Source organism: Streptomyces sp. NPDC052721, assembly GCF_040678315.1.
Taxonomy (GTDB): domain Bacteria; phylum Actinomycetota; class Actinomycetes; order Streptomycetales; family Streptomycetaceae; genus Streptomyces.
The window spans coordinates 1-43170 of the sequence record NZ_JBFATL010000062.1; the positions used below are offsets into that span (position 1 = coordinate 1).

Below are 43170 nucleotides of genomic sequence, written 5' to 3' on the forward strand. Positions count from 1 at the left end.
GTACTGGATGTACTTGGGTCGGGGCCCGGTGCGGCGAGAGTGCGTGCATGGCGTCGCGCGGCAGACGGGAGTTTGACGACAGGGCCTAGGCGAACGCCGGCAGGTTCCGCGCGACCCACGCGGCGAAGGGCGCGGCCGGGCGGCCCAGGACGGCCTCCACGTCCGGCCCGGCCCTGCGCTCGGCCGGCAGCGGTGCCCCGAGGACGTCCAGGGTGCCGGCGACGACCTGCTCCGGCATGAACCGCGCCATCCCCGCGTGCGCCGCCTCACGGGACAGCTCCACGAAGGTCACCTTCTCGCCGAGGGCCGCGGCGATGACCTCGGCCTGCTCGCGCGGACTGATGGGCTGGGGCCCGGTCAGCTCGTACACCCGGCCGGCGTGCCCGTCCTCGCACAGCGCGGCGGCGGCCACGGCGGCGATGTCCGCCGGGTCGACCACGGGCAGCGCGACATCGCCGAAGGGGGCGAAGACGGTGCGCTCGGCGCGGACCGACTCGGCCCAGGCGAGGGCGTTGGAGGCGAATCCACCGGGGCGCAGGATGGTGAACTCCTGCCCGGACGCGCGTACCGCGGCCTCGAAAGCCCGCAGCCGGGCGTGCGAGGGCGCGTCGGGCCGGGTGGCGCTGACCTGTGAGGACACCAGCACGATCCGCCCGGTCCCGGCGTCCGCGACCGCATGGAGCAGGGCGTCGGGGCTCTCCCCCCGGAAGTTCAGCCCGCCCCCCAGGACGAGGAACACGGCGCGGGCACCGTCGAGGGCGGTCCGCATGCTCGCCGCGTCCCCGGCTCCGCCCTGGACCCACCGCACCCCGGACCCGGACGGCGCGGTTCCCGGCCGCCGCGACACGGCCACGACCTCCTCACCGGCCGCTGCCAGCAGCTCCACCAGCACACGCCCGACGTTCCCGGTGGCACCGGTCACAGCGATCATCACGAACCCCCTAATGAGTCAGCTGACTAACTAACTCGGAACCTAGCAGACCTCCACCCCCGGCTGTCTATAGTCAGTCAGGTGACAAACTCAGTGGATCGGCGGGCACGGGCGTCACAGAAGCGCCGGCGGCTCACGGCTGCGGCGGCCCGGGTCCTGCACGAGCAGGGCGTCGAGCGCACCACCCTCGCCGACATCGCCCGCGAGGCCGACGTCCCGGTCGGGAACGTCTACTACTACTTCAAGACCAAGGACGAACTCGTCCAGGCGGCGCTCGCGGAGCACCGTGCCCACCTGGAGGAACTCACCGGCGGACTGGACCGGCTGCCGACCCCGCGCGACCGCCTCAAGGCCCTGGTCGAAGCCTGGATCGCCCAGCGGGAGGCCGCCGCCCGCCACGGCTGCCCCACCGGCACCCTGGCCGTCGAACTGGACAAACGCGCGGACGGCACGCTGGACGCGGAGGCCGGAGCGGTGATCCGCCGCCTCCTGGACTGGACCGCCGGCCAGTTCCGCACCTGGGGCATCCCCGACCCCGACGACCACGCCCTCACCCTGATCGCGGCCTACCAGGGCATGTCCCTCCTGACCAACGCCCTCCGCGACCCCGACATCATGACCAGAGAGGGAGCCCGCCTGCTGCGCTGGCTGGACTCACTGGAGCCGGGGGACGGGCGTACAGGTTCAAGCACCTGACGCCGTACGACAGCAGCGTCACCGAGTGAAAGCGGTCCACGGACTACGCCGGGAATCGGCATGACGAGGGGGTCTCCGGCTCCAGCCGGAGACCCCTTCGCGTCACCCCTTGACGCAGACGACCTGCTTCAGCTTCGCCACGACCTGGACCAAGTCCCGCTGCTGGTCGATGACCTGCTCGATGGACTTGTAGGCACCGGGGATCTCGTCCACGACACCGGAGTCCTTGCGGCACTCCACGCCCCGGGTCTGCTCCTCCAGGTCCTTGGTCGAGAAGCGCCGCTTGGCCGCGTTCCGGCTCATGCGCCGACCCGCGCCGTGCGAGGCCGAGTTGAAGGACCGCTCGTTACCGAGCCCCTTCACGATGTACGAGCCCGTGCCCATCGAACCCGGGATGATCCCGTACTCACCGGAGCCGGCCCGGATCGCCCCCTTGCGGGTCACGAGCAGGTCCATGCCCTCGTACCGCTCCTCCGCCACATAGTTGTGATGGCAGGAGATCTCCGGCTCGAAGGTTGGCTTCGCCTTCTTGAACTCCTTACGGATCACGTCCTTCAGGAGCGCCATCATGAGCGTGCGGTTGTACTTGGCGTACTCCTGCGCCCAGAACAGATCATTGCGGTAGGCCGCCATCTGCGGGGTGTCCGCGACGAAGACGGCGAGGTCCCGGTCGACCAGGCCCTGGTTGTGCGGGAGTTTCTGAGCCACACCGATGTGGTGCTCGGCGAGTTCCTTGCCGATGTTCCGGGACCCGGAGTGGAGCATGAGCCAGACTGAATCGTCTTCACTTACGCAAACCTCTACAAAGTGGTTCCCGGACCCGAGTGTCCCCATTTGTCCGATTGCTCGGCTTCTACGGAAGTGCACCGCCTCCGCGACCCCGTCGAACCGCCCCCAGAAGTCCTCCCACCCCGCCGTGGCCAGCCCGGGGAAGTCCCCCGGCTCGACCGGATCGTCGTGCATCCCCCGCCCCACCGGAATGGCCTGCTCGATCTTCGAGCGCAGCCGCGACAGGTCCCCGGGGAGGTCGTTCGCCGTCAGGGACGTCTTCACCGCCGACATCCCGCAGCCGATGTCCACCCCGACCGCCGCCGGGCACACCGCGCCCCGCATCGCGATGACCGAGCCGACCGTGGCGCCCTTGCCGTAGTGCACGTCCGGCATCACGGCCAGGCCCTTGATCCACGGCAGGGTCGCCACGTTCTGGAGCTGGCGCAGGGCCACGTCCTCGACCGTCGCCGGGTCCGTCCACATCCGGATCGGGACCTTGGCGCCCGGCATCTCCACGTACGACATACGTTCCTCATTCCCCCGGAAACGACAACAAAAGGCTCAAAAGAAGCAAAACGCAAAAGCGGCGCCAAGGTCGATGAAAAGGGACAAGGGACCGGCGTCCACGGCAGTGCGTGCGATACACATTGTCTCCAGGTGGCGCCCCGCCGCGGCAAGCGAATAACCAGCGGGGACACTGGAGCACCAGCGATCGCACATCGTCGAGAGGAGCCCGACCGTGCAGCGGAAGGCGTACGTAACCGGCACCGCCGCCCTCCTCGCGGCGCTGCTGGCCGGCTGCACGAGCGGCTCCGGGGACAAGGGCCCGGCGGACAACGCCAACCCGGGCGACGCCGGCACGGCCGCGCCCGCCGCCCAGCCCGGCAAGTACCGCACGCTCCCGGAACCCTGCGGCGCGGTCGGTCACGACACCCTGGACGCGCTGCTGCCCGGTATCCAGCAGATCACCGACCCGGCCCAGCGGGACAAGGCCTACCAGGGCGAGGCCGCGCTCACCTACGACACGGACCGCAAGGTCGGCTGCCGCTGGAAGGTCGAGTCGGCCGACGCCACGGACCGCCTGTCCGTCGACTTCGAGCGCGTGGTGTCGTACGACAACGCGGTCAGCGACGACGACCAGGCGCAGAAGCTGTTCCTGGAGAAGGAGACGGCCGCCGACCTCCCGGCGCCGACGGCTTCCTCGGCGCCGCCGGCCTCGTCCCCGACGCCCACCTCGTCCTCGTCCGCGTCCTCGTCGGCGAAGGGCTCCGCCGGCGGCGCGGCCTCCCCGGGCGCGACGAAGCCTTCTTCGTCCAACTCCCCTGCCTCGTCGGGCTCCTCCGAGTCCTCTGGTGCGTCCTCCGGTGCCACGCCCACCGATCTCCAGCCGCGCACGCTCGCCGACCTCGGTGACGAGGCGTATCTGGACGACCGGCTCAGCACGTCCGGTTCGACGGCCGAACAGCGGACGGTGACTGTGGTGTTCCGCACGTCCAACGTCATCGTCACCATCCAGTACGAGGAGCAGCCGATGGCGACGGGAACGGTCCCGGACAGCAAGGAAATGCAGGACAGGGCCCGTAATCTGGCCTCTCTACTGGATGACACGCTGGGCGGCTGACGGCCTCACCGGTCCCACCCGTCCCCGTCCGCGAAGCGCGCGAACGGAAACCGCACAGCTCCTTCACCGCGTACCGTGGCCCCGCAGGAACCCGCACGAACACCGAGCGTCATGAGTGAAGGAACCATGCAGCGAGCAGCCCAGCGAGACGACCGTGCCCAGCGACACCAGCGAGCCAAGCGCCTTCGCCGCGTTCTTGTCTGCGCGGCAGCCGTTCCCGCGGTTCTGATCACCGCCGCGTGCTCCTCCGACTCGGGTGACTCCAAGGCCAAGTCCGGTGGCGAGAGCGGCGCGCAGTCGGCGGGGGGCGGCAGCTCGCAGCCGTCGGCGAGCGCGTCCCCGACCGTGCAGGCGGCGGCGTACGAGAAGCTTCCCGACGCGTGCGCGGTGCTGTCGAAGAAGACGCTGACCGATCTGGTCCCGAAGAGCGCGAAGTCCGGCAGGAAGGGCGGCTCGGACGAGCCGTCGTCGCGCGCCTCCTGCTCCTGGAACAGCCTGGACAACAACGGCGTCAAGGGTTCCCAGTTCCGCTGGCTGAACGTCTCCCTGCTCCGTTTCGACTCGGACGTGACGCGCGGCTCCGGTGACGAGCAGGCGCACACGTTCTACGCCCAGCAGGTGAAGGACGCGCAGGCGGTCGACGGCGCGAAGAACACCAAGGCGATACCGCTGTCCGGGACGGGCGCGGAGGCGACGGCCGTGCGCTACGACCTGAAGAAGAAGGAAGGCCTCTTCAAGCAGCAGACGGTCGTCGCCCGGGTCGAGAACGTCGTCGTGACGGTCGACTACAACGGCGCCGGTCTCGCGGGCGAGAAGACTCCGGACGCCGACGACCTGACGAAGGCCGCGGAGAAGGCCCTGAAGGAGGCCGTGGCGTCGGTCTCCTCCGCCAACGGGGCGGGCGGTACGGCGACTTCGCCGACGTCCCCGTCCAAGTCGGCGTCGCCCTCCAAGGCTCCTTCGAAGTCCCCCTCCAAGCCGGCCTCCGCCGGCGCGTCTGCGTCCACGTCGGCCGCGAAGAAGAGCTGACCGGAGGCCGTCGCGGCTGACCGGCATCACGTTCGCCGCACACGTGTGCCACTCTGTTGCGCGCAACAACACGCAATGGGAGGGGAGTACGAGTGGCCGCGCCACTGCAGCTGACTCGGATGCACCGCGTGCTCATCGGCGTGGTCGTGACCGGCGCGTTGATCATCGCCGGCATCGGCTTCGCCGGTTCGTACGCGGCCGTCCGGGAGCTGGCCATCAAGAAGGGCTTCGGGAACTTCTCCTATGTGTTCCCGGTGGGCATCGACGCAGGCATCTGTGTCCTCCTCGCCCTGGACCTGCTGCTGACCTGGATCCGCATCCCCTTCCCGCTGCTGCGTCAGACGGCGTGGCTGCTGACGGCGGCGACGATCGCGTTCAACGGCGCCGCCGCCTGGCCGGACCCGCTGGGTGTCGGGATGCACGCGGTGATCCCGGTGCTGTTCGTCGTGGCGGTCGAGGCGGCCCGGCACGCGATCGGCCGGATCGCCGACATCACGGCCGACAAGCACATGGAGGGGGTCCGCCTCACCCGCTGGCTCCTCTCCCCGGTGCCCACGTTCCTGCTGTGGCGCCGCATGAAGCTGTGGGAGCTGCGCTCCTACGACCAGGTCATCAAGCTGGAGCAGGAACGTCTCGTCTACCAGGCCCGCCTGCGGTCCCGCTTCGGCCGTGCCTGGCGCCGCAAGGCTCCGGTGGAGTCCCTGATGCCGCTGAGGCTGGCGCGGTACGGCGTCCCCCTGGCGGAAACGGCCCCGGCGGGGCTCGCGGCGGCGGGCATAGAACCGGCCCTGATACCTGCCGTGGCTGCGGGCGGTCGTGCCGCTGGGGCGGCACCCGTCCCACAGCAGGCGGTACCTCCCCGCGGGCAGCGCCCCGAGTTGCCCCGCCAGAACCCGGGGCAGCCGGACAGCGCCCCGGTGGACGAGGAGAGCCCCTGGTTCCAGGCTCCGCGCGAAGTGGAGTACCACGGCGGCTACGACCCCACCTACGACCCCATGCTCCAGGAACCCCAGTACGCCCCCGAGGAGCAGTACGAGGGCTGGTACGAGGACCAGCCGCCGGAGCAGTTCCAGCAGCCGTCCCCCGAGGAGACCGGCAGCTTCCCCATCCCGGTGGGCCCGAACCGCACCCGCGAGCTGGGCGAGGGCGGCGGCATCCCCCAGCCGGACCCGACGGAGGAGGACTACTACCAGGTCTTCCGCAAGTCGATCGACGGCAGCTTGCCCACCCCGCACCAGTTCGGCGAGGCGGTGGAGGCGACGTTCGGCATCACGCTGCCCTCGCGTGATGCCGACCGCATGGTCAACCGCTTCACCAACCGCTTCAACGCGGAGCTGGAAGAGGACCACATCGCGTGACGGTGTGAAAACGGCATGAAGAAGGGGCCCTCCGCCGGCGGAGGGCCCCTCTTTTCGTACCGCTTACTCCCCGAGCAGGCGCCGCACCCGGTCCTGCCCGACGGCCAGCAGCAGCGTGGGCAGCCGGGGCCCGGTGTCCCGGCCGACGAGCAGGTGGTACAGGAGGGCGAAGAACGACCGCTGAGCCGTCTTGATCTCGGCCGGCAGCTCCTTGGGCGTGGCGTCGGCGGAGAACCCGGCCTGCACCTTGGGCACGCCGTACACGAGGTGGGTCAGCCCGTCGAGCGACCAGTGGTCGGCGAGCCCGTCGAGCAGCAGGCGTACGGACTGCTGGGACGCCTCGTCGAGGGACTTCAACAGCTCGGCGTCGGGCTCGTCGCGCACGATGGTCCGCTGGTCGGCGGCGACGTGCGTGTTGATCCAGGCCTCGGCCCTGTCGTACCGGGGCCGTACCTCGTCCAGGGAGGCCAGCGGCTGCTCCGGGTCGAGCTCGGAAAGGATCCGCAGGGCCTGGTCCTCGTGCCCGGCGGTGATGTCGGCGACGGACGCGAGCGTGCGGTACGGCAGCGGTCGCGGTGTCTTCGGCAGCTCACCGGCGGCGGTGCCCACGGCGCGGGTGTACGCGGCCACGTCGCCGGGCAGGGCGGAGCCGTCGGCGACCTTGGCGGCGAGCTTGTCCCACTCGTCGTACAGCCGCTGGATCTCCTGGTCGAAGGCGATCTTGAAGGACTGGTTGGGCCTGCGGCGGGCGTACAGCCAGCGCAGGAGCTGCGGCTCCATGATCTTCAGCGCGTCGGCCGGAGTCGGGACCCCGCCCCGCGAGGAGGACATCTTCGCCATGCCGGAGATGCCGACGAAGGCGTACATGGGGCCGATGGGCTGCTTGCCGCCGAAGATGCCGACGATCTGGCCGCCGACCTGGAAGCTGGACCCCGGCGAGGAGTGGTCGACTCCGCTCGGTTCGAAGATCACGCCCTCGTACGCCCAGCGCATCGGCCAGTCGACCTTCCAGACCAGCTTGCCGCGGTTGAACTCGCTGAGCCGGACGGTCTCGGCGAAGCCGCACGCGGTGCAGGTGTACGACAGCTCGGTGCTGTCGTCGTCGTAGGAGGTGACCGTCGTCAGGTCCTTGCCGCAGTTGCCGCAGTACGGCTTGTACGGGAAGTACCCGGCGGAGCCGGAGCTGCCGTCGTCCTCGGACGCGGCGCCGGAGCCCTCCTCGGCCTCCAGCTCGGCCTCGTCGACCGGCTTCTGCTGCTGCTTCTTCGGGGCCTTCTTCGTGCGGTACTGGGCGAGGATCGCGTCGATGTCGTTCCGGTGCCTCATGGCGTGCAGGATCTGCTCGCGGTAGGCGCCGGAGGTGTACTGCTCGGTCTGGCTGATCCCGTCGAACTCGACGCCGAGCTGGGCCAGCGACTCGATCATCGCGGCCTTGAAGTGCTCGGCCCAGTTCGGGTGGGGCGATCCCTTCGGCGCCGGGACGGACGTCAGCGGCTTGCCGATGTGCTCGGCCCACGACTCGTCGATGCCCGCGACGCCGGCCGGGACCTTGCGGTAACGGTCGTAGTCGTCCCAGGAGATCAGGTGCCGGACCTGGTGGCCGCGGCGGCGGATCTCGTCGGCGACGAGGTGCGGGGTCATGACCTCGCGGAGGTTCCCGAGGTGGATCGGCCCGGAGGGGGAGAGTCCGGACGCGACGACGACCGGTTTGCCCGGGGCCCGGCGCTCCGACTCCTCGATGACCTCATCCGCGAAACGGGAGACCCAGTCGGTGGTCTCGGTGCTCTGAGCCACGATCGGCACGTCCTTCTTTCTGAACGGGGTGACACTCCATTCTCACAGACCGGATCGCGCCCGGGAAAACGGCTTTACCCCCCGTGGGATACTGGCTGGGTCTATCCATCCCCACGAGGAGAACGGCACCCACTCCTATGGCCTCGGTCACGTCCCTCAGCGACAACGTCCAGCAGCACCTCGCGTCCGCCCTCTCGGCCACCCTGCCTCAGGCCGCCGGCGCGGACCCGCTGCTGCGACGAAGCGACCGGGCCGACTTCCAGGCCAACGGCATCCTGGCCCTGGCCAAGAAGGCGAAGGCGAACCCCCGGGAGCTGGCGGCCCAGGTCGTCTCCCGGGTGGTGACGGGTGACGTGATCGAGGACGTCGAGGTCTCCGGGCCCGGCTTCCTCAACATCACGATCGCGGACAAGGCGATCACCGGGAACCTGGCCGCGCGGTACGCGGACGAGACGGGCCGCCTCGGCGTGCCGTACGCCGAGCGGCCCGGTACGACGGTGATCGACTACGCGCAGCCGAACGTGGCGAAGGAGATGCACGTCGGTCACCTGCGGAGTGCGGTGATCGGCGACTCGGTGGTGCAGCTGCTGGAGTTCACCGGCGAGAACGTGATCCGCCGGCACCACATCGGCGACTGGGGCACCCAGTTCGGCATGCTCATCCAGTACCTGGACGAGCACCCGCACGAGCTGGACCACAAGGACGCCCAGGTGACGGGTGAGGAGGCGATGTCGAACCTCGACCGCCTCTACAAGGCCGCGCGGAAGAAGTTCGACTCCGACGAGGAGTTCAAGACGCGGGCCCGGCGCCGGGTCGTGGACCTCCAGGCCGGGGACCCGCACACGCTCGCCGTGTGGCAGAAGTTCGTGGACGAGTCCAAGATCTACTTCTTCTCCGTCTTCGAGAAGCTGGACATGGAGATCCGGGACGCGGACATCGTCGGCGAGTCCGGTTACAACGACATGCTGGCCGAGACCTGCCGCCTCCTGGAGGAGTCGGGTGTCGCGGTCCGCTCCGAGGGCGCCCTGTGCGTCTTCTTCGACGACGTCAAGGGCCCGGACGGCAATCCGGTCCCGCTGATCGTGCAGAAGTCGGACGGCGGCTACGGCTACGCGGCCACCGACCTCTCGGCGATCCGGGACCGCGTCTTCAACCTCAAGGCGGACACCCTCCTCTACGTGGTGGACGCCCGGCAGGCCCTGCACTTCCGGATGGTCTTCGAGACCGCCCGCCGGGCCGGCTGGCTGAACGACGACGTGACGGCGGTGCAGCTGGCCTTCGGCACGGTCCTCGGCAAGGACGGCAAGCCGTTCAAGACCCGTGAGGGCGAGACGGTCCGGCTGGTCGACCTGCTGGACGAGGCGATCGACCGTGCCTCCACCGTCGTACGGGAGAAGGCGCAGGACCTGTCCGACGAGGAGATCGCCGAGCGGGGCGCCCAGGTGGGCATCGGCGCGGTGAAGTACGCGGACCTGTCGACGTCGGCGAACCGGGACTACAAGTTCGACCTGGACCAGATGGTCTCGCTGAACGGCGACACGTCCGTCTACCTCCAGTACGCGTACGCCCGTATCCAGTCGATCCTCCGCAAGGCCGGCGAGGTCTCCCCGGCGGCCCACCCGGAGCTGGCCCTGGCGGACGCCGAGCGTGCCCTCGGCCTGCACCTGGACTCCTTCGCGGAGACGGTGCGGGAGGCGGCCACGGAGTACGCCCCGCACAAGCTGGCGGCGTACCTGTACCAGCTGGCGTCGCTGTACACGTCCTTCTACGACAAGTGCCCGGTGCTGCGCGCCGAGACCCCGGCGCAGGTGGAGAACCGCCTCTTCCTGTGCGACGTCACGGCCCGCACCCTGCACCGGGGCATGGCCCTGCTGGGCATCCGCACGCCCGAGAAGCTCTGACGGCTGTGCACGCGAGGCTCCGCGTCCTGAAATCCCCAGGGCGCGGGCCCTCGGCCGTGACAACTCGCAGCCGTTTCAGTACGGTTGATGCCCGCCGGGAGACTCCGGCGGGCACGGGGCGGTGGCATCGGGGGGCACGTTGGGTGTGGTGATCTCACCTGAGTCAGGTTCCGTTCGTCCCGGGACTTCCCTGCCGGTCATGGACGGCATCCGGATCCGATGGCCACGATGATCACCGCCCAGGGATCACTGACCGCCGAGAACCTGCTGGGGCAGGCCGATGGGGCGACCGCCCTGTGGCGTGCCGGACCGATCGACGCGGGCGGCAATCCTCATCTGGAAGAACGCGCGGTGGTGCTCTCGGCCGCGGCGAAGGCGGCCACCGCCTGGTTACCCGCGCCCCCAGGGCTGCACAACCTTCCTGCCGCCAAGGACGGCCTGGTCGGTCGTACCGACGCTCTGCAGGGGCTCCGTAAGTCGCTGACATCCGGCGCGGGCGTGATCTGTCAGGCGGCGGCCGTTCACGGCCTCGGCGGTGTGGGCAAGACGACACTGGCTCTGCACTACGCGCACACGCACCTCACCGACTACTCGTTGGTGTGGTGGATCACCGCCGAGAGCGAGGAACAGATCGCCTCGGCTCTTGCCGACCTCGCCGTCCGTATCCACCCGGACTGGGCGCTGGATGCCGGTGCCAGGGAGCGCACCGAGTGGGCCGTGCGGTGGCTGCAGGCCCATCCCGGCTGGCTGATCGTCTATGACAACGTCAACGATCCGCTCCACGTCAACCCGTTCCTGAGCCGGCTCTTAGGCCACGGCCACCAGCTCGTCACGAGCCGCCGACGAGCCGGATGGCGTGCTGGGACGCACCTGGTGAGCCTTGACGTGCTGTCCCCGCGTCTGGCCGTCGACCTGCTGTGCAACGTGGCGTTCCCCGCTCGCCGCCCGACCGCGGCGGAGCGCGGACAGGCGGGCCTGCTGGCGTCGGATCTGGGACATCTCCCCCTGGCCCTGGCACAGGCAGCGGCTTACGTACGCGAGACAGGCATGTCCTTCGCCGCCTACCGGTCGAAGCTGGCCGCCACCGCGGGCGACGCACTGGAGGCGACCGCGCCGTCCGAGGGACTGGACCGGGCCATCACACAGATCTGGCTCACCAGTTCCCGGGCGATCGGCGAGCGCTGCCCGGCCGCTGTGGATCTGTTGATGGCACTGGCCTGGTACGCGCCCGAGGCGCTCCCGGTGCGGGTGCTCCTGTCGTTGGCGGACAGCGAGGCCGAGGCACGGACCGCTGTCGACATGCTGGCCGACTACAACCTGGTCAGCGTGGGCGGGGACTCCGTCTCGCTGCACCGGCTGATGCAGAAGACCCTCCGTGCCGCGGCTTCCGTGAGGGCGGCCGACATCCGCGGTCGAGCCGAACGGGCTCTGGCCGGAACACTCCCCGACACGTCCGCCATGGACGGCGAGGCGGAGCGGGGCGTCTGGCAGCGGTGGCTCCCGCACATCCAGGCGCTCGCGAAGACCGGACCTTCGAGCACCCCCCGTCACGAGGTGACGGAGATGTACCGGCGCGCGGCCGACGAACTCGTCGCCCGTGAGCAGCACGTGCTGGCCATCCCCCTGGTCGAGTGCGTGGTCGAGAACCAGCTTCGGCTGCTGGGTACGGACGACGGCGCCACCCTCGCCGACCAGGACCGCCTGGCCGGACTGCACGCGAAGGCCGGTGACCCGGCCAAGGCCGTGCGGTTGTGCCAGGAGGCCTTCCGCACCCACCTGCGGCTCTCCGGCAGGGATGCGAAGTCCACGCTGGCCAGCAGGCACAGGCTCGCCTACGCCTACCGCAAGGCCGGCGACCTCCTGGCCGCCGTCCGCGAGTTCGAGGCCGTGGTCGCGGACCGCCGCCGCGTCCTCGGCGACGACGATCCCGACACCCTCACCAGCCGCAACGACCTCGCCTACGCGCGTCAGATGGCAGGTCAGTACCGGCGTGCGGTGAAGGAGTTCGAGGCCGTGGTCGCGGACCGCCGGCGCGTCCTCGGCGACGACGATCCCGACACCCTCACCAGCCGCAACAACCTGGCCTACGCGCACCGCAGGGCCGGGGACCACCAGGTGGCGCTGCGGCTGTACGAGCAGGCGGTGGCCGACCGGGAGCGGGTCCTGGGCGCCGACCATCCCGACACCCTGACGAGCAGGGGATGGCTGGCCTCCGCCCATGAGGCGGCGGGCAACCAGCAGCAGGCCGTCTCTCTGTACACGGCCCTGCGAGCCGAGCGCGGCCGGGTCCAGGGCGAGGACCATCCGGAAACGCTGAAGACCCGCCAGAGCCTGGCCTACGCCCTGATGGACGCCAACGGCCCCGCCGCGGCTCTCCCGGAGTTCGCATCGCTGGCCGAAGACAGTGAACGGTGCCAGGGCCCCGACCATCCCGACACGCTCGACTACCGTGCGGACATCGCGTACGCCCATCGGGCGCTCGCGGACTACGCGCAAGCGCTCGCGGAGTACGAGCACCTGGTCGAGGACTATGTCAGGGTCCGGGGCCCGGAGCACCCTGAGACACTGTCCACCCGCAACGCCCTCGCCTACGCCCGGCAGCTGGCCGGGGATCACCCCAGGGCGATCGTGGAGCTTCAGGACCTCCTCGACGACCGCACCCGCGTTCAGGGGGAGGACCACCTCGCCACACTGACCGCCGCCGAGAATCTCGCCTACGCGTACCAGGCGGCTTCCGAGCACGGCCAGGCCATCGCTCTGTACGAGCGTGTCCTGCGCGACCGGATCCGGATCATGGGTGACGACCACCCCCGGGTCCTCGACACGCGGTGGAATCTGGCCCGCTGCCGTCAGCTGGCGGGTTTCCCGGAGCGTGCCGTTTCCGAGTTCCGCGCCCTGGTGGCGGAGCAGGCACGCGTCCTGGGCCCCGGGCACCGGGACGTGTACCTCACGCGCCGGGCGCTGGGCGGGGCGCACACCGCCGCACAGGACTACGCCGCGGCGATCAGCCTGTACCAGCAGCTCCTCGAAGAGATGGAGCAGGCGCTGGGGGCCGATCACCAGGACGTCCTCAACACCAGAGGCTGGCTCGCCGAGGCGTACCGGCTGGCCGGCGAGTACTACCGTTCGGTCTCCGCGTGGGAGGCACTCGTCGCGGACCGCCTGCGCGTCCAGGGAGCCGACCACCCCGCTCTCCTGGAGGCCAGGGACCAGCTGGCCTGGTCGCTTCGGTCCGCCGGTGAATACCGGCGCGCGATCGAGATCTACGAGGACGTCCTCGGGCACCGCGTCCGGCTCCACGGCGCGGACAGCCGGATCACACTGATCGCACGCAACGAGGTGGCCCTCTGCCACAAGTACGCGGGTGAGTTCCAGCGCGCGATCGACGCGTTCGCCTCGCTCATGGCCGATTACCGGCGGGTGTTCGGCGACGACCATCCCGACACCCTCGTGGTCTGTGCGAACCTCGCCCACACGTATGCGGACGCCGAGCGCCACGGCGAGGCCAGGTCCCTGTTCGAGGACGTGATCAGCCGGTGGATCCGCCTCAGGGGAGAAGATCACCCCCAGACGCTGGACGCCCGTCGAGGCCTCGCCCAGTCCTACGGCGACGCCGAGGAGTACCGGCTCGCGCTTGCCGAGTTCGAGGCGCTCTGGACCGCCCGGACGCGGCTGAACGGAGCTGATCACCCCGACAGCCTCGACGCCCGCGACGATCTGGCCGCCGCCTGCCGTGACGCGGGCGAGTACCAGCGAGCGGCGCTTCTCTCCCAGCAGAGCGTCGACGACTGGGGGCGACTGCGGCATCCGGACCATCCCAAGACGTTGCTCGCCCGCAACTGGCTGGCGTTCACGCACCAACTGGCAGAGGAACACAGCAGGGCCATCGCCGAGTTCGAAGCGCTCGTGGCGGACCGCGAACGCATCCAGGGCCCCCTCCACCTGGCCACGATCATCGTCGGTGAGAATCTCGCCAACGCCTACCGAAGCGCGGCGGAACACGAACGGGCCGTCCAGGTCCGCGAACACTGGCTGGGCCGGCGGCTCCAGGTCCAAGAACGCGACCACCCCCAAGTCCTCACCTCACGGCACTGGCTGGCCCGCGCCCGGCTCGACGCCGACGACTTCGCCGGCGCCCTGCGCGATGCCGTGGCAGTGGTGGCGGACCGGGAACGCACACTGGGGGCTTCCCACCGCGACACGCTCAACGCCCGGCTCACCCTCGCCCTGGTGCGTCAGCAGTCGGGCGAGACCGCGGAGGCCATCCGTCTCTCCGAACGGCTCGTCGCCGACTGCGTCCGTTTCCTGGGACCTGACCACCCGCTCACGTTCGCGGCACGGGGCAGGCTCGCGTTCGCTCACCGCGCGGCCGGGCACTTCGCCCGGTCCGTCCGGCTCCAGCGGGAACGGCTGGCCGATCTCCTACGGGTGCACGACGCCGACCATGTCAGGGTGCTCGGCGCACGCGATGCGCTCACCCGGGTCCTCCGGCTCTCCGGCGCCTACCAGGAGGCCGTGACCGAACTGGACTCGCTGGTCGCCGACGGCCTTCGGCTGCACAGTCCCCTGCACCCCCGTACCGTCGAGTGGCGGGTGGACCTGGCCTTCGCGTGCCGGGACGCGGGTGATCACTGGCGGGCCATCGCGGTCATGGAGGAGTTGCTCCGCGACTGCCGGACCGTCCTGGCGGAGGATCACCCCACGACCCTGCACGCCCGCGCCTGGCTCGCGCTGCTGGCCACCGAGTTCGGCCCGCCGAGGCGAGCGGTGGCCCAGTTCGAACGGCTCGTCGAGGATGCGACGAGGGTGTACGGCCCCCGCCATCGCGTCCCGCTCCGGTTCCGGGACGGGCTGGCCTACGCGCTGCTGCAGGCGGACGACCCCGAGGGAGCCCTCGCCGTCCAGCGCGCGGCGCTCGCCGACCGGGCCCGGCTGCTGGAGCGATCGGGGTTCCCCGGCACTCCCGAGGGCATCGCCGAGGTTCACCTGCAAGCGGCGGACGCGAGCGCCGATGGCCGTGCCAGGTCGGTCGTCATGGTGTGTCTGGAACGTGCCGACGACGGCTATCCCACGTGGACGGAGAGTCTGGCCCGCGCGATGGCCGAAGCGGGCGACACCGAGGGAGCCGTACGGCTGCTGCGGGCGGTGCACGCCGGACGTGCACACGTCCTCGGTCCCGACGCCCCGGACACGCTGGACAGCCTGACCATGCTGGCGTTCGTCCACGCGGAGGCGGGACAGTACGACGCGGAGCCGTCCCACGACGAGTTGCTGACGCGCTGGGAGCGGGTGCTCGGACCGGACCATCCGCGCCTGGCGGCGCTCCGCGCCCAGCTGGCCCGGCTGCGGCCCGCCTGGCTGCCCCGCATGACCCTCCTGGACGACCCGGACGTCGGAACCGCAGCGGCCATCGAGGTGTGGCTGGAACGCTCCGGGGGCACGGCGACGCCGGAGCTGCCGCCGCTGCTGCTGGTGGCGGGAGCACGTACGGCAGCGGTGATCGAGCCGGCCGCGCAGGAGTACGTGCCCGGAGCCGAGCCGGCCCGGTTCGGCTTCACCGCCAAGGAACCCGGCCCGCATCGTGTCCGGTTCACCGTCTACGACCAGGAGTACGGCTTGGTGCTCCAGGACCTGGAGGCGACCGTCCACGTCCCCGCACCCCCTGTCCCGAGTTCCCCGGGGAGAGGCTGACCGACCATGCCCCACGACCTGACGGTCGACATACGCGACAATCCCTCGCTCGACTACACGGTGCTGCCACGCCAGCGCACGGGCTCGGAGAACAACCCGCCGCCCAGCGAACCGCCGGATCTCAACGTCGTGCTGCGCCACAACGGCGGGGACGACCTCAGTCTCCTGGTCCTGGGACCGGCTGTGCCCCACGTGCGCACCCGGTCGCCTCGTGCCTCCCTGTCCGTACCGGCCCCGACCCTGGTGCAGAAGGCCGCGAGGCTGCGGACGCTGTGGCGGGACCGCGTGGTGTGCCACACCGAAACGATCGACGGAGAGGACCGCTACCCGCTCGCCGAGACCGCGGATCTGTCCGCGCGCGCCGATCTGATGGACCGGTTGACGGGCGAGATGGCCGAGGAGGGCGCCTACCTGCTCGACTGCCTGCTCGGCGGCGACAGCCACGAGGAGCGCTCGCTGCGGGCGCTCTTCATGGACGTCCTGAGCGGGGAGCGTTCACTGCGGATCAGCTTCGACTCGGAGATCTATCTCCCCTGGCCCATGCTCTCCCTGGATCCGAGGGACCACGGCGGGCCATGGGGCTCCTTCCTCGGCCACCGGCATCAGATCGAACAGACCGGCGGTCCGTGGCCGATGCGCGACATCCCCTGGGGTTCGCGCGCCCAGGCGATCACCAGCCTCAACACCGACACCCAGCTGGACGCGGTCGGCAGAGCACCCGACGTGCGCAAACTGCTGGAGGAACGCTCCAGGCTCACCGTGCGCACCGAGGCCGGCCCCCTCCTGGAAGCGTTGTCCGGTGCGGATTTCGACGAAGACCTCATGTACTTCTGGTGCCACGGCCATTTCGTCGACAACGGTTCGCCCCATCCGCACCTGGTGCTCCGGCTCTCCGACGAGCGGCACATCGACGCCGACAGCATCGAACTCAGGCGCAGTCGCATCAAGTACACCGGGCGCACCCGCTTCAAGCCGTTCGTCCTGCTCAACGCGTGCCACGCCGGACAGCCCGCAGCCGCTCCCCAGTTGGAGCACCTGGGCCGGGCGCTCATCAAGTTCGGCGCCGACGGTGTGCTGGGACCGCAGATCGAGATACCCCAGGACTTCGCGAGCGAGTACGCGTACGAGTTCCTGAACCTCTACCTGAGCGGGAACCACACCGCGGGAGAGATCAGCCGGGGACTGGTGCGCCGTTTCGCCCAGGACTTCCGCAACCCCCTCGCCCTCACCTACTCACTGCACTGCGGTCTCGACAGCAGACTGGACCTCTCCTCGTGACCCGCACGCGGACGAGCCCCAGGCCCCTGCCCCGGCCCGCGGAGATCGACCTGGACGAACAGGGGAGGATCCGGGCGCCGGGCACCAGCACGCCGGTACCGGCCGCGAGGGTCCGCGAACATCTGGAACGCCATCTGCGGATCCCCGCCTGGGCGAGCGACATCTACGTGTACGTCCACGGCTGGCAGACCGCGCCCGGCACGGCGACACAGACCGCGGCGCGGCTGCTCCGGCACGCGTTGGACCTGCGATCCGCTCGGCCAGGACTGTATCCGGGTGTGGTCACGGGCTACCGGCCCTGGTGCGTGGTGGTCCGCTGGCCCTCCTCCAGCCTGCCCTCTTTGCGGGGCTACCGCAGGATCCGGGACCGAGCCCACGCGATGAGCGCCCAGGGCGTCGGCCAGGCCCCCTACGTACTCGCCCACCTTCTCGGCTATCTGGACGACCGGCGCGCCAATCCGGCCCACCCCTCGGTCCTGGCCAACCGCTCGGGGCAGTACCTGCACCTCGTGGGACATTCCTTCGGCGGGCGGTTCCTCTGCGAGGCGGTGCAGCGGGCGGCCGACCGGCCGCCGCGTCCCCCTGTCCTCGGCTGGAGCACACCCCGGGACCCTCGGCAGCCCTTCACGGTCGACAGCATGCTGGTCTTCCAGATGGCTGCTCCCCGTGACGCGTTCATCCGCCACTTCCCCAGGCTGTTCCCGTCCGGGCAGACCCCGGGCGCGCCGCTTCGGGGACCTCTCGTCCTGACGCACTCCCGCTGGGACCGGGCCACCGGCTTCTGGCATCTGCGCGCGGAAGGAGCCCCCGGCATCGGGCACTCCGGTGCCGGTGCCGCTCCGGTGCCCCCGTTCCCCACCCGGCTGCTCCCCACGAACGCCGTGTATCCGCAGCAGGCACTGGACCACCGCATCGTCAATGTGGATGCCGGCTGGCTCTACCGGGGCGGCAGGCTCACCCGCCTCGCTCCCGCGGGCGCCCACTCGGACTTCCAACGGGCCGAGTCCGCTCACCTGTTGCTGACACTGGCGGAGCGCTCCCGCTGACGCCCGTTCGCTCCGCCGGACCCGGAGCCGCGTTCTCCTCGGCAAGCTCCCGCGCCCGCCGTGCCAGGGCCTGTCGTACGGCGTCCGGGGCGAGGACGCGCAGGGGGGTGGCGAGGCCCAGCAGATAGCGGGCGAGTCCGTCCGCGTCCGGGCCGCCGATGTCCACGAGGGTGGCGTCCGGGCCGTCGGCGCGGTGGGTGCCGACGGTGGCGGGTACGACCCGCAGCGCGTCCGCCATGGGCAGCGGCAGCCGGATGGTGGCCGACAGCGGGTAGGGGCCGTTGGCGGTGTTGCGGGAGACGAGCTGGGCCGGGTCCGGCGGGTCGGTGATCTCCACGGGCCGGCCGGTGGACCGGAGCCGCTCGACCCGGTCGGCCCGGAAGGTCCGCCAGCCCCGGGCCACGTCCCGGGCGACGAAGTACCAGCGCCGGCCGGTGTGGACGAGCCGGTACGGATCGACGTCCCGGACCGTGTGCCGGTCCTGCCCGTCGCGGTACGACAGCCGGGCCCGCTCACCGCGCCGGCAGGCGGCGGCCAGCTCCAGCAGCATGCCGGGCCGGATCCGCGGCTCCTCCGGCCCGGGAAGCCGTACGAGGGCGTCGTCCCACTCCCCCAGCCGCTCGGCGATCCGGGGCGGCAGCACCTGGCGCAGCTTGAGCAGCGCGGACAGCGCGGCCTGGTCCCCGCCGAGGGCTCCGCCGAACGCGGCCTCCCGCAGCCCCACGGCCACGGCCAGCGCCTCCTCGTCGTCCAGGATCAGCGGCGGCACGCGCGAGCCCGCCCGGAGCCGGTAACCGCCCCAGGGGCCGGCGTCGGAGTCGACGGTGTACCCGAGTTCCCGCAGCCTGGCGATGTCCCGCCGGACCGTGCGGTCGGTGACGGCCATGCGCTCGGCCAGCTCGGCACAGGTCCAGGAGGGCCGGGCGGCGAGCAGCGCGAGCAGGCGGAGCAGACGGGCGGAGGCGCTGAGCACGGGCGGAAGTTTTCCACACCGGCTCGCACGACCAGGACAGGAACTGTCCGGGTCACGTCCTACGGTCGTCCCCATGAGTACGGACACCACGTCAACGCCCGCGTTCCGCTATGCCGCCGTCACCTTCGACTGCGCCGACCCGGTCGAACTGTCCCGTTTCTACGGCGAGATGTTCGGCCTCTCCGTCGCCTACACCTCCGACGAGTTCGTCTTCCTGGGCGGCGAGGACGGCGCGCCCGGCCTGGGCTTCAACCGCCTCCCCGACTACCGCCGCCCCACCTGGCCGGACCCGGCCCAGGAGAAGCAGGCCCACATCGAGGTGGGCGTGGACGACCTGGACACGGCCGAGGAGCGTCTGCTGAAGCTGGGCGCGACCAAGCCGGAGGCCCAGCCGCAGCCGGACCGCTGGCGGGTCCTGCTGGACCCGGCGGGGCACCCGTTCTGCATCACGACCCTGGTCTGACACCGGGCCGGACGGCCGGCCCGCCACGGCGACCGCGCTGCTCAACGGCGTTGTCAGTGGCGGGCTTTACAGTCACCGGTATGGCGACTCTTCCCAACCCGCTGCCCAAGCTGGCCACCGACCCCAGTGGGCGTTCCCTCGGCCTTCGGCTGCCGCCCGGCAGGCTGGTGGACGAGACGGACGACGGGCCCTGGCACGAGCCCCTGCTGTGGCATGCGGAGAAGCTCTCCTCGCCCGGCACCTGGAAGGCGCTGGGTCCGCCGGCGGCCCGTGCCGGGCTGCTGCCGGTGCTGGTGGATCTGGCCGGTTGCCGGGGCGGGGTCGAGGACTGGGTGCTGTTGCCCGGCGAGGCGTCGTACCCGGGGGACCACGAGGCCGGGGACGTGCTGTCGGAGTACTGGGCGGAGGAGACCGACGGGCATGCCGGCGAGGAGATCGAGCCGTTCGGCGTGGAGTGGCCGGGGCTCGCGTCCGCCGGGCCCCTGGCCGCCGATCCGGAGAGCCGGGCCGCGCAGGTCGCCGACGCGCTGCATCAGGACCTGAGCACGTGGGCCGAGTGGATGGAGGAGCCGCACCTGGCCCTCGTACCGGCCCGCCGGTCCGCCGACATACCGGCGGCGATCGGCTGGACCGGCGCTCTGGACCACGACGGCGACGTGGCCCGGATCTGCGCGGTGCTGCGGTCGTGGGAGGACCGGTTCGGAATCCGGGTGGTGGCGCTCGGGCCGGACGCCCTGGTGGTGTCCGTCGCGGCGCCGCCCACCGCCCTCGACGACGCCGAGGTGCTGGCCGCCGAGCACTACGCCCTGTGCCCGAACTCCGTGACGCAGAGCGGCCCGGGGAGCGTGGGGGCGTACGCCAAGGAGCTGGTCGGCGCCACGAGCTGGTCCTTCTGGTGGGAGTGAGCCCGAGGCGTCAGTTCCCCTCCGGCGCCGGTTGCCACTCCTCGCCGCCGAGCGGGAAGGCGTACGCCGGGCGGCCGTTGTCGCCGCTGGTGCGGAACGGCCGGCCGGCGTCGTCGATCACCAGCGTGCCGTGCCGGTCCCCGCTGGACCAGGACAGCTCCAGGTACCAGCTGACGTCGTAGGCGGACGCGTCCGCCGTGACGTGGAAGACCTCGGGGTCCGACCGGCTCACCTTGAACGGGAAGTTCCGGCTCCCGGACTCCGGTACGGGCGCGGGGCGCATCGCGTCCAGGGCGACGGTGAAGGAGCGGGTCGGCACGTCGCCGCCGCAGCCGACGCCGGGATAGCCCATGGCGTAGTCGTTCCAGGCGAGCGGGGACCGCTTGCCCGCCATGCGCACGGACAGCTTCTCCAGGACGACGGCCTCCTCACCGGTGCCCTGCACGGTGAAGGTGACGAACTGCTCCCCCGCCGAGACCGCCTGGTGCACGTCCACCCAGGCGGGCGCGTCCTGCTCCAGCGGCGGCGGGGCGACGGCGGTGGGCGGCCGGTCGATCAGGTAGTGCTGGGAGCAGGGGGTCTGCCAGCTGAAGGGGTGCGTGGTGACCGTGAGGGGCGGGGCGGCTGTCGTCCGCCCGGCCGTGGCGGCACCCGAGCCGCCCGCCGGGGTGCCGCCACGGGTGGCGGGGGCCTTGGCGGCGGGTGAGTGCGAGCGGGCGGCGGACCGGCGCGGCATCGGGCTCGCGGCCGTCGGCACCGGCGACGCGCTGTCCCGGGCGGCGGCCTCCCAGGTGGCCGCGGCCTTGCTTTCCCGGTGGTCCCGCTCTGCGTCACCGGAGTGCCCGGAGGGCAGGTTCAGCGCGACCGCCACGGTGCCGAGCAGCGCGGTGACGGTCAGGGCGGCGAGCAGGGCGGCGGGGCGGCGGATCCGGTGCCGGGGAGCGGCCGGCGCCTCCTCTGGCGCCGGCCCGGGGTCCGGTCCGGCCACGGACACCGGTTCAGGTTCAGGTTCAGGTCCGGCCACCGGCGCCGGCACCGGCACCGGCACCGGCACAGGTTCCGTCACCGGCTCAGGTTCCGTCACCGCCACCGGAGACGGCTCCTTCCGCCCCCGCCACGCGTCCGCCAGCACCCACCGCCGGTGCAGCTCCACGAGTTCCTCGGGCGTGGCCTTGCACAGCCGGGCGAGCCGTTCCACGGGCGCGTAGTCCGTCGGAACGGCGTCCCCGTTGCAGTACCGGTGGAGCGTCGACGTACTCATGTGCAGCCGCTTGGCGAGCGTGCCGTAGCTGTGCCCGGAGCGTTTCTTCAACTCCCGCAGCAGCTCCGCGAAACCGCTCTCGGACGTGCCTTCCGACACCGTTTCTCCGTCCCCCCTCGTCCCACCCCGGCGTTCCAGGGAGGCACTGTTCTCGCAGTTCAAAGCCGGTGTGAGCGTTTCAGCGTCCCGGATCCGCGGCCACAGCTGGCCGCCGGGACGGACCCGCCCACAGGCTGTGGTCATCCAAGCACGTCAACCGGCCCAGCCCGAAAGAGGACCTGCCATGCGAACGCGCCATATCCGTCTGCTCGCCGCCACCGGCACCGCCGTCGCCGCCCTCGCGCTCACGGCGTGCGCCAACGGGACCGGAACCAAGGACGAGGGCGCCTCCCGGCCGGCGACCACGACGGCGTCGTCGGAGCAGGCCCCGACGAAGAGGCCCCAGGCCGGCACCGGCGGCCGTACGGCGAACGGCACGCCCGTGGCCCTTACCGACGCACCCGGCGCGCGGCCGAGCTCCTCCCCGGCCGCGCGCGGCACCCAGGGCGGCACCCGCACCGGTACCTCCGGCAGCTCCGTGGTGCTGTGCAACGGCGCGAACACGACCGTCACCGCGCAGCCGGTCGCCCGGCCCCTCAACCACATGCTGATCACCGTGAAGAACACCGGGGGCAAGACCTGCGAGCTGCCGTACTACCCCGTGCTCCGCTTCGACCAGATGCAGTGGGTGCCGCAGGCGGACCGGGACACCCAGCCGCAGGCCGTGGTCTCCCTGGCGCCCGGCGAGTCCGGGTACGCGGGCGTGCTGCTGTCGGCCGCCGACGGCAGCGGAACCGGCGGGATGACGGCCCGCAAGCTGACGGTGGGCTTCCAGGGCCTCACCCCGAACAGCAGCGGCGGCCCGTCCGCGACACCGTCCCTGCCGGCCAAGGGCATGTACTACGACAGCTCGCTGAAGGTGACGTACTGGCAGCAGCGGATGGACGACGCCCTCACCTGGTGACCGGGGACTGGCGCAGCTTCTGGGCCGCCTCGGTGGCCCAGTAGGTGAGGATGGTGCGCGCTCCGGCCCGCTTGATGCCGGTCAGCGTCTCGAAGACGGCCCGGTCCCGGTCGACCCAGCCCTTCTCGGCGGCGGCCTCGATCATGGCGTACTCGCCGGAGATCTGGTAGGCGGCGACGGGTACGTCCACGCTGTCGGCGACCCGGGCGAGGATGTCCAGGTACGGCCCGGCCGGCTTGACCATCACCATGTCGGCGCCCTCGGCGAGGTCCAGCTCCAGCTCCCGCAGGGACTCCCGCCAGTTGGCCGGGTCCTGCTGGTAGGTCTTGCGGTCGCCCTGCAGGGAGGAGGCGACGGCCTCGCGGAAGGGGCCGTAGAACGCCGAGGAGTACTTGGCGGTGTAGGCGAGGATCGCCACGTCCTCGCGGCCGATCTGGTCGAGCGCGTCACGGATGACGCCGATCTGGCCGTCCATCATCCCGCTGGGGCCGACGACATGGGCGCCGGCGTCGGCCTGCACCTGGGCCATCTCGGCGTACCGCTCCAGGGTGGCGTCGTTGTCGACACGCCCCTCGGCGTCCAGCACCCCGCAGTGCCCGTGGTCGGTGAACTCGTCCAGGCACAGGTCGGACATGACGAGCAGGTCGTCGCCGACCTCGGCGCGGACGTCCCGGAGGGCGACCTGGAGGATCCCGTCCGGGTCGGTGCCGGCGGTGCCCTGGGCGTCCTTCTTGGCCTCCTCCGGCACGCCGAACAGCATGATCCCGGAGATCCCGGCCTCCACGGCCTCCAGCGCCGCCTTCTTCAGGCTGTCCCGGGTGTGCTGCACGACGCCGGGCATCGACGCGATCGGCACCGGCTCGCTGACGCCCTCCCGGATGAACGCCGGGAGGATGAGGTCGGCGGGGTGCAGCCTGGTCTCGGCGACCATGCGGCGCATGACGGGGGTGGTACGCAACCGTCGGGGACGCGCGCCGGGGAAGGATCCGTACTTCGTCATGCCCTCTACGCTACGCCCGCCCGTCCTGCGGCTTTGCCGACGCGGTGTCGGACGCGGCACCCCCGAACGGCCCCTCGGGCACCCGGAAAACCCAAGGCACCGCGCGCCTCAGACGCCGAGGACCCGTGCCGTGAAGGCCGCGAGCCCTGCCCGCAGTCGCTCCCTGCCCATGTCGCGGTCCCCGGCCAGGTGTTCGACGAGGTCGGCGCGGACGGCGGCGAGCAGGGCGTGCGCGGCGAAGTCGCCGTCGCCGAGGCCGGGGACCCGCGCCAGCACACCGCGCAGCAGGCCGTGCCACCGGTCGTAGTGGTCCATCCGGTAGGGGCTGTCGCCGGCGGCCGACTCCAGGGCCAGCGCCAGGTGCCGGTTGTCGAACTTGAAGGTCAGCAGGGCGTCCAGCAGGGCGGGGACGCGTTCCAGCGGAGGCGCGGCGGGTCCGAGCGGGGCCGGCCCCTCGGCCACGGCGCGCTCGATCGGTTCCAGCCGGGCCGTGTAGAGCGCGCGGATCAGGCCGGTGCGGTCCCCGAACGCGCGGAACAGCGAGGCCTTGCCGACTCCGGCGGCCGCCGCGACGTCGGCCATGGTGACGTCCTCCGGGTTCGCGCAGCGCGCGAAGAGATCGTCGGCGGCTGCGAGCAGCGCGGCGCGGTTGCGCAGGGCGTCCTTGCGCGGCTTGCGCTCGGCCATGGGGTGTCTCCCGATTGCAATCCGGACCTCGGGTCCGTATTTTCGATTGAAGCGGACCCCGGGTCCGCATTGCCTCATCGTACGAGACTCCCACGAGACGGAGACACCCATGCCCGCGACACCTCCCCTCGCCCCCGGCGACCTCTACCGCCACGGGCTGCGGCTGCTGCTGGACAAGAAGATCGACGACTGGGTCGCCCTGTGGGCCGAGGACGGCGTCATGGAGTTCCCGTTCGCTCCGGACGGCTGGCCCCGGCGACTGGAGGGCAGGGAAGCCGTCGCCGCCTACATGCGCGACTACCCGGACCACATCGACCTGCACGACTTCCCCGAACTGCGCGTCCACGAGACCACCGAGCCGGGGACCATCGTGGTGGAGATGCGCGGGGTGGGCCGACTGGTGCGTACCGGCGCCCCGTTCGACATGACGTACATCGCGGTCGTCGAAGTCCGGGACGGCCGCATCACCGCCTACCGCGACTACTGGAACCCGCTCGCCCTGCAGGACCCCGCGACCGATTTCCCCGGAAGCACCCGATGACGGCCGCGACCGGCTCCGGCACCACGCTGGTCACGGGCGTCACCGGCACCACCGGCAGCCGTACCGCGGCCCGGCTGATCGCCGGCGGGCACCGGGTGCGGGCGGCGTCCCGCCGTGCGAGCCCGGTGGCGGGCGCCGACGCGGTGCGCTTCGACTGGTACGACCCCACGAGCCACGACGCGGCCCTGACCGGCACCGACCGCGTCTACCTGGTCCCTCCCGTGGGCGACCCGGCCCCGGCCGACGTCATGCTGCCCTTCCTGGAGCGGGCCCGCGCCCACGGGGTGCGCCGGGCCGTGCTGCTCAGTTCCTCGGCCATTCCCGCGGGCGGCCCGGCCGTGGGCGCGGTCCACGAGGCGCTGCCCGGCCTGTTCGAGGAGTGGGCGGTGCTGCGGCCCTCGTGGTTCATGCAGAACTTCACCGGCGACCACGCGCACGCCACCGGCATCCGCGAGGAGGGCGTCGTCCGGTCCGCGACCGGAACCGGCCGGGTCGGCTTCGTCGACGCCGACGACATCGCGGCGGTCGCCGCCACCGCCCTGACCGCCGACCCGCCACCCAACACCGACCTCGTCCTGACCGGCCCGGAAACGCTGTCCTACGACGACATCGCGAGGATCTGCACCGAGGTCACCGGCCGTCCGGTCGTCCACCGCGCGCTGACCGCCGGGCAACTGCGGGACCACCTGACCCGGACGGCGGGCATCCCGGCCGCGTTCGCGGCGATGCTGGCGGCCATGGACCGCGCCATCGCCGACGGAGCCGAGGACCGCGTCACCGACACCGTCCTCCGCCTCACGGGCCGCCCACCGCACGGCTTCCGCGAGGTCGTACGACGGGAGGCGGGAGTGCGGGCCGATTCCGCCCGCACTCCCACCTCCCGGCCGACCGAGTAGGCCCGGGGTCCAGGGGGCCGGAGCCCTCCGGTGCCTCAGGTGGTCGAGCGGCGCCTGCGCGCCCCCGGCCGGCGCTCGCTCGGCCGGGTCACCGGGTCACCGGCCTCCAGCGCGGCGGCGCGCCGCTTCATGCCGAAGTCCGCCAGCGCCTCCGCCAGCTTGTGCACGGACGGCTCCGGGGCCATGACGTCGACCCGCAGCCCGTGCTCCTCGGCGGTCTTCGCCGTCGCCGGGCCGATGCACGCGATCACCGTCACGTTGTGCGGCTTGCCCGCGATGCCCACCAGGTTCCGGACCGTGGACGAGGACGTGAAGAGGACCGCGTCGAAGCCGCCGCCCTTGATCGCCTCCCGGGTCTCCGCCGGCGGCGGCGAGGCGCGCACGGTCCGGTAGGCCGTGACGTCGTCCACCTCCCAGCCCAGCTCGATCAGACCGGCGACCAGGGTCTCGGTCGCGATGTCGGCCCGCGGCAGGAAGACACGGTCGATCGGGTCGAACACCGGGTCGTACGGCGGCCAGTCCTCCAGCAGACCGGCGGCCGACTGCTCCCCGCTCGGCACCAGATCCGGCTTCACACCGAAGGCGACCAGCGCCTTGGCGGTCTGCTCGCCCACCGCGGCCACCTTGATGCCCGCGAAGGCACGCGCGTCGAGGCCGTACTCCTCGAACTTCTCCCGGACCGCCTTCACCGCGTTGACGGAGGTGAACGCGATCCACTCGTAGCGGCCCGTCACCAGGCCCTTGACCGCCCGCTCCATCTGCTGCGGGGTGCGCGGGGGCTCCACCGCGATCGTCGGGACCTCGTGCGGCACCGCGCCGTAGGACCGCAGCTGGTCGGAGAGCGACGCCGCCTGCTCCTTCGTGCGCGGCACGAGCACCTTCCAGCCGAACAGCGGCTTGGACTCGAACCACGACAGCTCGTCGCGCCGGGCGGCGGCGGAACGCTCACCGACCACGGCTATCACCGGGCGCCCGCCGTCCGGCGACGGCAGCACCTTCGCCTGCTTCAGCGTCTGCGCGATCGTGCCGAGCGTCGCCGTCCAGGTCCGCTGCCGGGTCGTCGTACCGGCGACCGTCACCGTCAGCGGGGTGTCCGGCTTACGGCCCGCCGAGACCAGCTCGCCCGCCGCGGCGGCGACCGAGTCCAGGGTCGTCGAGACGACCACCGTGCCGTCCGACGCGCCCACCTCCGTCCAGCACCGGTCGGAGGCGGTCCGGGCGTCCACGAACCGGACGTCCGCGCCCTGCGCGTCCCGCAGCGGCACACCGGCGTACGCGGGCACGCCGACCGCCGCCGCGACACCGGGGACGACCTCGAAGGGCACCCCGGCGGCGGCGCAGGCGAGCATTTCCTCCGCCGCGTACGTATCCAGTCCCGGGTCCCCGGACACCGCACGGACGACCCGCCTGCCGCCCCGCGCGGCCTCCATGACAAGATGAGCGGCATCCCGGGCAGCAGCCGGGACGGCGGCGGGTGTTGACGTACCGTCAACGACCGTCAGCTGGGGCGTGCCCGTGCCCGGCGGGGACACCCCGGCGGAGTCCGCGTCCGTCTGCACCACGGAGACGCCCTGCCGCGCGTGCGTCCGGATCACGTCGAGCACCTCGTGCTCGGCGACCAGGACGTCCGCGTGCGACAGCGCCTCCACGGCGCGCAGAGTCAGCAGTCCCGGATCCCCGGGTCCGGCACCGAGGAAGGTGACGTGCCCGTGTTCCGGACCGGCGGGAAGGGTGGTGGGGCTCAATGTGCTCGCTCCCCCATCAGACCGGCCGCGCCCTGGGCGAGCATCTCGGTGGCGAGTTCGCGACCGAGTGCCGTCGCCCGGTCGTGCGTCTGGGGCACGGGACCGGTGGTGGACAGCTGCACCATGCGGGTGCCGTCGGTCGTGCCGACGACGCCGCGCAGGCGCATTTCCTTGACAGTCTGCCCGTCGGCCAGAAGGTCGGCCAGCGCGCCCACAGGTGCGCTGCAACCGGCCTCCAGGGCGGCGAGCAGTGACCGCTCGGCGGTGACGGCGGCCCGTGTGAACGGGTCGTCCAGCTCACCGAGCGCGGCGGCGAGTGCGGCGTCTTGGGCGGTGTTCCCCGCCCTGCACTCGATCGCCAGGGCCCCCTGGCCGGGGGCGGGCAAAACGGTGTCGACCGACAGGAAGTCGGTCACTTCGTCGATCCGGCCGATCCGGTTCAGTCCGGCGGCGGCCAGTACGACCGCGTCCAGCTCGCCGTCGCGGACGTATCCGATCCGCGTGTCGACGTTGCCGCGGATCGGGACCGTCTCGATGTCCAGGCCGTGGGCACGGGCGTACGCGTTCAGCTGCGCCATGCGGCGCGGCGCGCCGGTGCCGATGCGCGCGCCCCGCGGCAGGTCCGTGAACTTCAGCGCGTCGCGCGCGACGATCACGTCCCGCGGGTCCTCGCGCGCCGGTACGGCGGCCAGGACCAGCTCCTCGGGCTGCGCGGTCGGCAGGTCCTTGAGCGAATGAACCGCGAAGTCGACCTCGCCCCTCAGCAGCGCGTCGCGCAGCGCCGTGACGAACACGCCGGTGCCACCGATCTGCGCGAGCGCCTCACGGGAGACATCGCCGTAGGTGGTGATCTCGACCAGCTCGACGGGCCGCCCGGTCACCTGGCGGACGGCCTCCGCCACCTGCCCGGACTGGGCCATGGCGAGCTTGCTCCGCCTGGTCCCCAGCCGCAACGCCTTCTCAGTCATGCCGGTCGGTCCTTCGTGTCTGTGCTGTCCCCGGCCCGGGAGACGGCTGCCACCGTCTCGGGGTCGAGGTCGAACAGGGTGCGCAGCGCGTCGGCGTACCCGGCGCCGCCGGGCTCGGCCGCGAGCTGCTTGACCCGTACGGTCGGCGCGTGCAGCAGCTTGTCGACGACCCGGTGCACGGCCTGGCGGATCTCGCCGCGCTGGCGTTCGTCCAGGTCGGGCAGACGGCCGTCGAGGCGGGCGATCTCACTGGCGACGACGTCGGCGGCCATGGTGCGCAGCGCGACGACGGTCGGCGTGATGTGCGCCGCCCGCTGTGCCGCGCCGAAGGCCGCGACCTCGTCGGAGACGATACGCCGGACCTGGTCCACGTCGGCCGCCATCGGCGCGTCGGCGGACGCTTCCGCCAGGGACTCGATGTCGACCAGGCGGACCCCGGCCAGCCGGTGCACGGCCGCGTCGATGTCGCGGGGCATGGCCAGGTCAAGCAGGAAGAAGAAGGGCGCGGGCCGTTCGGCGACCGGCTCGGGCCTGCGCCGCTCGGGGATCCGGCCGACGGTGGCGGCGGTCGCGGCGAGCGCGGTGATCAGCTCGGCGTCCGCCTCGGGCGTCCGGCGCTCCCGGCGGTCGAGGGTGCTTCCCGCGGCCCAGGCCGCGTGCTGCTCCAGGGTGGCCGCGTCCATGCCGGCGACGGCGGCCTCGCCCATGACGGAGAAGCCGGGCTGTACGGCGGCCAGGTCCAGCGGGCAGTTGTCGTCGGCGCCGATGCCGGTGGGCCGTATCGGGGTCCCGGGCTGCACGGCCTCCGGCTGCACGGCCGTGGCACCGGTGCCGGCGACGGGGGCGCCGGTACGGCCCTCGACCGCGTGCGCGACCGCCTCCGCCGTGAGCACCAGGCCCGTCGCCCCGGTACAGGAGACGACGACGTCGGCACGTGTCAGCTCGGCGGCCACCGCGTCCATCCGCACCGCGCGGGCGGTCACCTCGTTCTCGTCGGACTCGGTGAGGATCCCGGCGAGCCGCTCGGCGCGCTCGAAGGTGCGGTTGGCGACGACGACCTCGGCGACCCCGGCGCGCGCGAGCGTCGCGGCGGCCAGGGACGACATCGACCCGGCGCCGATGATCAGCGCCTTCTTGCCCGCGGCCCAGTCGGGGACGGGCACCCCGACGGCCAGCTGCTCCAGGCCGAAGGTGACCAGGGACTGGCCGGCGCGGTCGATGCCGGTCTCGGAGTGGGCGCGCTTGCCGACCCGCAGGGCCTGCTGGAACAGGTCGTTCAGCAGCTTGCCCGCCGTGTGCAGCTCCTGGGCGCGGGCCAGGGAGTCCTTGATCTGGCCGAGGATCTGTCCCTCGCCGACGACCATCGAGTCGAGGCCGCAGGCCACCGAGAACAGGTGGTGGACGGCCCGGTCCTCGTAGTGCACGTAGAGGTACGGGGTGAGTTCCTCCAGGCCGACCCCGCTGTGCTGGGCGAGCAGCGTGGACAGCTCGGCGACACCGGCGTGGAACTTGTCGACGTCGGCGTACAGCTCGATGCGGTTGCAGGTGGCGAGCACCGCGGCCTCGCCGGCGGGCTCGGCGGCGACCGTGTCCTGGAGCAGCTTGATCTGGGCGTCCTCGCTCAGCGCGGCCCGCTCCAGCACGCTGACCGGGGCACTGCGGTGGCTCAGTCCGACGACGAGGAGGCTCATGCCGGCATCACGGCGGGGACGTCCCCGTCGGGCCCCTGGTCGGCGGAGTCGTCCGCGGTCACGCCACGGGAAGCGGCGGCCGGAAGCGCTCCGTCGCCCGCGGCGGTCTCCTCACCGGCCTTGCGCTGCTCGTGGAAGGCGAGGATCTGGAGTTCGATCGACAGGTCGACCTTGCGCACGTCGACGCCGTCCGGGACGGACAGCACGGTCGGCGCGAAGTTCAGGATGGAGGTCACGCCGGCGGCCACGAGCCGGTCGCAGACCTGCTGGGCGGCACCGGCCGGGGTGGCGATCACGCCGATGGACACGCCGTTGTCCTTGATGATCTTCTCAAGGTCGTCGGTGTGCTGCACGGGGATGCCGGCGACCGGCTTGCCGGCCATCGCCGGGTCGGCGTCGATCAGGGCGGCGACCCGGAAGCCACGGGAGGCGAAGCCGCCGTAGTTGGCGAGGGCGGCGCCGAGGTTGCCGATACCGACGATCACGACCGGCCAGTCCTGGGTCAGGCCGAGTTCGCGGGAGATCTGGTAGACGAGATACTCCACGTCGTAGCCGACACCGCGCGTTCCGTAGGAGCCCAGGTACGAGAAGTCCTTGCGCAGCTTGGCGGAGTTGACTCCCGCCGCCGCGGCCAGCTCCTCGGAGGAGACCGTGGGTACCGAGCGCTCCGACAGCGCGGTCAGGGCTCGGAGGTACAGCGGAAGCCGGGCGACGGTGGCCTCGGGAATCCCTCGGCTACGGGTCGCCGGTCGGTGTGTTCGGCCAGTTGCCACGGTGCTCCTGCGGGTAGAGCGGGGCTGCAGGCGGTCATACGTCCCCAGACCGCCCCGTCGACAGCAGGCTATGTCTTTGTGAACGCGTGCACAAAGATGGTGTCCGATTTGCCCGGCAGAAGTGACCGGGGTCACGCGACTTCTGCACCCTCGCCGGAAACCGGCGCATACGCACCGGTGTCCCTTCGTTACTGGGGGCAAAACCGCACACACTCCTCACGAATCCCGCCCCCGAGACCAAACCGCCGTCGATCCTAAGCGACTTTCCGGCCGGTTTGGACTAGTCGGTCAGTGCCCGGCGCAGACGCTCCTCGTTCACGCGCCAGAAGGTGTGCTGTTCACCGTCGATCAGTACGACCGGGATCTGCTCCCAGTAGCGGTCGTGCAGCTCCCGGTCCTCGGTGATGTCCTTCGGCTCCCACGGCACGCCGAGGTCGCCGCACACCTTCTCGATCACCAGCTGCGCGTCGTCGCACAGATGACAGCCCGGCTTGCGGATGAGGGTGACCAGCCGCGCGCGCGGCTCGGCCCTGCGTCGGAAGAGGGGACTCATACCGGCCATTCTCGCGCGCCCGGCGCCCGTTCCGGATCGCTTCTTCAACGACCCGGTCGCGCAGAGTTCACGACCTCGCGGCCTCCGGTCGCCGGAACCGCGGGGCGAACTGGCTATGCTCACGTCATGGCCGCTCTCGGATGGCTCACTCCCCGTAGGCGCTCCGCCACGGCGCGGAGCGTGTTGGCAGGCGAGGCCTCGGCGGAGGCCGCCCGCAAGTCCTCGCAGGAAGCCTCGCGCGCCACGCCGGAGGAACCGGACTTCCCGGTGATCGGCGACGACCGGGCCGCCGCCTTCTTCGACCTCGACAACACGGTGATGCAGGGCGCCGCGCTGTTCCACTTCGGCCGCGGGCTGTACAAGCGGAAGTTCTTCGAGACCCGCGACCTCGCCAAGTTCGCCTGGCAGCAGGCCTGGTTCCGGCTGGCCGGCGTCGAGGACCCCGAGCACATGCAGGACGCCCGCGACTCGGCGCTGTCGATCGTCAAGGGCCACCGGGTCGCCGAACTGGAGTCGATCGGCGAGGAGATCTACGACGAGTACATGGCCGACCGCATCTGGCCCGGTACCCGCGCCCTCGCCCAGGCCCACCTGGACGCCGGCCAGAAGGTGTGGCTGGTGACCGCGGCCCCGGTGGAGATCGCCCAGGTGATCGCCCGCCGCCTCGGCCTCACGGGCGCCCTCGGCACGGTGGCCGAGTCGGTCGACGGCGTCTACACCGGCAAGCTGGTCGGCGAGCCGCTGCACGGCCCGGCCAAGGCGGAGGCGGTCCGCGCGCTCGCCGCGGCGGAGGGGCTGGACCTGTCCCGCTGCGCGGCCTACAGCGACAGCCACAACGACATCCCGATGCTGTCCCTGGTCGGCCATCCCTACGCCATCAACCCGGACGCCAAGCTGCGCAGGCACGCCCGCGAGAAGGACTGGCGCCTGCGCGACTACCGCACGGGCCGCAAGGCGGCGAAGGTCGGCATTCCGGCGGCGGCCGGGGTCGGCGCGGTGGCCGGTGGCACGGCGGCGGCGATCGCCCTGAGCCGACGGCGCCGATAACCGCCCCCCGGTCCTCGTACCAGCCGCCACAGCCGCCCCGCGCGCGGGAATCGTGCCGCGGCCATTTCAAGGCGCCCCGCTCCTCATCGAAACCGGCCTCATTCCGGTCAACAAGCGATCAGATTGCGCAACTTGACTCGCCATCAAACGGTTACCGATGCGACGCAATCGATGATTTGAGCAACTCGGTGTAGCAGTGCCTGTACGAAGCGTTATTCTCCTCAGACGCAAACCGGTACCCCTCCGTCGCTACGACGGGTGAAAGGTCCCGCACTGCACGTGATGGAAGCTCTGCCTCTGGGAGTCCCGTGTACCCACACGTCGGGGTTGACGCCTCGGGCCTGGCTACGCTGCGCGCAGCAGTCGCAACGGTCAAGGAGACGCTGCGCGGCCTCGTCCCCACCGCGTACGCCGTCCCCGCCTTCGCCGCCGCCGCGCCCGCCGGCCCGTGCTACGCGCTGGCCGACGGCACCGCCGCCGTCGGCAGACGAGGGCGGGCCACGGGCGCGGCCACCGCCCGCCGTCCGGCCGCCGACAGCGACAGCGCCCGGATGATGGACCTGGTCGAACGCGCCCAGGCGGGGGAGGCCGAGGCCTTCGGACGGCTCTACGACCAGTACAGCGACACCGTCTACCGGTACATCTACTACCGCGTCGGCGGCCGGGCGACCGCCGAGGACCTCACCAGTGAGACCTTTCTGCGGGCGCTCCGAAGGATCGGCACCTTCACCTGGCAGGGCCGCGACTTCGGCGCCTGGCTGGTCACCATCGCCCGGAACCTGGTCGCCGACCACTTCAAGTCCAGCCGCTTCCGGCTGGAGGTCACCACCGGCGAGATGCTCGACGCCAACGAGGTCGAACGCTCCCCGGAGGACTCCGTCCTGGAGTCCCTGTCGAACGCCGCCCTGCTCGACGCCGTACGGCGGCTCAACCCCCAGCAGCAGGAGTGCGTGACGCTCCGCTTCCTCCAGGGTCTCTCGGTCGCCGAGACCGCCCGGGTCATGGGCAAGAACGAGGGCGCCATCAAGACCCTCCAGTACCGCGCCGTCCGCACCCTCGCCCGGCTGCTGCCCGACGACGCCCGCTGAACCACCTGACCCCGGGCGACGGCCAACTCACCTACCGTGACCGCCCGTTGCCGCCTTTCTGATCCGGTCATCCGCCGTCCGTAACCCAAGTGCCGCGCCAGTCGTTGTGCGGGATACAGGCTCCCTGTGGTCACGTCCTGGCTGACCCGATCGCTCGATCGTGTGGAAATGCCGTGGGCGTGCAACCCTCAGGACCCCCTGGGGAGTCGACCGTCATGACGAGAGGAGGTGCCGCCAGTGATCGCGAACGTATCGGCGCACCGGCGGGCGAACGCCTTCGCCCAGGCCCTGGAGGAGCAGTCCGCCCGGGACACGGCGGCCGAGCAGTCCGTAGGCCCGGCGGGATCACCGCCGACCACCGAGGAACGGACCGAGCAGGGCGAACTGCTGGCCCTGGCGGCGGGCCTCGGCGCGCTGCCCAGGCCGCAGCTCGATCCCGAGGTCAAGGTCGTCCAGCGGGCCCAGCTGGTGGCCGCGATGGAGGCCATGCTCCAGGAGGGCACGGGGGCGGCGGACACGTCGGTACCGGAGCAGAAAGGGAGCGCGGCGACTTCCTTGGAAGGGCGCTGGCGGGAGACGGGCGGGCGCTCACACCGGGCCAAGGGCGCGCACCGGGCGAGCCCGCTGGGCAAGCTCCGCCCGCGCACGAGACTGACCAAGGGCCTCGCGGCCGGCGGGCTCAGCGTGGGCGTGGCCGCCGGGGCCTTCGGCGGGGTCGCCGCCGCCAGCTCCGACGCCCTGCCCGGCGACTCGCTGTACGGGCTGAAACGCGGCATCGAGGACTTCAAGCTCAACTACCTGACCGACGGCGACGACCAGCGCGGCCAGACCTACCTCGACCAGGCCTCCACCCGCCTCAGCGAGGCCCGGCGGCTGCTGGAGCGCGGCCGGGGCGGCCATCTGGACCATGAGTCCATCGGCGAGATCCGCCGCACCCTGTCCGGGATGCGGCACGACGTCACCGAGGGCCACCGCCTGCTCCACGCGGCCTACGAGGCCGACCCGGACTCGCTCGGCCCCATCCAGGCGCTGTCCACGTTCTCCCGGTCCCACCGCCAGGCCTGGAGCGCGCTCAGCGACAAGCTGCCCACCCAACTGGGCGATGTGAAACAGCAGGTGTCCTCGGTCTTCGACGCCATAGACGAAGAGGTCGCCCCGCTGCAGTCCCTGCTCCCGCAGCCACCCGCCCGGCCGGGCGACGGCAGACACCCGGGCGGCTCCGGCCCGGCGTCCACCGGCTCCTCCGGCAGCCACCGGTCCACCACGCCGAGCGCCGGGAACACCCCGTCCGCCGGCAAGCACACCGGCACGGGCACGCCGAGCGGCCCGGCCACCGGCAGCAGCGGCGACGGGCTCATCGGCGGCGACGCGGGGGGACTGCTCGACCCGCCGAAGACCGGGTCCGACACCACGTCCCCGTCCGCCGGCAAGTCCCCCACGGGCCAGCCGGACGTCACGATCCCCCCGCTCATCCCCGACCTGCTCCCGGGCCTGGGCATCGACAGGGACGACGCGGACTGACGCGGCACGGCCACGGCATCGAGGGCGCCCCTTTCCGAGCAGGGGCGCCCTCGATGCCGTTCAGCGGAGCCCTCAGAAGAACACCGAGCGCCGCTGCACCAACAGCTTGTACAGCGTGTGCTGAATCTGCTCCCGCACCTGATCGGTCAGGTTGAACATCAGCATCGGATCCTCCGCCGCCTCCGGCGGATACCCGTCCGTCGGAATCGGCTCACCGAACTGGATCGTCCACTTCGTGGGCAGCGGAATCGCACCCAGCGGACCGAGCCAGGGAAACGTCGGCGTCAACGGGAAGTACGGGAAGCCCAGCACCCGCGCCAGCGTCTTGGCGTTGCCGATCATCGGGTAGATCTCCTCCGCCCCGACGATCGAGCACGGAACGATCGGCACACCCTGACGCAGGGCCGTCGAGACGAAGCCGCCCCGGCCGAACCGCTGGAGCTTGTACCGCTCGCTGAACGGCTTCCCGATCCCCTTGAAGCCCTCCGGCATCACCCCGACCAGCTCCCCCTGCCCCAGCAGCCGTTCCGCGTCCTCCGCGCAGGCGAGGGTGTGCCCCAGCTTGCGGGCCAGCTCGTTGACCACCGGCAGCACGAAGACCAGGTCGGCGGCGAGCAGACGGAGATGGCGGCCGGCCGGGTGGTGGTCGTGCACCGCCACCTGCATCATCAGCCCGTCCAGCGGCAGTGTCCCGGAGTGGTTGGCGACGATCAGCGCCCCGCCCTCGGCCGGGATGTTCTCGATGCCCTTCACCTCGACCCGGAAGTACTTCTCGTACACCGGCCGCAGCAGCGACATCAGGACCTGGTCGGTCAGCTCCTCGTCGTAGCCGAAGTCGTCGACCTCGTAGTCCCCGGTGAGCCGGCGCCGCAGAAAGGCCAGCCCGGCCGCCACCCGCCGCTCCAGGCCGCCGTCCCGCCCGCCGGCCTCCGCCGGCTCCAGCGGCTCCTCCTCGCGGCTCACAGGACCATCCTCCCGCGCCCGCTCCCGCCCCGGCAGGGGCTGGACCGCACCCATCTCACCCGGCTCCCCGAGCGCACCGCGCCGGCTCCCCCCGCTCCGCCGCCGCGGCTGACGCTGTGCGGCGCTTCCGCGGGACCGGTCGTCGTCGAACGGAATGACCTTGGCGTCCGCCATATTGCCGCTCTCCTCAGTTGGCGCTGTGCGTCTGGGGGTGGCCGCCCGCCCTCGCGGTCAGGGCGGCGACCCGGTCGACGGCCCCCGCCAGGGTCTCCGGCGGCAGCAGCCCGGCACCCTGGCCGCGCGCGAAGTCCGCGAAGGTCTCGGCCGTCGTGTAGCGGGGCGTGAAGCCCAGCGTCTCGCGCATCTGGACGGTGTCCACGACCCGCCCGTGGGTGAGCAGCCGGATCTGTTCCGGCGAGAAGTCCGTCATACCGAGCGTACGCACGAGGGAGCCGGCCCAGGTGACCGCGGGCAGCAGCAGCGGCACCGTGGGCCGCCCGAGCCGCCGGGAGCACTGCGAGAGCAGCAGCACGCCGTCCCCGGCGATGTTGAAGGTGCCGCTGTTCAGGGTGCCCCGGCGCGGCTCGTGCGAGGCGATCCTGAGCACCTCGATGACGTCGTCCTCGTGCACGAACTGCAGCCGTGGGTCGTAGCCGAACACGGTCGGCAGGACGGGCAGCGCGAAGTACGAGGCGAGCGGGGTGTCCGCGGCCGGCCCGAGGATGTTGGCGAACCGCAGCACGCACACGGCGACGTCCGGGCGCCGCCGGGCGAACCCGCGCACATAGCCCTCCACCTCGACGGTGTCCTTCGCGAAGCCGCCGCTGGGCAGCGACTTGGGCGGGGTCGTCTCGGTGAACACGGCCGGATCGCGCGGCGCGGAGCCGTACACGTTCGTACTGGACTTCACCACCAGCCGCCGCACGGTCGGCGACTTCTGGCAGGCGCCGAGCAGCTGCATGGTGCCGATGACGTTGGTCTCCTTGACCGTGGCCCGGCTGCCGCCGCCCAGGGCCGTGCCCGTGACGTCCAGGTGGACGACCGTGTCCGCGCCGGTCTCGGCGAGCACCCGGGCGATGGTCGGCTGCCGGATGTCGGCCTGGATGAAGTCGGCGCCACCCAGGTGGTGGGCCGGCGGCACCGCGTCCACGGCGATCACACGCTCGACCTCCGGGTCCCGCTGGATCCGCCGCACGAACCGGCCGCCGAGCTGCCGGGCGACTCCGGTGACGAGCACGATCCGTCCCAAGATCAGCGCCTTCCTTCCCGCGTAACCGGTATCCCGCGTTCCCCGTGTGCGGCCAACCTAGCCGGTCGATGGTGCGCTGTGATGACCCCAGGTGTGCCTGGCGACGGAAATTCCCCCATCGGTATATGCCTGTGGCCCCCCACCACTGATGGTGGGGGGCCACAGGGCCACACTGTCGCGGCGCCGCTTACTTCTTGTTGCGGCGCTGAACGCGCGTGCGCTTGAGCAGCTTGCGGTGCTTCTTCTTGGCCATCCGCTTGCGCCGCTTCTTGATAACAGAGCCCACGACTACCCTCGCTCACTTCTCATCACTCGGTTGTTTGGGCGCCATGGGCCCACACGACCTACGAGGGGCTAGCCTACCCAACCGAGCGCCGAGGTCGTAATCGAGGGGCACCCCCGGGTCGCCCAGGGGTTGTCGTCAGGCCGTCTCCACCCCCACATAGCTGTCGCGGAGGTACTCGTGTACCGCTTGTTCCGGGACGCGGAACGACCGCCCCACCCGGATCGCGGGCAGATGACCGCTGTGCACCAGGCGGTACACGGTCATCTTCGACACTCGCATCACCGAGGCGACCTCCGCCACGGTAAGGAACTGAACCTCGTTCAGAGGCCTCTCGCCAGCTGCAGCCATGACACACCTGAACCTTCCGCACTCGACGGCCACCGGCTTCCCCTTCCGGTGACTCTTCGTCGTTGCGTGCTCACTCCCCAGACTAGGGGCGGGTGATGCGAGTGGGGAAGAGGTGCACCCATCGGCGGCCTACTGTGACAGACACGCTCGATCGAGTACGTAGCGGATCAGCGGCCGGTAGTGAGCAGACCGCACTGCGTCATCAACCGGAACGGCGACGGACACCCGTCCCTCGGCCTCCCCCACGAACAGCGCGGGATCATCCGTGTCGGCCAGACCGATGGCCTCGAACCCCAGCTGACCAGCACCGCAGACCCATCCGTGGTCCCCGACGACCAGCTCCGGCAGCGGCCCGCCGGCCTGCGCCGCGGCGTCCAGCGCGACCCGAACCGGCAGCGGCGAGTGGCTGTGGGCGCCCGGCTCACAACCGGGGCGCCCGCCCGCCGGTTCCCGCACCAGGGCAACCCCTCGTACGTAGTCGAGGCGATGGGTACGTAGGCCGAACCGGGTCAATATGTCGACACAGCGACCCTGCGCCGGGGTGAGGACCTCACATCCCGCCGCCGACAACGCGTCCGCGAGACCGGCGTAGAAACCGAGCAGCGGACGCGGGTGCCCGGTGCCGAGCAGCACGGGCGCACCACGCCGGGCCACCTCCCGGATCCGCCCCGCGAAGGCGTCCAGCGCGGCGAGCGTCCGCTCCGGATCGATCACATCCGGTCCGGAAATGTACCGGGGATCGGCCGAAACCCCGCACTTCTCCGCCATCAACCCGAGCAAGTCCCGGACTCCCCATGCCCCTTCGGGATCGATCCCGATCAACACGCGTGGATCCCGGGCGGCGAACAGCCGGTAACTCCGCAGGCTGTCCTCCCGCGAGGTCGCCACCACCCCGGCCAGCCGGGCGGCCACCAGATGCGCGCGGAGACGGGCGGCGGTCGACACGGATGCGATGGTGGCCCATTGGGGGTGCGGGAGGGACGGAAACGCCGGAAGTCCGCACGGTTGGCCTAATGCCGGCCGACGGGCGGGTGCGAGCAACCGTCAGGGAAGAAGACCGCGCAACGGGAACACGGCCCGCCGGGTCGCCAGCACGGCCTGGTCGACCCGGTCGGCGGGGTCGTACCCCTCCTCCCAGGACGCCCACGACACCGGCCACAACCCGTCCGTCATCCGCCACGGTCCCGACTGCCGCGTCCGGGCGAACACGTCCTGCCGCCATGCCTCGGGGATCATCGCCTCCGGAGCGACCGGCTTCCCGGCCGCGATCCCCACCAGATGCGTCCACGACCGCGGAACGACGTCCACCACCGCGTACCCGCCGCCGCCCAGCGCGACCCACTTGCCCCCGGCGTACTCGTGCGCCAGATCGTGACAGGCCACCTGCACCGCCCGCTGCGCGTCCAGCGAGACCGCCAGATGCGCGAGCGGATCCTCGAAGTGCGTGTCGGCCCCGTGCTGGGTGACGAGCACCTGCGGCCGGAACTCCGCGAGCAGCTCCGGCACCACGGCGTGGAAGGCCCGCACCCACCCCGCGTCCCCGGTCCCGGCCGGCAGCGCCACGTTGACCGCGGCCCCCTCCCCCGCGCCCGCCCCGGTCTCCTCCGGCCACCCGGTCTGCGGGAACAACGTACGGGGATGCTCGTGCAACGAGATGGTCAGCACCCGCGGGTCCTCCCAGAACGCGGCCTGCACCCCGTCCCCGTGGTGCACGTCCACGTCCACGTAGGCGACCCGCTCGGCCCCCAGCTCCAGCAGCCGCGCGATGGCGAGCGACGCGTCGTTGTAGATGCAGAACCCCGACGCCCCACCGGGCATGGCGTGGTGCAGCCCGCCCGCGAAGTTCACGGCGTGGTCGGCGTCCCCCCGCCACACCGCCTCGGCCGCGCCCACCGACTGCCCGGCGATCAGCGCGGACACCTCGTGCATCCCGGCGAACGCGGGATCGTCGACCGTGCCCAGCCCGTACGAGCCGTCCGCCCCCGCCGGATCGGCCGACGCGGCCTTCACGGCGTCGATGTAGTCCTCCCGGTGGACCAGCCGGAGCGTGGACTCGCCGGCCGCTTTCGCCGCGACGACCTCCACCTCCCGGTCGAGCCCGAAGGCACCGACCAGCCGACGGGTCAGCTCCAGCCGGACCGGATCCATCGGATGGTTCCGACCGAAGTCATAGCCCGTTACTGCCTCGTCCCACATCAGCTGTGCGCGGCCGCTCATGTCCGCCACCGTATCGGTCCGGTTGAGCGGCGAACGACCTGGCGTACCCCAGTGTCACCAGCACCAACACCATCGGCACGAGCATGGCCCCCCGATAGCTCCACGCGTCACCGAGCGCGCCCACCAACGGTGCGCCGATCAGGAAACCCACGTAGTTGAAGATGTTCAGCCGCGCGACCGCCGCGTCCGAGGCCCCGGGGAACAACCGTCCCGCCGCCGCGAACGTCTGCGGCACCAGCACACACAACCCCAGGCCCAGCAGGGTGAACCCGAGCATCCCGGCCCACGCGCCGGGCGCCACGGCCACCACCGCGAACCCGCCGGCCGCGACCACCGCGCCGAGCCGTACGACCGCCACGGCCCCGAACCGCCGCACCCCGAGGTCCCCGACGGCCCGCCCCACGAGCGTGGTCACCATGTACACGTTGTACGGCACGGTCGCCAGCTGCTCCGAGCTGCCCAGCACGTCCTTCAGATACTTGGCGCTCCAGTTGGAGACGGTCGAGTCCCCGATGTAGGCGAACATCATCACCAGGCACAGCGGCAGCAGCAGCTTGAAGACGACGTTCCTCTGCTCAGCGGTCCGCTCCGGAGCGGGCAGGGGCTCCCCGTCGACATACCACCGGCTCCCCATCAGCGTCGCCGGCAGCAGAACGGCCACCACCGGCAGATACGACACCCACAGCGCGAGGTGCCAGTGCGCCCCCGCCCAGGCCAGCGAGGCCCCCAGGATCGCGCCCAGGCTGTAGACGGCGTGGAAGCCGAGCATGATGCTGCGCCCGTACGACCGCTGGAGGCTGACGCCGAGCATGTTCATGGACGCGTCCAGCGCGCCCACCGCCAGGCCGAACACGCCCAGCGCCACGGCCAGTACGGCCACCTGTCCGTGCCCGCCCGCCCCGACGCCGAGCAGCGCCAGCAGCACCACCGGCTGGGACCAGCGCAGCAGCCGGCTGGGCCGTATCCGCTTCACTAGTTGTTCGGTGCTCACGCTGCCGACCCCGGCGAGGACCGGCACGGCGGCCAGGAAGACCGGCAGCAGCGCGTCGGAGACGCCGTACCGGTCCTGGATGGCCGGGATGCGCGTCACCAGCAGGGCGAAGGCGACACCCTGGGCGAAGAAGCTGAACGCCAGGGAGGCCCTACCGCGCAGCAGCACATCAGTCATGGCGGCGAGAGTAGGGCCCCGGGCTACCGCTGGGTAGATCCAGTCAAAGATGAAATTCCCTCAGCTTCGGTCCGGGCTTCGGCTCACCCGGCTTGGGCTCGGTGATCAGGCGGCGACGGCCACCGCGGGCCGCTCCGCCCGGCCGGCCTCCACTTCCGCCGCGAGCATCCGCTCCATCGGTCCCACGGCCAGTCCACCGCTGACCACCATCCCGATCGCCATCGCGGCGATCAGGATGACGGAGCCCAGCCACACCATGGTGCCCACGGGGATGGTGTAGGCACCCACGACCCGTACGACGCACTCGGCGAGCAGGGCCAGCCCCCACACCATGGAGAACGTCCGCTCCCTGGACCGGAAGGCCGCGGACTCGTCCGCCGCCCCGGACACCAGCCGCTGCCAGGCGGCTTCCCTGGCCGCGTCGCCCTTCACGACGAAGGGCTTCATGCCCGCGGTCATCATCGGCTTGCCGAGCCGGACGGACACCAGGATGCCGATGGCCACCGTGCTGCTGACCCCGCTGTCCTTGGCCAGCATCAGCCGCGGGTCGCCCGAGACGAAACTCAGCAGCAGGGACACGACGTTCACGGCGAGGATGAGACCCGCCAGCGCGTTGGTCCTGCGCTCCCTGACGATTCCCCATACGGTCCGCACCGCCGGTACGACACTGCTCCAGGCGAGCGCAGCGAAGGTGCTCACCCCGAAGGCGTCCTTGAAGAGGTAGTACGAGCCGAGCGGCAGCGCCACATCGATGAGCAGCGGCTTGACGTTGTCCAGCACGCTCGGCTTCCGGCCCTGGTTCCCCGTGTTCTTCGTCATGCCCTCAGCTTCGCCCCCGGGCCGGGGCCGCCAGTAGAAACGATCGTCCGGAGCTGCGCATGACATATGTCAGCCCGCACGGTCGACCGGGGTCATACCAGCAGGTCGGGCAACTGGTCCATGCGGGAGAAGAGTTGCCCGGCACGCGTGAGCTTCGCCGCCGGCGTCATCGCGGTGAACCCGTACACGTCCATCCCGGCCGCCACAGCCGCCTGGACGCCCAGCGGGGAGTCCTCCACGACCACGCACCGCTCGGGGGCCACGCCCATCCGCTCGGCGGCGTGCAGGAACAGGTCCGGCGCCGGCTTGCCCCGCCCGACGTCCTCCGAGCTGAAGATGCGCTCCTTTGGGAACCACCGGTCGAGCCCGGTCGTCCGATGCCCCACCCGGATCCGCGCGTGACTCCCGGAGGAGGCCACGCAGTACGGCACTCCGTCCGCGGCGAGCTTCTCCAGTACGCCGGTCACACCGGGTACGGGCCGCAATTCCCGCTCGAAAGCGGCGAACACCCGGGTGTGGAAGACCTCGTCGAAATCCACCGGCAGCCGCTGTCCCGTCCGCTCCAGGATCAGGTCATGGATCCGGTGCGTCGCCGACCCCATGTAGTCGCGGATGGAGTCCTCGTACGAGGTCGGGTGCCCCAGCTCGGTCAGATAGGCGGCCAGGAGTCGGTTGGATATGGGCTCGCTGTCCACGAGGACACCGTCGTTGTCGAAGATGACGAGGTCGTAGCGCATGGAATCACCCTAAACGCAGAAAACCCCCGCACCGAAGTGCGGGGGTTCCCTCAAAAATTGTTCGGCGGCGTCCTACTCTCCCACAGGGTCCCCCCTGCAGTACCATCGGCGCTGTGAGGCTTAGCTTCCGGGTTCGGAATGTAACCGGGCGT

The 43170-nt window shown here is 71.5% G+C and carries 37 protein-coding genes and 1 rRNA gene; 16 read left to right on the forward strand and 22 right to left on the reverse strand.

Features of this window, described 5'->3' with window-relative positions; all coding sequences use genetic code 11:
- Positions 1 to 85: 85 nt before the first annotated feature.
- A complete protein-coding gene (locus AB0L21_RS36630; protein ID WP_365788441.1) occupies positions 86 to 931 on the reverse strand; it encodes an NAD(P)H-binding protein in 846 nt (281 codons plus the stop codon).
- 93 nt (positions 932 to 1024) lie between these two features.
- Here AB0L21_RS36630 and AB0L21_RS36635 point away from each other — a divergent pair, with 93 nt between their 5' ends.
- On the forward strand, positions 1025 to 1627 hold the full coding sequence (locus tag AB0L21_RS36635) for a TetR/AcrR family transcriptional regulator (protein ID WP_365710246.1): 603 nt from the start codon (positions 1025 to 1027) through the stop codon (positions 1625 to 1627).
- A gap of 102 nt (positions 1628 to 1729) precedes the next feature.
- On the opposite strand, the gene AB0L21_RS36640 is transcribed toward AB0L21_RS36635, so the two are convergent.
- Complete coding sequence (locus AB0L21_RS36640) at positions 1730 to 2923, reverse strand: RtcB family protein (protein ID WP_365788442.1); 1194 nt, start codon at positions 2921 to 2923, stop codon at positions 1730 to 1732.
- A gap of 214 nt (positions 2924 to 3137) precedes the next feature.
- Between AB0L21_RS36640 and AB0L21_RS36645 the strand changes: the two genes are divergently transcribed.
- The 3 genes from AB0L21_RS36645 (at position 3138) to AB0L21_RS36655 (ending at position 6406) form a co-directional block, all read left to right on the forward strand.
- On the forward strand, positions 3138 to 4019 hold the full coding sequence (locus AB0L21_RS36645; RefSeq protein ID WP_365710232.1) for a DUF3558 domain-containing protein: 882 nt from the start codon (positions 3138 to 3140) through the stop codon (positions 4017 to 4019).
- Positions 4020 to 4145: 126 nt separating this feature from the next.
- Positions 4146 to 5048 (forward strand): DUF3558 family protein, encoded by a 903-nt coding sequence (locus AB0L21_RS36650; protein ID WP_365788443.1) that lies wholly within the window; start codon positions 4146 to 4148, stop codon positions 5046 to 5048.
- 119 nt (positions 5049 to 5167) lie between these two features.
- Positions 5168 to 6406 carry a DUF2637 domain-containing protein gene (locus tag AB0L21_RS36655; RefSeq protein WP_365710244.1) on the forward strand — a complete coding sequence of 413 codons (1239 nt, stop codon included), beginning with the start codon at positions 5168 to 5170 and terminating at the stop codon, positions 6404 to 6406.
- A gap of 63 nt (positions 6407 to 6469) precedes the next feature.
- Here AB0L21_RS36655 and lysS read toward each other — a convergent pair whose 3' ends face one another.
- Positions 6470 to 8209: a lysine--tRNA ligase gene (gene lysS, locus AB0L21_RS36660; protein ID WP_365788444.1), complete on the reverse strand. Its 1740-nt coding sequence runs from the start codon at positions 8207 to 8209 to the stop codon at positions 6470 to 6472.
- A 128-nt stretch (positions 8210 to 8337) separates the two neighbouring features.
- On the opposite strand from lysS, the gene argS reads away from it, so the two are divergent.
- The 4 genes from argS (at position 8338) to AB0L21_RS36680 (ending at position 18116) form a co-directional block, all read left to right on the forward strand.
- Complete coding sequence (gene argS / locus AB0L21_RS36665) at positions 8338 to 10101, forward strand: arginine--tRNA ligase (RefSeq protein WP_365788445.1); 1764 nt, start codon at positions 8338 to 8340, stop codon at positions 10099 to 10101.
- Positions 10102 to 10320: 219 nt separating this feature from the next.
- On the forward strand, positions 10321 to 15792 hold the full coding sequence (fxsT, locus tag AB0L21_RS36670; RefSeq protein ID WP_365788446.1) for an FxSxx-COOH system tetratricopeptide repeat protein: 5472 nt from the start codon (positions 10321 to 10323) through the stop codon (positions 15790 to 15792).
- Positions 15793 to 15798: 6 nt separating this feature from the next.
- A complete protein-coding gene (locus tag AB0L21_RS36675; protein ID WP_365710223.1) occupies positions 15799 to 17070 on the forward strand; it encodes a CHAT domain-containing protein in 1272 nt (423 codons plus the stop codon).
- Positions 17067 to 18116 (forward strand): hypothetical protein, encoded by a 1050-nt coding sequence (locus tag AB0L21_RS36680; RefSeq protein ID WP_365788447.1) that lies wholly within the window; start codon positions 17067 to 17069, stop codon positions 18114 to 18116. Before AB0L21_RS36675 ends, AB0L21_RS36680 begins: the two co-directional genes overlap by 4 nt.
- On the opposite strand, the gene AB0L21_RS36685 is transcribed toward AB0L21_RS36680, so the two are convergent.
- Positions 18025 to 19089 carry a YafY family protein gene (locus AB0L21_RS36685; RefSeq protein ID WP_365710219.1) on the reverse strand — a complete coding sequence of 355 codons (1065 nt, stop codon included), beginning with the start codon at positions 19087 to 19089 and terminating at the stop codon, positions 18025 to 18027. The two genes, AB0L21_RS36680 and AB0L21_RS36685, sit on opposite strands and share 92 nt — an antisense overlap.
- Positions 19090 to 19162: 73 nt before the next feature.
- On the opposite strand from AB0L21_RS36685, the gene AB0L21_RS36690 reads away from it, so the two are divergent.
- Positions 19163 to 19552 (forward strand): VOC family protein, encoded by a 390-nt coding sequence (locus AB0L21_RS36690; RefSeq protein ID WP_365710217.1) that lies wholly within the window; start codon positions 19163 to 19165, stop codon positions 19550 to 19552.
- 80 nt (positions 19553 to 19632) lie between these two features.
- A complete protein-coding gene (locus AB0L21_RS36695) occupies positions 19633 to 20457 on the forward strand; it encodes a DUF4253 domain-containing protein (RefSeq protein ID WP_365710216.1) in 825 nt (274 codons plus the stop codon).
- Between the two features lie 10 nt (positions 20458 to 20467).
- On the opposite strand, the gene AB0L21_RS36700 is transcribed toward AB0L21_RS36695, so the two are convergent.
- The gene (locus tag AB0L21_RS36700; protein ID WP_365788448.1) at positions 20468 to 21817 is read right to left on the reverse strand and encodes a helix-turn-helix transcriptional regulator; all 1350 of its coding nucleotides are present in this window, start codon (positions 21815 to 21817) and stop codon (positions 20468 to 20470) included.
- Positions 21818 to 22001: 184 nt separating this feature from the next.
- On the opposite strand from AB0L21_RS36700, the gene AB0L21_RS36705 reads away from it, so the two are divergent.
- Entirely contained in the window at positions 22002 to 22721 is a 720-nt protein-coding gene (locus AB0L21_RS36705) for a DUF4232 domain-containing protein (RefSeq protein ID WP_365788449.1), read from the forward strand.
- On the opposite strand, the gene hemB is transcribed toward AB0L21_RS36705, so the two are convergent.
- On the reverse strand, positions 22711 to 23721 hold the full coding sequence (gene hemB, locus AB0L21_RS36710; RefSeq protein ID WP_365710211.1) for a porphobilinogen synthase: 1011 nt from the start codon (positions 23719 to 23721) through the stop codon (positions 22711 to 22713). The genes AB0L21_RS36705 and hemB overlap by 11 nt on opposite strands.
- 108 nt (positions 23722 to 23829) lie before the next feature.
- Entirely contained in the window at positions 23830 to 24408 is a 579-nt protein-coding gene (locus AB0L21_RS36715) for a TetR family transcriptional regulator (RefSeq protein ID WP_365788450.1), read from the reverse strand.
- A 109-nt stretch (positions 24409 to 24517) separates the two neighbouring features.
- Here AB0L21_RS36715 and AB0L21_RS36720 point away from each other — a divergent pair, with 109 nt between their 5' ends.
- On the forward strand, positions 24518 to 24949 hold the full coding sequence (locus AB0L21_RS36720; RefSeq protein WP_365788451.1) for a nuclear transport factor 2 family protein: 432 nt from the start codon (positions 24518 to 24520) through the stop codon (positions 24947 to 24949).
- On the forward strand, positions 24946 to 25845 hold the full coding sequence (locus AB0L21_RS36725; RefSeq protein WP_365788452.1) for an NAD(P)H-binding protein: 900 nt from the start codon (positions 24946 to 24948) through the stop codon (positions 25843 to 25845). The genes AB0L21_RS36720 and AB0L21_RS36725 overlap by 4 nt, the downstream gene beginning before the upstream one ends.
- Positions 25846 to 25880: 35 nt before the next feature.
- Here the strand turns inward: AB0L21_RS36725 and AB0L21_RS36730 are convergent, their stop codons facing one another.
- From AB0L21_RS36730 to AB0L21_RS36750, 5 genes are all read right to left on the reverse strand, one after another.
- Positions 25881 to 27590, reverse strand: coding sequence for a bifunctional uroporphyrinogen-III C-methyltransferase/uroporphyrinogen-III synthase (locus AB0L21_RS36730; protein WP_365710203.1), 1710 nt, complete (start codon positions 27588 to 27590; stop codon positions 25881 to 25883).
- Positions 27587 to 28558: a hydroxymethylbilane synthase gene (gene hemC, locus AB0L21_RS36735; protein ID WP_365788453.1), complete on the reverse strand. Its 972-nt coding sequence runs from the start codon at positions 28556 to 28558 to the stop codon at positions 27587 to 27589. Before hemC ends, AB0L21_RS36730 begins: the two co-directional genes overlap by 4 nt.
- Positions 28555 to 30249, reverse strand: a complete 1695-nt coding sequence (locus tag AB0L21_RS36740) for a glutamyl-tRNA reductase (RefSeq protein ID WP_365710199.1) — start codon at positions 30247 to 30249, stop codon at positions 28555 to 28557. The genes hemC and AB0L21_RS36740 overlap by 4 nt, the downstream gene beginning before the upstream one ends.
- Complete coding sequence (locus AB0L21_RS36745; protein ID WP_365710197.1) at positions 30246 to 31022, reverse strand: redox-sensing transcriptional repressor Rex; 777 nt, start codon at positions 31020 to 31022, stop codon at positions 30246 to 30248. The genes AB0L21_RS36740 and AB0L21_RS36745 overlap by 4 nt, the downstream gene beginning before the upstream one ends.
- A gap of 280 nt (positions 31023 to 31302) precedes the next feature.
- Entirely contained in the window at positions 31303 to 31584 is a 282-nt protein-coding gene (locus tag AB0L21_RS36750; RefSeq protein WP_365710195.1) for a glutaredoxin family protein, read from the reverse strand.
- Positions 31585 to 31701: 117 nt separating this feature from the next.
- On the opposite strand from AB0L21_RS36750, the gene AB0L21_RS36755 reads away from it, so the two are divergent.
- From AB0L21_RS36755 to AB0L21_RS36765, 3 genes are all read left to right on the forward strand, one after another.
- Positions 31702 to 32622: an HAD-IB family hydrolase gene (locus AB0L21_RS36755; RefSeq protein WP_365710189.1), complete on the forward strand. Its 921-nt coding sequence runs from the start codon at positions 31702 to 31704 to the stop codon at positions 32620 to 32622.
- Between the two features lie 308 nt (positions 32623 to 32930).
- Entirely contained in the window at positions 32931 to 33710 is a 780-nt protein-coding gene (locus AB0L21_RS36760) for an ECF subfamily RNA polymerase sigma factor, BldN family (RefSeq protein ID WP_365710187.1), read from the forward strand.
- Between the two features lie 237 nt (positions 33711 to 33947).
- The gene (locus tag AB0L21_RS36765) at positions 33948 to 35231 is read left to right on the forward strand and encodes a DUF5667 domain-containing protein (protein ID WP_365710186.1); all 1284 of its coding nucleotides are present in this window, start codon (positions 33948 to 33950) and stop codon (positions 35229 to 35231) included.
- Between the two features lie 72 nt (positions 35232 to 35303).
- On the opposite strand, the gene AB0L21_RS36770 is transcribed toward AB0L21_RS36765, so the two are convergent.
- The 10 genes from AB0L21_RS36770 to rrf form a co-directional block, all read right to left on the reverse strand.
- Positions 35304 to 36368 carry a lysophospholipid acyltransferase family protein gene (locus AB0L21_RS36770; protein WP_365788454.1) on the reverse strand — a complete coding sequence of 355 codons (1065 nt, stop codon included), beginning with the start codon at positions 36366 to 36368 and terminating at the stop codon, positions 35304 to 35306.
- 13 nt (positions 36369 to 36381) lie between these two features.
- The gene (locus tag AB0L21_RS36775) at positions 36382 to 37443 is read right to left on the reverse strand and encodes an NAD-dependent epimerase/dehydratase family protein (protein WP_365788455.1); all 1062 of its coding nucleotides are present in this window, start codon (positions 37441 to 37443) and stop codon (positions 36382 to 36384) included.
- Between the two features lie 187 nt (positions 37444 to 37630).
- Complete coding sequence (locus tag AB0L21_RS36780; RefSeq protein ID WP_003948845.1) at positions 37631 to 37729, reverse strand: AURKAIP1/COX24 domain-containing protein; 99 nt, start codon at positions 37727 to 37729, stop codon at positions 37631 to 37633.
- Between the two features lie 135 nt (positions 37730 to 37864).
- Complete coding sequence (locus AB0L21_RS36785; RefSeq protein ID WP_121791081.1) at positions 37865 to 38077, reverse strand: helix-turn-helix domain-containing protein; 213 nt, start codon at positions 38075 to 38077, stop codon at positions 37865 to 37867.
- 129 nt (positions 38078 to 38206) lie between these two features.
- Positions 38207 to 39022: a phosphatase gene (locus tag AB0L21_RS36790; RefSeq protein WP_365788456.1), complete on the reverse strand. Its 816-nt coding sequence runs from the start codon at positions 39020 to 39022 to the stop codon at positions 38207 to 38209.
- Positions 39023 to 39121: 99 nt separating this feature from the next.
- Entirely contained in the window at positions 39122 to 40294 is a 1173-nt protein-coding gene (locus AB0L21_RS36795) for an acetoin utilization protein AcuC (RefSeq protein ID WP_365710179.1), read from the reverse strand.
- Positions 40245 to 41462, reverse strand: coding sequence for an MFS transporter (locus AB0L21_RS36800; RefSeq protein WP_365788457.1), 1218 nt, complete (start codon positions 41460 to 41462; stop codon positions 40245 to 40247). The genes AB0L21_RS36795 and AB0L21_RS36800 overlap by 50 nt, the downstream gene beginning before the upstream one ends.
- A 105-nt stretch (positions 41463 to 41567) precedes the next feature.
- Positions 41568 to 42281: a VC0807 family protein gene (locus AB0L21_RS36805; RefSeq protein WP_365788458.1), complete on the reverse strand. Its 714-nt coding sequence runs from the start codon at positions 42279 to 42281 to the stop codon at positions 41568 to 41570.
- A 92-nt stretch (positions 42282 to 42373) separates the two neighbouring features.
- On the reverse strand, positions 42374 to 43018 hold the full coding sequence (locus tag AB0L21_RS36810; protein ID WP_365788459.1) for an HAD family hydrolase: 645 nt from the start codon (positions 43016 to 43018) through the stop codon (positions 42374 to 42376).
- A gap of 59 nt (positions 43019 to 43077) precedes the next feature.
- Positions 43078 to 43170 (reverse strand): 5S ribosomal RNA (rrf, locus tag AB0L21_RS36815); the annotation flags it as partial.

What these genes read in the sequence shown, in the direction of transcription:
- AB0L21_RS36630 (WP_365788441.1), bottom strand. Translation starts at nt 931, where the DNA reads ATGATCGCTGTGACCGGTGCCACCGGGAACGTCGGGCGTGTGCTGGTG.
- AB0L21_RS36640 (WP_365788442.1), bottom strand. Translation starts at nt 2,923, where the DNA reads ATGTCGTACGTGGAGATGCCGGGCGCCAAGGTCCCGATCCGGATGTGG.
- AB0L21_RS36650 (WP_365788443.1), top strand. Translation starts at nt 4,146, where the DNA reads ATGCAGCGAGCAGCCCAGCGAGACGACCGTGCCCAGCGACACCAGCGA.
- AB0L21_RS36655 (WP_365710244.1), top strand. Translation starts at nt 5,168, where the DNA reads ATGCACCGCGTGCTCATCGGCGTGGTCGTGACCGGCGCGTTGATCATC.
- argS (WP_365788445.1), top strand. Translation starts at nt 8,338, where the DNA reads ATGGCCTCGGTCACGTCCCTCAGCGACAACGTCCAGCAGCACCTCGCG.
- fxsT (WP_365788446.1), top strand. Translation starts at nt 10,321, where the DNA reads ATGGCCACGATGATCACCGCCCAGGGATCACTGACCGCCGAGAACCTG.
- AB0L21_RS36675 (WP_365710223.1), top strand. Translation starts at nt 15,799, where the DNA reads ATGCCCCACGACCTGACGGTCGACATACGCGACAATCCCTCGCTCGAC.
- AB0L21_RS36690 (WP_365710217.1), top strand. Translation starts at nt 19,163, where the DNA reads ATGAGTACGGACACCACGTCAACGCCCGCGTTCCGCTATGCCGCCGTC.
- AB0L21_RS36695 (WP_365710216.1), top strand. Translation starts at nt 19,633, where the DNA reads ATGGCGACTCTTCCCAACCCGCTGCCCAAGCTGGCCACCGACCCCAGT.
- AB0L21_RS36705 (WP_365788449.1), top strand. Translation starts at nt 22,002, where the DNA reads ATGCGAACGCGCCATATCCGTCTGCTCGCCGCCACCGGCACCGCCGTC.
- hemB (WP_365710211.1), bottom strand. Translation starts at nt 23,721, where the DNA reads ATGACGAAGTACGGATCCTTCCCCGGCGCGCGTCCCCGACGGTTGCGT.
- AB0L21_RS36715 (WP_365788450.1), bottom strand. Translation starts at nt 24,408, where the DNA reads ATGGCCGAGCGCAAGCCGCGCAAGGACGCCCTGCGCAACCGCGCCGCG.
- AB0L21_RS36720 (WP_365788451.1), top strand. Translation starts at nt 24,518, where the DNA reads ATGCCCGCGACACCTCCCCTCGCCCCCGGCGACCTCTACCGCCACGGG.
- AB0L21_RS36725 (WP_365788452.1), top strand. Translation starts at nt 24,946, where the DNA reads ATGACGGCCGCGACCGGCTCCGGCACCACGCTGGTCACGGGCGTCACC.
- hemC (WP_365788453.1), bottom strand. Translation starts at nt 28,558, where the DNA reads ATGACTGAGAAGGCGTTGCGGCTGGGGACCAGGCGGAGCAAGCTCGCC.
- AB0L21_RS36740 (WP_365710199.1), bottom strand. Translation starts at nt 30,249, where the DNA reads ATGAGCCTCCTCGTCGTCGGACTGAGCCACCGCAGTGCCCCGGTCAGC.
- AB0L21_RS36750 (WP_365710195.1), bottom strand. Translation starts at nt 31,584, where the DNA reads ATGGCCGGTATGAGTCCCCTCTTCCGACGCAGGGCCGAGCCGCGCGCG.
- AB0L21_RS36755 (WP_365710189.1), top strand. Translation starts at nt 31,702, where the DNA reads ATGGCCGCTCTCGGATGGCTCACTCCCCGTAGGCGCTCCGCCACGGCG.
- AB0L21_RS36770 (WP_365788454.1), bottom strand. Translation starts at nt 36,368, where the DNA reads ATGGCGGACGCCAAGGTCATTCCGTTCGACGACGACCGGTCCCGCGGA.
- AB0L21_RS36785 (WP_121791081.1), bottom strand. Translation starts at nt 38,077, where the DNA reads ATGGCTGCAGCTGGCGAGAGGCCTCTGAACGAGGTTCAGTTCCTTACC.
- AB0L21_RS36795 (WP_365710179.1), bottom strand. Translation starts at nt 40,294, where the DNA reads ATGAGCGGCCGCGCACAGCTGATGTGGGACGAGGCAGTAACGGGCTAT.
- AB0L21_RS36800 (WP_365788457.1), bottom strand. Translation starts at nt 41,462, where the DNA reads ATGACTGATGTGCTGCTGCGCGGTAGGGCCTCCCTGGCGTTCAGCTTC.
- AB0L21_RS36805 (WP_365788458.1), bottom strand. Translation starts at nt 42,281, where the DNA reads ATGACGAAGAACACGGGGAACCAGGGCCGGAAGCCGAGCGTGCTGGAC.
- AB0L21_RS36810 (WP_365788459.1), bottom strand. Translation starts at nt 43,018, where the DNA reads ATGCGCTACGACCTCGTCATCTTCGACAACGACGGTGTCCTCGTGGAC.